The organism is Acinetobacter pittii ATCC 19004 = CIP 70.29 (assembly GCF_000369045.1).
Lineage (GTDB): Bacteria > Pseudomonadota > Gammaproteobacteria > Pseudomonadales > Moraxellaceae > Acinetobacter > Acinetobacter pittii.
Genome location: NZ_KB849789.1, coordinates 19,715 through 73,103 on the forward strand (window position 1 = coordinate 19,715; position 53,389 = coordinate 73,103).

49 protein-coding genes, 4 tRNA genes and 3 pseudogenes are annotated in these 53,389 nt (G+C 38.8%); 41 read left to right on the plus strand and 15 right to left on the minus strand.

The features are described from left to right. Positions 1–36: 36 nt before the first annotated feature. A pseudogene (gene filE, locus F928_RS10555) lies at positions 37–954 on the plus strand (putative pilus assembly protein FilE); the annotation flags it as partial. Positions 955–972: 18 nt separating this feature from the next. Continuing rightward, complete coding sequence (locus tag F928_RS10560; protein ID WP_002115900.1) at positions 973–2,901, plus strand: putative pilus system protein FilF; 1,929 nt, start codon at positions 973–975, stop codon at positions 2,899–2,901. Positions 2,902–2,959: 58 nt separating this feature from the next. On the opposite strand, the gene F928_RS10565 is transcribed toward F928_RS10560, so the two are convergent. Then, entirely contained in the window at positions 2,960–3,508 is a 549-nt protein-coding gene (locus F928_RS10565; protein ID WP_002115876.1) for an NUDIX hydrolase, read from the minus strand. Between the two features lie 114 nt (positions 3,509–3,622). On the opposite strand from F928_RS10565, the gene nudL reads away from it, so the two are divergent. The 6 genes from nudL to fghA all read left to right on the plus strand — a co-directional run bounded on the left by nudL (position 3,623) and on the right by fghA (position 8,805). Then, entirely contained in the window at positions 3,623–4,249 is a 627-nt protein-coding gene (gene nudL, locus F928_RS10570; protein WP_014208431.1) for a CoA pyrophosphatase, read from the plus strand. A 22-nt stretch (positions 4,250–4,271) separates the two neighbouring features. Then, on the plus strand, positions 4,272–4,799 hold the full coding sequence (locus F928_RS10575; RefSeq protein WP_080632688.1) for a gamma carbonic anhydrase family protein: 528 nt from the start codon (positions 4,272–4,274) through the stop codon (positions 4,797–4,799). 135 nt (positions 4,800–4,934) lie between these two features. Then, on the plus strand, positions 4,935–5,600 hold the full coding sequence (gene tsaB / locus F928_RS10580; protein ID WP_002115897.1) for a tRNA (adenosine(37)-N6)-threonylcarbamoyltransferase complex dimerization subunit type 1 TsaB: 666 nt from the start codon (positions 4,935–4,937) through the stop codon (positions 5,598–5,600). Positions 5,601–5,611: 11 nt separating this feature from the next. After that, on the plus strand, positions 5,612–6,403 hold the full coding sequence (locus F928_RS10585; protein WP_002115856.1) for a class I SAM-dependent methyltransferase: 792 nt from the start codon (positions 5,612–5,614) through the stop codon (positions 6,401–6,403). 136 nt (positions 6,404–6,539) lie between these two features. Next, positions 6,540–7,991, plus strand: a complete 1,452-nt coding sequence (locus F928_RS10590; protein ID WP_002115862.1) for a C13 family peptidase — start codon at positions 6,540–6,542, stop codon at positions 7,989–7,991. Further along, positions 7,960–8,805 carry an S-formylglutathione hydrolase gene (gene fghA / locus F928_RS10595; RefSeq protein ID WP_002115889.1) on the plus strand — a complete coding sequence of 282 codons (846 nt, stop codon included), beginning with the start codon at positions 7,960–7,962 and terminating at the stop codon, positions 8,803–8,805. The genes F928_RS10590 and fghA overlap by 32 nt, the downstream gene beginning before the upstream one ends. 5 nt (positions 8,806–8,810) lie before the next feature. Here fghA and F928_RS10600 read toward each other — a convergent pair whose 3' ends face one another. Next, positions 8,811–9,083 carry a DUF2218 domain-containing protein gene (locus F928_RS10600; protein WP_000843456.1) on the minus strand — a complete coding sequence of 91 codons (273 nt, stop codon included), beginning with the start codon at positions 9,081–9,083 and terminating at the stop codon, positions 8,811–8,813. 184 nt (positions 9,084–9,267) lie between these two features. Here F928_RS10600 and rpe point away from each other — a divergent pair, with 184 nt between their 5' ends. From rpe to F928_RS10675, 15 genes and pseudogenes are all read left to right on the plus strand, one after another. After that, positions 9,268–9,954 (plus strand): ribulose-phosphate 3-epimerase, encoded by a 687-nt coding sequence (gene rpe, locus F928_RS10605; RefSeq protein ID WP_002115935.1) that lies wholly within the window; start codon positions 9,268–9,270, stop codon positions 9,952–9,954. 356 nt (positions 9,955–10,310) lie between these two features. Beyond that, complete coding sequence (gene supH, locus F928_RS10610) at positions 10,311–11,132, plus strand: Cof-type HAD-IIB family hydrolase (RefSeq protein ID WP_002115884.1); 822 nt, start codon at positions 10,311–10,313, stop codon at positions 11,130–11,132. A gap of 103 nt (positions 11,133–11,235) precedes the next feature. Then, positions 11,236–11,631 (plus strand): hypothetical protein, encoded by a 396-nt coding sequence (locus tag F928_RS10615; RefSeq protein WP_002115904.1) that lies wholly within the window; start codon positions 11,236–11,238, stop codon positions 11,629–11,631. A gap of 41 nt (positions 11,632–11,672) precedes the next feature. Further along, the gene (gene pcoA / locus F928_RS10620) at positions 11,673–13,553 is read left to right on the plus strand and encodes a copper resistance system multicopper oxidase (protein WP_002115854.1); all 1,881 of its coding nucleotides are present in this window, start codon (positions 11,673–11,675) and stop codon (positions 13,551–13,553) included. Then, on the plus strand, positions 13,540–14,295 hold the full coding sequence (pcoB, locus tag F928_RS10625; protein WP_002115850.1) for a copper resistance protein B: 756 nt from the start codon (positions 13,540–13,542) through the stop codon (positions 14,293–14,295). The genes pcoA and pcoB overlap by 14 nt, the downstream gene beginning before the upstream one ends. A 28-nt stretch (positions 14,296–14,323) precedes the next feature. Further along, on the plus strand, positions 14,324–15,319 hold the full coding sequence (locus F928_RS10630; protein ID WP_005075170.1) for a cation efflux transmembrane domain-containing protein: 996 nt from the start codon (positions 14,324–14,326) through the stop codon (positions 15,317–15,319). Between the two features lie 149 nt (positions 15,320–15,468). Then, a complete protein-coding gene (gene sugE / locus F928_RS10635; protein WP_002115842.1) occupies positions 15,469–15,789 on the plus strand; it encodes a DMT family transporter in 321 nt (106 codons plus the stop codon). 12 nt (positions 15,790–15,801) lie between these two features. Beyond that, entirely contained in the window at positions 15,802–16,281 is a 480-nt protein-coding gene (gene ogt, locus F928_RS10640; protein WP_002115920.1) for a methylated-DNA--[protein]-cysteine S-methyltransferase, read from the plus strand. A gap of 133 nt (positions 16,282–16,414) precedes the next feature. Continuing rightward, positions 16,415–17,635, plus strand: a complete 1,221-nt coding sequence (gene argJ / locus F928_RS10645; protein ID WP_002115919.1) for a bifunctional glutamate N-acetyltransferase/amino-acid acetyltransferase ArgJ — start codon at positions 16,415–16,417, stop codon at positions 17,633–17,635. Positions 17,636–17,781: 146 nt separating this feature from the next. Further along, positions 17,782–18,846: a quinolinate synthase NadA gene (gene nadA, locus F928_RS10650; RefSeq protein ID WP_002115913.1), complete on the plus strand. Its 1,065-nt coding sequence runs from the start codon at positions 17,782–17,784 to the stop codon at positions 18,844–18,846. A gap of 142 nt (positions 18,847–18,988) precedes the next feature. Further along, positions 18,989–19,065, plus strand: a tRNA-Pro gene (locus F928_RS10655). A 56-nt stretch (positions 19,066–19,121) separates the two neighbouring features. After that, positions 19,122–19,198, plus strand: a tRNA-Arg gene (locus F928_RS10660). Positions 19,199–19,231: 33 nt separating this feature from the next. Continuing rightward, positions 19,232–19,307, plus strand: a tRNA-His gene (locus F928_RS10665). A gap of 4 nt (positions 19,308–19,311) precedes the next feature. Further along, positions 19,312–19,388 (plus strand) — tRNA-Pro (locus F928_RS10670). A 257-nt stretch (positions 19,389–19,645) separates the two neighbouring features. Next, positions 19,646–20,608: pseudogene (locus F928_RS10675) on the plus strand (zinc-binding dehydrogenase); the annotation flags it as partial. Positions 20,609–20,711: 103 nt separating this feature from the next. On the opposite strand, the gene gcvA reads toward F928_RS10675, so the two are convergent. Further along, the gene (gene gcvA, locus F928_RS10680) at positions 20,712–21,659 is read right to left on the minus strand and encodes a LysR substrate-binding domain-containing protein (RefSeq protein ID WP_002115881.1); all 948 of its coding nucleotides are present in this window, start codon (positions 21,657–21,659) and stop codon (positions 20,712–20,714) included. 245 nt (positions 21,660–21,904) lie between these two features. Between gcvA and gcdH the strand changes: the two genes are divergently transcribed. The 3 genes from gcdH (at position 21,905) to F928_RS10695 (ending at position 25,955) form a co-directional block, all read left to right on the plus strand. Next, on the plus strand, positions 21,905–23,125 hold the full coding sequence (gcdH, locus tag F928_RS10685; protein WP_002115928.1) for an acyl-CoA dehydrogenase: 1,221 nt from the start codon (positions 21,905–21,907) through the stop codon (positions 23,123–23,125). 226 nt (positions 23,126–23,351) lie between these two features. Continuing rightward, on the plus strand, positions 23,352–24,674 hold the full coding sequence (locus tag F928_RS10690) for an MFS transporter (RefSeq protein WP_005075173.1): 1,323 nt from the start codon (positions 23,352–23,354) through the stop codon (positions 24,672–24,674). A 51-nt stretch (positions 24,675–24,725) separates the two neighbouring features. Further along, positions 24,726–25,955, plus strand: coding sequence for a CaiB/BaiF CoA transferase family protein (locus F928_RS10695; RefSeq protein WP_002115864.1), 1,230 nt, complete (start codon positions 24,726–24,728; stop codon positions 25,953–25,955). A gap of 84 nt (positions 25,956–26,039) precedes the next feature. Here the strand turns inward: F928_RS10695 and F928_RS10700 are convergent, their stop codons facing one another. Then, complete coding sequence (locus F928_RS10700; protein WP_002115930.1) at positions 26,040–26,699, minus strand: VOC family protein; 660 nt, start codon at positions 26,697–26,699, stop codon at positions 26,040–26,042. Positions 26,700–26,713: 14 nt separating this feature from the next. Beyond that, entirely contained in the window at positions 26,714–27,262 is a 549-nt protein-coding gene (locus F928_RS10705) for a TetR/AcrR family transcriptional regulator (protein WP_005075174.1), read from the minus strand. A gap of 98 nt (positions 27,263–27,360) precedes the next feature. On the opposite strand from F928_RS10705, the gene F928_RS10710 reads away from it, so the two are divergent. Next, complete coding sequence (locus tag F928_RS10710; protein ID WP_002115845.1) at positions 27,361–27,894, plus strand: HPP family protein; 534 nt, start codon at positions 27,361–27,363, stop codon at positions 27,892–27,894. Between the two features lie 79 nt (positions 27,895–27,973). On the opposite strand, the gene tcuB is transcribed toward F928_RS10710, so the two are convergent. The 6 genes from tcuB to F928_RS10740 form a co-directional block, all read right to left on the minus strand. Further along, positions 27,974–29,107, minus strand: coding sequence for a tricarballylate utilization 4Fe-4S protein TcuB (gene tcuB, locus F928_RS10715; RefSeq protein WP_002115909.1), 1,134 nt, complete (start codon positions 29,105–29,107; stop codon positions 27,974–27,976). Then, a complete protein-coding gene (gene tcuA / locus F928_RS10720) occupies positions 29,097–30,503 on the minus strand; it encodes an FAD-dependent tricarballylate dehydrogenase TcuA (protein ID WP_002115886.1) in 1,407 nt (468 codons plus the stop codon). The genes tcuB and tcuA overlap by 11 nt, the downstream gene beginning before the upstream one ends. Before the next feature lie 103 nt (positions 30,504–30,606). Then, entirely contained in the window at positions 30,607–31,536 is a 930-nt protein-coding gene (locus F928_RS10725; RefSeq protein WP_002115871.1) for a LysR family transcriptional regulator, read from the minus strand. A 132-nt stretch (positions 31,537–31,668) separates the two neighbouring features. Next, positions 31,669–32,463 carry a substrate-binding domain-containing protein gene (locus F928_RS10730; protein WP_005075175.1) on the minus strand — a complete coding sequence of 265 codons (795 nt, stop codon included), beginning with the start codon at positions 32,461–32,463 and terminating at the stop codon, positions 31,669–31,671. Positions 32,464–32,554: 91 nt separating this feature from the next. Beyond that, positions 32,555–33,865, minus strand: a complete 1,311-nt coding sequence (gene citA / locus F928_RS10735; RefSeq protein WP_002115892.1) for an MFS transporter — start codon at positions 33,863–33,865, stop codon at positions 32,555–32,557. A 277-nt stretch (positions 33,866–34,142) separates the two neighbouring features. Beyond that, the gene (locus tag F928_RS10740) at positions 34,143–35,072 is read right to left on the minus strand and encodes a LysR family transcriptional regulator (RefSeq protein ID WP_002115857.1); all 930 of its coding nucleotides are present in this window, start codon (positions 35,070–35,072) and stop codon (positions 34,143–34,145) included. A 768-nt stretch (positions 35,073–35,840) separates the two neighbouring features. Here F928_RS10740 and F928_RS10745 point away from each other — a divergent pair. The 5 genes from F928_RS10745 to F928_RS10765 all read left to right on the plus strand — a co-directional run bounded on the left by F928_RS10745 (position 35,841) and on the right by F928_RS10765 (position 41,389). Beyond that, complete coding sequence (locus F928_RS10745; RefSeq protein WP_031945762.1) at positions 35,841–36,917, plus strand: Bug family tripartite tricarboxylate transporter substrate binding protein; 1,077 nt, start codon at positions 35,841–35,843, stop codon at positions 36,915–36,917. Positions 36,918–36,971: 54 nt separating this feature from the next. Beyond that, positions 36,972–37,418 carry a tripartite tricarboxylate transporter TctB family protein gene (tctB, locus tag F928_RS10750; RefSeq protein ID WP_078210179.1) on the plus strand — a complete coding sequence of 149 codons (447 nt, stop codon included), beginning with the start codon at positions 36,972–36,974 and terminating at the stop codon, positions 37,416–37,418. A gap of 12 nt (positions 37,419–37,430) precedes the next feature. After that, on the plus strand, positions 37,431–38,930 hold the full coding sequence (locus F928_RS10755) for a tripartite tricarboxylate transporter permease (RefSeq protein WP_002115867.1): 1,500 nt from the start codon (positions 37,431–37,433) through the stop codon (positions 38,928–38,930). Positions 38,931–38,979: 49 nt separating this feature from the next. Next, positions 38,980–40,026, plus strand: a complete 1,047-nt coding sequence (gene abrB, locus F928_RS10760; protein WP_002115870.1) for an AbrB family transcriptional regulator — start codon at positions 38,980–38,982, stop codon at positions 40,024–40,026. 109 nt (positions 40,027–40,135) lie between these two features. Beyond that, positions 40,136–41,389: a DcaP family trimeric outer membrane transporter gene (locus F928_RS10765; RefSeq protein ID WP_002115924.1), complete on the plus strand. Its 1,254-nt coding sequence runs from the start codon at positions 40,136–40,138 to the stop codon at positions 41,387–41,389. A gap of 102 nt (positions 41,390–41,491) precedes the next feature. Here the strand turns inward: F928_RS10765 and F928_RS10770 are convergent, their stop codons facing one another. Continuing rightward, positions 41,492–42,100, minus strand: a complete 609-nt coding sequence (locus F928_RS10770; protein WP_005075178.1) for a LysE family translocator — start codon at positions 42,098–42,100, stop codon at positions 41,492–41,494. A gap of 255 nt (positions 42,101–42,355) precedes the next feature. On the opposite strand from F928_RS10770, the gene F928_RS10775 reads away from it, so the two are divergent. The 5 genes from F928_RS10775 to F928_RS10795 all read left to right on the plus strand — a co-directional run bounded on the left by F928_RS10775 (position 42,356) and on the right by F928_RS10795 (position 47,562). Next, a complete protein-coding gene (locus tag F928_RS10775; protein ID WP_002115917.1) occupies positions 42,356–43,228 on the plus strand; it encodes a LysR family transcriptional regulator in 873 nt (290 codons plus the stop codon). A gap of 368 nt (positions 43,229–43,596) precedes the next feature. Beyond that, the gene (locus F928_RS10780) at positions 43,597–44,583 is read left to right on the plus strand and encodes a DUF1852 domain-containing protein (protein WP_000031350.1); all 987 of its coding nucleotides are present in this window, start codon (positions 43,597–43,599) and stop codon (positions 44,581–44,583) included. A gap of 20 nt (positions 44,584–44,603) precedes the next feature. Further along, on the plus strand, positions 44,604–45,647 hold the full coding sequence (gene metE, locus F928_RS10785; protein WP_000735359.1) for a methionine synthase: 1,044 nt from the start codon (positions 44,604–44,606) through the stop codon (positions 45,645–45,647). Positions 45,648–45,832: 185 nt separating this feature from the next. Further along, positions 45,833–46,324 carry a flavin reductase gene (locus F928_RS10790; RefSeq protein WP_000249487.1) on the plus strand — a complete coding sequence of 164 codons (492 nt, stop codon included), beginning with the start codon at positions 45,833–45,835 and terminating at the stop codon, positions 46,322–46,324. A 686-nt stretch (positions 46,325–47,010) separates the two neighbouring features. After that, a complete protein-coding gene (locus tag F928_RS10795; protein ID WP_002115916.1) occupies positions 47,011–47,562 on the plus strand; it encodes a TetR/AcrR family transcriptional regulator in 552 nt (183 codons plus the stop codon). Here the strand turns inward: F928_RS10795 and F928_RS10800 are convergent. Together F928_RS10800 and F928_RS10805 are read right to left on the minus strand one after the other, a co-directional pair. Continuing rightward, entirely contained in the window at positions 47,559–48,854 is a 1,296-nt protein-coding gene (locus F928_RS10800) for an ImmA/IrrE family metallo-endopeptidase (RefSeq protein ID WP_005075179.1), read from the minus strand. The genes F928_RS10795 and F928_RS10800 overlap by 4 nt on opposite strands. Positions 48,855–48,954: 100 nt before the next feature. Next, positions 48,955–49,260 (minus strand): darcynin family protein, encoded by a 306-nt coding sequence (locus F928_RS10805; protein ID WP_031945764.1) that lies wholly within the window; start codon positions 49,258–49,260, stop codon positions 48,955–48,957. A 374-nt stretch (positions 49,261–49,634) separates the two neighbouring features. Between F928_RS10805 and F928_RS10810 the strand changes: the two genes are divergently transcribed. Further along, complete coding sequence (locus F928_RS10810) at positions 49,635–50,237, plus strand: YtxH domain-containing protein (RefSeq protein ID WP_002122097.1); 603 nt, start codon at positions 49,635–49,637, stop codon at positions 50,235–50,237. 174 nt (positions 50,238–50,411) lie between these two features. Here the strand turns inward: F928_RS10810 and F928_RS10815 are convergent, their stop codons facing one another. Beyond that, positions 50,412–50,741 (minus strand): darcynin family protein, encoded by a 330-nt coding sequence (locus tag F928_RS10815; protein WP_005075182.1) that lies wholly within the window; start codon positions 50,739–50,741, stop codon positions 50,412–50,414. A gap of 121 nt (positions 50,742–50,862) precedes the next feature. Here F928_RS10815 and F928_RS10820 point away from each other — a divergent pair, with 121 nt between their 5' ends. The 3 genes and pseudogenes from F928_RS10820 to F928_RS10830 form a co-directional block, all read left to right on the plus strand. Beyond that, positions 50,863–51,462: a TetR/AcrR family transcriptional regulator gene (locus tag F928_RS10820; RefSeq protein ID WP_002122095.1), complete on the plus strand. Its 600-nt coding sequence runs from the start codon at positions 50,863–50,865 to the stop codon at positions 51,460–51,462. A gap of 615 nt (positions 51,463–52,077) precedes the next feature. Then, positions 52,078–52,563: pseudogene (locus F928_RS10825) on the plus strand (HlyD family efflux transporter periplasmic adaptor subunit); the annotation flags it as partial. 375 nt (positions 52,564–52,938) lie between these two features. Next, positions 52,939–53,389, plus strand: a 451-nt coding sequence (locus F928_RS10830) for a BapA/Bap/LapF family prefix-like domain-containing protein (RefSeq protein ID WP_005075184.1), incomplete at its 3' end; no start/stop codon positions are given.

The following is a 53,389-nucleotide window of genomic DNA, read 5'->3' on the forward strand; positions in this document are numbered from 1 at the left end:
ACTGCACCGACTGCACCGACTGCACCGACTGCACCGACTGCACCGACTGCACCGACTGCACCGACTGCACCGACTGCACCGACTGCACCGCAAAAAGTCCAAAATACTCAGCCTACTTCAGCAAATAGTCATGAATTAAAAACACCTATTGAAAATGTAAAACTTCAGACGGCATCTAATGATGAATGGCAGAAACAATTACTTTTAATTCCACCTCCGATCAAAAGTACTTCACAGGCTTCCCCTGAGCCAAATTCTTCACAAGATAAGTCTAAATTTACTACTATTGATGGCATAGAATATGTAAATAGTGAATATCTTGAAGACCAAGAGTTTAATTTAGAAGGAAAAAAACGTTTTTATATCGTGCCAGATGGTTTAGGCAGAACTGAGTCAATAGAACGTAAAAAAGGTCTAAGTCGATCAACGTTGGATCAGCTTTTTAATCGACATACTCAAGATACAGAGTCGGCAGTGGTATTAGCGCCGACGTATATACGTTTATCTTCTCAAGATTTAGAAGCAACTTTTGAACAAGATAAGTGTTTTATTAAAAATTATAATAAATCAATTAAAAAGCTCAGTATAAGTAAAGAAGTAAATTTGTGGCCAAGAAAACCTCTTAAAGAAAAGTTTGAGTATGAGTTGATAAAGCTTGATCCTTCAATTCAACATTTAAAACTTATGTCATTCGCTGCTAGTAATGAAAGACCTTTATATTATTGGCCTTTAGTTATTTTTTTAGATGATAAAGGGTGTATTTTAGAGGGGGTGAGCGGTTTCAAGAGTAAATCGTATCCTTCTACTCTATTACAACACGCATCAATCCAAGGTGTTTTAAAATTACCACCCTTAGCACATTACATGATGTTGACGCCATTATCCTCTGCCGTAGATGTGGCAGAAAATGAGTTAACGAATCAGGGACAAATTCAAATTTCAGTATTACGTTAAAAATAAGTAGGATATCTAATGAATAAAAAAGTTTTATGGCCTTTTGCACTTACCACATTGGCACTGATGCTAAACGGTTGTGGTGGTGGTAGTTCCACAATAAATGAGAATCCTACAAATGGATCAGGAGGAGCTACTGCTAATGGAAGTTGTTCCGTAACAAACAGTGATTGTCTACAATTCTCTTTAGATTACCCAATAGCGGGTATTAATTTTACCTGTAGTAGTGCAGCGAATCTAAGTTTTGTTACTAAGGCTTCTGGAAATAGTGTTATCGGATCTTGTAAAGCAGGCGATACTGCTAGTTTTTATTTGCAAGATACCAAAGCTACAAGAAAAATTGAACTAGGCTCTGTTAAGTTAGACACTGTTTCAAAAATTCAGATGACTGTTCCGCCACGTTTGAAAGTCATGGATATGGCGATTGGATTAACTGGGCAAACACCAACCTCACTTAACCAGAATGATCCTACAGTGCGGGTTGCAATGGCATTGGTAAAACTTTTTCAAAGCGTTGGCTTAGAGAGGGGAGATCATGTTGCTGGTGATTTGCAGCCAACCCAATTTACCGATGAGAAGAAAAATACTTTAAATATTTTAGTTCAAAATATTACAGCTACAGAATGGAAAAATGGTGCTTATGCCAATATTTTGAAACCATGGTTAGATGTAAGTCCAGTATCAGATACGCAAGCTTTTGAATTGGTAACGCAGTTGGCACACTTAAGTTTAGTAGGGTTATATCAATCAGATTATATTACTTTGGCTGAGCCTAATTTAATATCTGAAAATTTTTATGGATGTAATTTAACTAATTTAGCAGATTGCCCAAAAAATAGCGCTAATACCCAACATATGTTTGGTAATTTATTCTTACTATCTGATCGTCGGGGATATACATTTGGTTATGGTTTACAATGGAAAGGAACGAGTACAATTACAAGCCAGTTAGCAATTAGTGCAGTATTAAATGTCTTGACGAAATCTAAGCCAACTCAAATGGTTGCAGACTCGCAAACTACTTGGCTTGATCCAATACAGACAGAAATTAAATCAACACAACCATTCCGTTTAAAAACTTCTAGCAATACAAATGAAGATTTAGTGATTTATCAAGGCAAATTATTGAATGATTCACTTATTGCAGGACGTGATAGTTCATATTTCGGGTTAACAAATACTAAAACTCCTAATCCTCAGCAGTATGCTTTATGGAAACAGAGTGTTGATAACCAAAATTATAATGGTTCTATGGATATTTATAAGGTAAGCCCTGCGAGCTATCTGTCTAATCAGATCTTTAAAACAGCTAATAATGTCAAATCTGGTCAAACTTATATTTTCCCATTATATGCAACTCTAAACTTTAAATTTGATACAGCAGGAATTGCCCCTATTGATTTGGGTATTGTAGTTGATGAAAATGGAGACATTAGAACAGATATTAAACCTAATGCTACTGCAACAGACATGTCTGGTCAGTGTGGAGTGGTTTCGAATACGAGTTTAATTGATAACAATGGCGTTCAGCAGTACAGAATTGGCACAACTGGAGGAACAGAGTCGGCCACCAATGATAAGTCAATTACAGTAAGAATGATTTTTGGGGTGCCTCAATTAGGGAATTTAAATGGCATTGTGGTAGGCCTAAATTCAAATGTAGTTCAAAGTACTTCTCAAACTGGTAGCCAAACTTTACTTGTAAGTGGCGCAAAAATTAACGTTGCTAATCTATTACAAGGGCAGACCAGTGGTGCGAATCTTACTACCTATGATAACAAAACAGTTTCATGGTTAAATCCGTATGCTTTCTATCAACAAGTTTATAATAATATTAAAGATATTTCACCTGCTCCGACTGAGACTGAAAAAGCTTTAGGTCAACGTATGGCTGGAACTGTGACACTTAGAACAGCTGATTGTTATCAGATTAAGACTAAATCTTAAAAAAATAAAAGACATATAAAAAAGACCGCGAAAGCGGTCTTTTTTATTATCTAATTGATTAACCTGTATGGTCTAAACGAGTACCCAAAGTTTCAAGATGTGTTGGAAAAACTTGTTTCTTACGATCTTCAAAATAATGTCTTAATGTATGTTCGACACTAGGAAAGGCCAGTTCTCCCCATGGAATTTCATGCTCTTCAAACAGACGACTTTCGATGCTTTCTTCACCAGCACCAAAAATGCCATCTTTCAGCTGTGCTTTGAAAAGAACATAAATTTGACCAATACGCGGAATATTGTACATACAATAAAGTTGTTCTATTTCTATCTCGGCTTCTGCTTCTTCACGAGTTTCACGTGCTGCACCTTGTTCCATGGTTTCGAACAATTCCATATAACCAGCAGGTAATGTCCATAAGCCATAACGAGGTTCAATCGCACGACGACAAAGTAATACTTTGTCTTCCCATAACGCTAAGGCACCGCAGATTACTTTGGGGTTTTCATAATGAATATTTCCACAATGAGTACAAACACGGCGTACTTTATGATCACCTAAAGGAATTTTTTGTTCGGTTTTATGCCCACACGCTACACAGAAACTCATAATTATCATCGAGTATAGAGATGCCTCAGCATAACTGAATTTTTAGACTTACGCATCAACTCTATTCCCTAACTTTGATTTTCAGATATGATGCAAAGAGAGACAGAATAATAGGTGAATGGTATGGAAGAGCACTTGCTAACACAAAAGTTACAGCAAAGATTACGCTTTTCCACCCGCATACAAGAAGCACAAGCTGCAGTACTTATTGCTATTACGAATGAGAATGATCCAAAGGTACTGCTTACACGCCGTTCAATACATATGAACAACCATGCGGGGGAAGTTTCTTTTCCGGGTGGAAAGCGTGACCCCAGTGATACGAGTAATATTGTTGTAGCGTTGAGAGAGGCTCAAGAAGAGACAGCTTTAAATCCGTTTGATGTACAGTTGTTAGGTGATTTGCCGATGCAGCGTGCAAGAAGCGGTTTGTCTGTAAAACCGATCGTTGGGCTTATTCCTCCTGAGGTCACTTTAATACCTCAGCCTACTGAAATTGATCGAATTTTCTTTGTCCCATTACAGCAGCTTATCGAGACGCGGCCAACACCTTATGAAGTCCGATATGCTCATCAGTCTTTATACTTCCCAAGCTTACAGATTGATAATGAAATTATTTGGGGCTTAACTGCTCGTATGTTAGTTGCTCTGTTTAAATATGGATTGGGTTATCAAAAAGATTGGCCATTTTTACTCAACTCACCAACCTTTGGAATGCCAAAGTTTTCTCATAAAAAATAAAGATTAGGATTGATAAATTATGATGTATTGCTATCAAGGACAGCACCCAAAAGCCTTACATGAACCATGGGATGGCTGGGTTGCTCCAACTGCAACGCTAATTGGACAAGTAGAGTTAGGGCGTCAAGTCAGCATTTGGTTTGGTGCAGTAGTTCGTGCTGATAACTGTGTCGTTCGGATTGGTGATTTCTCTAATATTCAAGAAAATTCTGTCTTACATACCGATGCTGGACTTGAGTTAAATATTGGTGAATATGTCACCGTTGGACATAAAGTCATGCTGCATGGTTGTACGATTGGTGATAATAGTTTGATTGGTATGAACGCCGTAATTTTAAATCGGGCAGTGATTGGTAAAAATTGTATTATCGGTGCTAATGCTTTAATTCCTGAAGGGAAGGTGATTCCAGATAATTCAGTGGTGATGGGTTCACCAGGCAAAATTATCAAAACTTTAGATGAAGATGGGGCAGCGAAAATACGCTTGAGCGCATTACATTATGCTGAACACTTTAAGAGCTATGCAGATTTAAAAGAGTTTCACTTTTAAAATCTTTTAATAAGTTATTTTCTATGCCAAGCACAAGCTTGGCATTTTTATTTAGAGATAGAACAACTCGCCTATCAGAGCCGAGTGGGGTATCATAACCCTCGTTTTTAATCTGATTTAATACTAAGGTTGTGCATGAAATTGCTGGCGTTGGAAACTGCAAATGAGCAGTGTTCTATTTCATTAGTCGATGAAACCCAAGAACTGTTTTTTCAACTCGATACGCGGGCGAAAGCACAAACCCAGACCATTTTGCCTATGATTGAGCAAGGGCTACAACAAACAGGTCTTGAAGTTGCTGGTTTGGATGCGATTGCCTTTAGCCGGGGGCCAGGTTCTTTTAGTGGTGTTCGAATTAATGCTGCTGTTGCTCAGGCTTTAGCTTGGTCACAAGATTTACCAGTAATTCCCGTTTCTACATTGCAAGCTTTAGCACAAGCTGCTTACCGACTTGAAGGTTTGGAACAAGTGACTGCGGTGCTCGATGCGCGTATGAATGAAGTTTACATTGCAAGTTTTGTTCTAGATGAACAAGGAATTATGCAGTGTATTGATGAAGAAAAATTAATGAGCTATGAGCCAGCAGCAGCTTATGCAAAACATTGCTTAATTGGTTCGGGCGCCAAGCTACTTCAAGCTGATGCAGAGCATCAAACAATCACTGCAACTGCACAGGATATTGCTTCTATTGCACGTGTCTATGCTACACAAAAGCAATGGGTGGATGCCGAGCATGCTTTGCCAGTTTATTTACGTGATGATGCGTGGAAAAAGATAGCGGATCAGGGTAAAGCAAAGTAAAGGCAGTACTCATGCATATATATTTTGAAGAAGATTTTCAAGAACAAGCACAGCACTACCAAGCTGTGCTTTGTTCTAGAGGTGTGACTGTCGATTTACAGCCAATTGAAAAGCTGAATGCACGGTTTTTACGCTTCAATCCTGAAATTGCCCTTTGTGTAGATGAAAACGGACTTTGGTTATCTGCTAATGGCATGAAAATGCAGCCTGACTGGAAAGCTGAAATTCCACGTTTAAAACGTGCAAGTCTTAAATCGGAAATGATTGCCCGTGCTTGTCAGTTAGGTGAAAAGCCGGTACTGGTTGATGCTACAGCGGGTTTAGGCCATGACAGCTTACTTATGGCTTATCTAGGTGCCCAAATCCAGCTCGTTGAGCGCCATCCGATTTTATTTACTTTACTTGAAGATTCGAAAGCTCAGGCGGAACGTGATCCATTCTTAAGTCAATTTATGGATCGTATTCAACTGATCTTTGCTGACTCTGGGAGCTATTTACAGCAATTACATCAAGAAGCAAAAACGGTTGATGTAGTCTATCTTGACCCGATGTTCCCACAGCGCGACCAAAATCAACAAGCAATTAAAAAACAAGCTCAAGTCAAAAAACAAATGCAACTTTTACATCTTCTTTTACCCGAAGATGGTGAGATGGATTTGGGGGATAATTTGCTAGTTTTGGCACAGAGAGTTGCTAAACGTGTAGTCGTTAAGCGGCCACGCCATGCTATTTTCTTGGCAAATCAAGAGCCAGCTCATCAATGGCAAGGGGATGCTTGTCGTTTTGATGCGTATTTTCAGTAGGCTTATGTAAGGTTAGGTTTTATTGCTTGAATAATGCACAAATATATGTGATATAGTTCAAAAGCATGATTGCTAAAATTCTTAGCAGGCATACACTTAAGATGCCTGTCAAAAACGAAATTTTTGAAAACCTTTTATGATTGATCTTAAACCCTCCATTAACTTTTGGCATGATTTTAAAAGCAACCAAATTGCCGGAATGTGGCTGTTTTTGGGGTCAAGACGTTCTCTACAAATTGTACATCCATCTATTCTTCAGCTTATTGTTTGGGGAATTTTAGGAGGATGTACCAACTCTCTTTACAGCTGGCTTGTAGCTGGTCAAATCGGTGATTTTAATTCACAAGGTTTAATTGGTTATGCGCTTTGGCCATTCATTGCTTTAATTGTTGGTATTTTCTTATCACAGCGAACCAACCAACCTCGCTTAATGCTAGTTCCTGCTTTACTTTGGCTGGTTCTAGATACAAATATCTTATTAATTCAATGTTTAATCCAGTATTTGGGGTCTAACGGTTATCTCAACTTTATTCCCGATGCTATTTATAACGGAATTTTACCGAGCTTATTTGTAGCTTTATTCGTGTGGCAAAGTTTAGCGGTAATTTGGGTGTTCTCACGTGAGCTTAAATGGCCATGGTGGGAACGTGCATTGGTTATGGTTGCGACTATTGCAACGATGGTGGTTTGGCAACTTTCTGTAAAAGATCAACCGATTTGGAAGGTTGAAGATTCGACTCCAACGTTTGCTGAAGATGCTTTTTATGCGCAAAGTAAACTTTTAAATGATTCTTTAGAGCAAGTTCAATATGGTGAGCTCGCTAAAAGCCATTGGTATTTTTTAGGTGTTGCTGGCGATAGTTATCAAGATGTTTTTAAATCGGAAGTAGTCCGTATTAAAGAGCAGTTTGATACACGTTTCGGAACGATTGGCCGTTCGATGATGCTGGTTAATAATCCAGATACCCGCACAGAAATTCCAATTGCCTCTAAAACCAGTATTGAGTTAGCCCTACGCCGTATGGGCCAGCAAATGAACCGTGATAGCGATGTCTTATTTCTATATATGACTTCACACGGTGAACAAAATCACTTCGAAATTGAAAATGCGCCATTAGATTTAGGGCAAGTAGACCCGAAATGGTTACGTGAAGCACTTGATAAATCCGGTATTCGCTGGCGTGTGATTGTCATCTCTGCCTGTTATTCAGGAAGCTTTATTCCTGCTTTACAGTCTCCTGATACTTTAATTATTACCGCATCTGCCGCTGATAAAACTTCTTTTGGATGTAATAACGAAGCTGACTATACCTATTTCGGTCGGGCTTTCTTTGATTTGGCTATGCGAGAGCAATCGTCAATGAAAGACTCATTTAACACAGCTAAGCAAACAGTAACCAAATGGGAAGTAGCTCAAGGTGTTGAACCTTCAGAGCCTCAGTGGATGATTGGTAAAAATATGGAACTTATGCTACCTCAATTGGAAAAGTATCTATTTCCTCAGCAAAATACGGGTAGTGTAGATATTGCTCAAACAAAAACAGAGGCTAAAAACGATGCAACTCCTGCAAAAAAACCGCTGCTTTGAGGGCGAGCAGCGTATATACCAATTTGAATCTTCTTATTTAAAAGGACCAGCGAAGTTTGGTGTTTATTTACCACCAGCAGCTCTAGAAGGTAAAGCTTGCTCAACTTTGTTTTACTTAGCTGGGTTAACATGTACTGAAGAAACCTTTGCCATTAAAGCACATGCGCAACATATGGCAGCACAACTCAGCTTAATATTGATTACCCCAGACACTTCTCCTCGTGGAGAGCAAGTTGCAGCAGGGGATAACTGGGATTTAGGTCAAGGTGCGGGCTTTTATATTAATGCTACGCAAGCGCCATGGTCTGAGCATTATCAAATGGAAAGCTATTTAATTGATGAGTTATATCCACTCATTTTAAAAAGCTTTCCTGTAAACGCTCAACAAGTTGGTATCTTTGGACACTCAATGGGTGGCCACGGTGCATTAACTTTAGCGTTTAAATATCCTGAAAAATTTAAGTCGGTATCTGCTTTTGCTCCGATCTGTGCACCAACAGAGTGTGCATGGGGTGACAAAGCCTTTAGTCATTATTTAGGTGCAGACCGCGCTAGCTGGTTGGCTCATGATGCCACCGCTTTAGTCTCAAAGAATGGTGCAATATTTAGCGAAATTTTGGTGGATCAGGGGTTAGATGACCAATTTTATGAACAGCTTCACCCTGAAAAATTTAAGCAAGCATGTTTAAAAGCAGGACAGCCTTTAACTTTAAGACAACATGCTGGCTATGATCATGGTTATTATTTTATTCAAACCTTTATGGATGAGCACTTACAGTTTCATGCAATCCAGTTAGAAAAGGTATCTGGTTAATTAATTTAGTGTTGCCATTCAACTTGAAATTCTTGTTGAGCCATACGGTTTAGATGATCAAGAACAACTTTTTCTAAGTGGTTGTGGTCATCTAACTGACTATCAATAGCAACGTTTAACTGCTCTGTTTCTGGTGCAAGCGTAATCGTTGCTGTAGGCATTAAGATTTTAAAATCCTGTTCAGTTTCTTGTACTTCAAATTTGTGTTTCCAATGATTAACTAGACGTTTTGCAATGCGTTTTCCATCGTTTGTTAATAGATGAGTTGTGCTTTTCATTATCAATCCTCACATTGGTTTAATGTACCTTAACAAATTCGTTTCGCCGTTAGCATTCTATTGTTGCAACGTTACGTTGCAAGTTTGAAATGTTGTCATTTAAGCAAGGAAGGGCGGGCTAAGTAGGTTCTTTTTTGTTATAATTTTTAGCCTCTCCTTAAACTTCTAGCCAGGTCATCCACCTATGTCCAAGCCTTATTTGATTGCTCCTTCTATTTTATCTGCCGATTTTGCTCGTTTAGGCGAAGATGTAGACAAAGTGTTAGCCGCAGGTGCAGATGTAGTGCATTTTGACGTTATGGATAATCACTATGTTCCAAATTTAACTTTTGGTGCAGGTATATGTAAGGCTTTAAAAAACTATGGGATTACAGCTCCGGTTGATGTGCATCTAATGGTATCTCCAGTTGATCGTATTATTGGAGACTTTTTGGAAGCAGGCGCAGATATTATTACATTCCACCCAGAAGCATCTCACCACATTGACCGTTCATTACAGCTTATTAAGTCTGGTGGTGCTAAAGCAGGGTTAGTTTTTAACCCAGCCACGCCATTGCATTATCTAGATTATGTACTTGATAAAGTTGACCAAATTTTATTAATGAGTGTAAACCCTGGTTTTGGTGGACAAAAGTTCATTCCAATGACTTTAGAAAAATTACGTGAAGCTCGTAAAATTATTGATGCAAGTGGTCGTGATATTCGTTTAGAAGTTGATGGTGGTGTTGGCCCTGCAAATATCCGTGAAATTGCAGAAGCTGGTGCAGATATGTTTGTTGCGGGTTCAGCAATTTTTGGTCAACCCGATTATAAAGTTGTGATTGACCAAATGCGTGCAGAGCTTGCGAAAGTAGGCAGTGTTGATGCTTAAAAAGATAGAGTTAATCTAAAATAGACTTGTGGATAACTTTGTTTATAACTGTATGGATAACTGTGTTGATAACCGTATGGATAAGATGTTGGTAAAATAAACAAAATTAGATCAACCGTTTATTCTATAGACAAAAACTATGAAAAAAGAACGTTTTGGCGTTCTTTTTTTATGCGTGTTGAATAATTTATTAGCTGGTTTTTTATTAAGCTTTGCTAAAAAATAACCTGTGCAAAAAACGATGTAGCTCTGTGTAAAACTTTTTGTGCATAGATACGTATAAAACTGTAAAAGTGTCATGAAAAATAAAGCTAAATTTGGTTTAATAAGTTTTTAGTAAGAGACCTCGATAATTAATGACAGTAAAAATTTTAGCGGTAGATATGGATGGGACTTTTCTTAATTCCAAAAAGCAGTACAACAAAGCACGTTTTTTAAAACAATACGAACAACTAAAACAAAATAATATTCATTTTGTGGTAGCCAGTGGTAATCAACTTGCAAAACTTGTTACCTATTTTCCAGAGATTAATCATGAGATTGCATTTATTGCAGAAAATGGCGCACATGTTGTAGATGCTGGGCAAGAAATAGCTTTTGCTCATTTAAGTCAGCAACAATACGTTGAGATTTTAAAAGCGATTGACTCTTCATATATCTCAACCATGGTGATCTGTGGGAAACAGAGTGCTTATGTGCATAGCAGCATGAACTCAGAAGACTATGCCAAAGTTGCCCGATATTTTGAAAAACTGACAGTTGTAGATGACTTTTATGCACTAGATGACTTAGTGTGCAAAATTACTTTTACCGCTCAGGAAAACGAAAGCTTTGCGATTTTTGAACATTTTCAGAAGCAAAGTTTTGTAGCAGATAAAGTTTTGGTACCTGTTTCAAGTGGTTTTAATTTTATCGATTTGATTCTTCCCGACCAGCATAAAGCACATGGTTTGAAGCTGTTACTACAAAAATGGCAGGTTGAACCTAATCAAGTGGTTGCGATTGGTGATAACAACAATGATATGCAGATGATTAAAGCTGTGGGTTATGGGTTTGCAGTTGAAAATGCAGTAGAAGCATTAAAAGCGGTGGCACCTTATACCACTGTAAGTAATGAGCAAGAAGGTGCATTAGAGGTGATTGATTTAGTACTTCAGCATCAACCCCCATTTGCTTAATTGCCCTATAACAAGCATTTAAGATAGAAAATTGTATCTCTTTTAAAACTTCGTTATGCTAATGGCATTAAGATCACTCATCGGCTCTAGGTGATAAATCACAATGGCTCTACAACACTTACGCAAGTATGCTTGGTTTGTGTTCCTAATGGCTTTCGTCATTGGGTGGAGTGGTGTGTCTATTGCACAGACGCCTATGCAACATGATCTTCATACTATGCCATGTCATAGTGAAAAATCTTCGCATAACAATATGCATACTCAAGCAAATGATCAGACCGTATGTCATCAAAAGATGACTCAGTCTCTTCATTCGCATGGTGAGCATTGTCAGGACTGTAACCCAGTTCATTGCCAAATGGTGAATTTAGCTCTGCAGCAAGCTGTACCTGACGTTGAATCCCCACTTATTCCTATTTCATATCAATTTAGCAGTATTTATCAGGCTCAACATTTAGCCGGATACTGGCAAGAGATTTTACGTCCTCCTAAAGCTTGATCCTTATTTACTTATTTTTTTAATTAAAAAGGATCACAGCAATGTCTCATAAAACAATTAGCAGCTTAGTCGCTGTATTTGGGCTATTGGTTTCACCATGGTCACTCGCAGCAATTAAGGAATATCACCTTAATATTAATGAACAACAGGTCAATGTTACGGGCCAACCGTTAAAACGAATTACCGTAAATGGCAAGTTTACAGCACCACTCCTTGAGTTTGAGGAGGGGGATGAAGCTGTTATTCACGTCCATAACCAATTAAAGAATCAAGATACGTCTTTACACTGGCATGGCTTATTACTGCCAGGGTTAATGGATGGCGTACCGGGTTTCAATGGTTTTAAAGGAATTGCGCCAAACGGTGATTTTGTTTACCGCTTTAAGGTGAAACAAAACGGCACCTATTGGTATCACGCGCATAGTAAAGGCCAAGAGCAAGATGGTTTATATGGACCACTTGTGATTTACCCAAAAGGCAAGATACCTGTTGCTGCTCATGAGAAAACAGACCGTGATTACGTGGTGATGCTTTCAGATTTTCATAATTCTTCTAGCGATAGTATTATGAAGAATTTGAAGAAATCTGCTGAGTATTATCAAAACCGCCGTGAAACCGTATCTGATGTTTTGAAGCAAGTTAAAACACAAGGCTTAAAAGCAACTTGGCAAGATCGTTCGATGTGGAATCAGATGCGGATGTTAAAAACCGATATGTCTGATGTGACGAGCTATACCTTCTTAGTCAACGGCAAAACACCGCAACAAAACTGGACAGCTAACTTTAAAGCTGGTGATAAGGTTCGATTACGATTTATTAATGCATCAGCGATGTCATTTTTTGATGTCAGAATTCCAAATTTGAAAATGACTGTTGTGAGTGCAGACGGGCAGCCAGTTAAGCCAGTTGCAATTGACGAGTTTCGTATCGGTACAGCCGAAACCTACGATGTCATTGTAGAGCCTACGCAATCAAATTATCAGATTGAAGCAGAGTCTATTGACCGCAGTGGTTTTGCCATTGGGACTTTGCATAATGAAAATGCGCAGGCTGTAGGGCCAATTCAAATACCGCAGCCACGTCCACGTGCTTTGTTAACTATGGATGATATGGGCATGAGTCATGGCAATGGGGCAAGTGATGAACATGTTGGCCATCAAATGAACACGCAACATGACATGTCGGCTATGCCTGAAATGAAAAAAGAGGCGAGCCATGCTAATCATAATTCTACAATCATGAACATGGATCATGACATGTCAGCGATGCCTGAAATGAAGCATGATATGCAGGCAATGTCAGCTAGTGAGCATGACCACGCTATGATGAATATGAATCATGAGATGCCTGCGCAATCTGAGAATAAGCCTAAAAAGGATGAACCCGTTTATGGTTGGGCAAATGCTTCAACACCAGCGGACATGAAGGCACTGCAATATAGCGATTTGCAATCTTTAACACCTCAGCCAGACACGCGTGCGCCAGAACGTGAATTAGTTATTCGTTTAGGTGGCAACATGGAGCGTTATATCTGGACCATTAATGGCAAAAAATTTAGCGAAGCTGAGCCATTACAAGTTAAGTATGGCGAACGTATTCGCTTGAAGTTTGTGAATGACAGCATGATGGCCCACCCAATGCATTTACATGGCATGTTTATGCAATTAGAAAATGGCCAACAAGCTGAAAACTTACCAAATAAACATACTCTCATTGTTCCACCAGGAAAAACCGTTACTGCGTTATTGACAGCTGATGCCTTAGGCGAATGGGCGATTCATTGCCATCTGCTTTATCACATGAGTGCTGGAATGATGAATAAGTTGATTGTGGCTCAAGTGAATGATGGACAACAACCTGCTCAAGCTCAATCACCTGTTCAATCTGAAAATGAGAAAGGAGCTAGTCATGCGCATCACTAAGTTATTTTCTCAAATGTTATATTGCGGTGCTTTCTCGAGCATATCAGTATTTACTTTTGCTCAAGAGCCTTTAACTCATGATCATTTACGCGAACACGGTGGTCAGATCTATCAAGCAACCACGATTGATACGGGATGGACTCAAAACAAAGAGGGAGAAGGTAGTTTTTCTTCTGAATTAGAAACTTGGGTGGGAACGGATGAAAATAAATTGTTCATTAAAGCCCATGTGGATAAAGCAGAGTCAGAAGATGCTAATTATGGCGGTTCAGTACTTTATAGTCGAAATGTAGCTGACTATTGGGATGTACAGGCTGGGGTAAACTACGAGCGTTTGCAACGGGAAGATGAAAAGCAAGATCGTTGGGCAGGTGTCGTGGGTTTACATGGCATGGCACCTTACTTTTTTGAAACCGATGCATATCTTTATGCAGGTGAAGACCAGCTATGGAAGTTAAGTTTAGAAACGGAAAGGGACTTGCTCTTTACCCAAAAGTTAATTGGTAAACCTTATTTAAAAGCAGATGTTGTTTTGCAAGATGAATCTCGCTATGCCAATAAAACAGGGCTATCTAGTTTACAAGTTGGCTTTCAAACCCGTTATGAAATCAACAAAAAGGTCATGCCATTTGTTGATGTCGGTTATGGTTATGAAAAAGGTTTAAAACAAACTGCTTGGCAAACTGGAACCGACTCCGAACATGGTTGGTATTATGGAGCTGGGTTAACACTAAAATTCTAATTGCCGAACAAAAAGTAAGCTTAAACATATGCCATTAGTTTATACTAATGGCATTGTTTTTTGTGTCAGTTATGGTGCAAAGATGGCTTTAGAAAAACAAGAGAATCAAATACATTTAAGTAAAAATAGCTCTAACTGCGAATGCTCAAGCATGTCGTCTCAGGAGTGTTTCACGCCTAGTGAACCTGTGGTTAAAAAGAGCCAGTGGGTAAGTTATTACCATATTCCTCGCATGGACTGTGCAGCCGAAGAGCAAATGGTACGGATGGCTTTGGCCTCTTATACTGATGATATTCAAGAGCTTCATTTCGATTTGCCTGCACGCCATCTAGCGATTTATCACAGTCTTCAAGCTGAAAGGATTACTCAAAGTTTACAGCGTTTAGGACTAGGAGCCGAGCTACAACAAACACAGCCACATTATGAACCTGTTGAAAAACCTAAAAAGGTTCGAGCTAGTTCCTCAACCAATGCAACACAAAAACAAGTTTTACAATGGTTATTGTTGATTAATGGAGTCATGTTTGTTATTGAGTTGATGGCAGGCATTATTGCTTCCTCTACAGGATTAATTGCCGATTCGCTCGATATGTTTGCCGATGCTGCAATTTATGGCATTGCTTTATTTGTGGTGGTTAAAAATCTAAATGCGCAATTAAAGGCTGCGCATCTTTCGGGGTGGTTGCAGTTTGGCTTAGCCATGATTGTGTTAGGTGATGTACTGCGCCGTTTTATATATGGCAGTGAACCTGTTTCAATTCTCATGATTTTAATTGGCGGATTAGCTCTTGCGGCCAACATTAGTTGTCTTTATTTAATGAGAGACCATAAGGAGAGCGGGGCACACATGAAGGCGAGTTATATCTTTTCTGCAAATGATGTCATCGTCAACTTGGGTGTCATTGTCGCTGGAATATTGGTTGCCATTACAGGTTCGCGTTATCCTGACTTAATGATTGGATTGATTATTGTTTTGTTTGTTTTAAATAGTGCACGAAAAATTTTACAGTTAAAAAATGAATAATATTTTCTGATAGAGGCAAGCCTGTGTCAGGGTTTGCCTTCATTTTTTATTTTAAAGTAAACTGAGTTCTCACATAAAGGAGGAACGACCTCCCCCATAATGGGACATCATGTCGGGACGACCTGACGCTATAAAAATTAGTGAATGTTATGGCTTGGGCTATTTTAATTTTAGCAGGTGTATTTGAAATCATTTGGGCATATTCTATGAAAATGTCCGAAGGTTTTACACGTTTAACCCCTAGTGTTATTACCGTAGTTTTTATGATTTTGAGTGTGGTTCTACTTTCAATTTCAATGAAAACTTTACCGCTTGGCACTGCCTATACGGTTTGGACAGGCATTGGCGCAATTGGGTCATTTCTAGTCGGTATTTTCTTTCTTCATGAACCTATTGGAGCTATGCGAATGATTGCCGCTGTATTAATTGTGTCAGGTTTGGTTTTAATGAAAATTTCATCGCCGTCTTAAGAGAATAAAACTATGTTGCTGTCTTATAAGTATATCAATTCGCCTGTTGGGCAATTAAAGCTAGTTGCGAATGAAAATGCTTTAGTGGCAGTACTCTGGGACAATGAAAATCCAAAACGTGTTCGACTGGCTGAGCTGGTCGAACAAACTGAACATCCAGTTTTATTAAAGACCGAACAACAATTACAAGAATATTTTGAAGGTAAACGCCGTGAATTTACATTGCCGTTAGATTTCGAAGGGACCGCATTTCAAAAGCAGGTCTGGGCTGCATTACTGACCATCCCTTATGGGGAAACAAGAAGTTATAAAGATATTGCACTTCAAATTGGCAATGAAAAAGCGGTGAGAGCAGTGGGCGCGGCAAATGGCAAAAACCCGATTTCCATTATTGCACCTTGTCACCGAGTCATTGGTGCGGGTGGAGCTTTAGTTGGTTTTGCTGGTGGGCTTGATAAGAAAGATATTTTATTAAAACTAGAGCAACAATGAGCCGTTTTTGCGCTCGATTTTTTTAGACTTTTCTACTAAGCTGTTCACAATGATATTTCATAAGGTCGGTGCTTTATTGCATCGCTTTTTTTGAAATATTGATCTTATTTAACAAACTTTGGATGTTCTAAAAATGGCTGTCGGTGACGTAACAATGCCACAAATGCATGTGGTAAAAGGTGTAAAAATTGGCTCAACAGAAGCATATGTACGTTACCAAAACCGACGAGATTTAGTCATTTTTGAGTTTGTAGAAGGCTCAAATGTTGCTGGTGTATTTACTCAAAATGCATTCTGTGCAGCACCTGTTCATGTCTCTAAAGCTCATCTTGCCGAAGGTAATCCTCGCTATTTAGTAATTAACACGGGTAATGCCAATGCAGGTACCGGACCTACAGGTTTGAAAAACGCTCAGGATACTTGTGCAAAGTTAGCGGAGCTTGCTGGTGTTAATAGTTTTGAAGTGCTTCCATTTTCTACAGGTGTGATTGGTGAGCAGCTTCCGATGGAGCGCTTACTTGCTGGTCTTCAGCCTGCATTAAATAGCGTACAAGATGCTGCTTGGAATGATGCTGCAACTGGCATTATGACAACAGATACTGTGCCTAAAGGCGCATCTGAACAATTTGAACTTGATGGCATTACTTATACCATGACAGGTATTAGTAAAGGCGCTGGAATGATCCGCCCGAACATGGCAACCATGTTAAGTTTCGTGGCAACAGATGCACCTATTAGCCGTGATTTAGTACACAAGCTACTAAAAACCACGGTTGAGCATTCATTTAACCGTATTACGATTGATGGCGATACTTCGACTAATGACTCTTGTATTTTCGTAGCAACAGGTCAGGCGGGTGGCGCTGAAATTACATCGGACAGCGATGCACGCTACGCTAAAGTGTTAGAAGTTCTTGCTCGTGTAATGAATCGTTTAGCCCAGTTAATTGTCCGTGATGGTGAAGGTGCGACGAAATTTATTACTGTTGCTGTAGAAGGCGGCGCAAATACTCAAGAATGTTGTGACATTGCATATAGCATTGCGCATTCACCACTTGTCAAAACTGCACTTTTTGCATCGGACCCGAACTGGGGGCGTATTTTAGCTGCGATTGGTTATGCAGGCATTAAAGACTTAGACGTGTCTAAAATTCAAGTGTGGTTAGACGATGTACAAATCTGTAAAGATGGTGGCGCAGCTGAGGACTATACCGAAGAAGCGGGTGCGCGCGTTATGGCAAAAATCGAAATTACCATTCGTGTTGATTTAGGACGTGGTCAGGCCAAAGACACGGTATATACCTGTGACTTATCTTACGACTATGTCAAAATTAATGCTGATTACCGTTCTTAAATATCAGTTATAATCAAGCCTCGACAAAGAGGCTTTTTTTTATTAGCCCCATCTTTTGATATTAAATGATTCAATCCGTAAATCATTTAAGCAGTAACGTTATATGCGAGCAGGTATGCCAGCATGAAGGATAGAGAAGACGTTTTATGAGTGATGCGACTTTAATTGCCAACGATGCAAAAAACATTGTACAAGCGCATTTAGACCGTTTAGGTGAGCCAAAAGACAATCGCTTAAGTGAAGAAGCAAAACAACAAAAGTTTGCGCAGATCGAAGCAGAGCTCAAAAAACGTGATGCTGTCCTTGTTGCTCATTACTATTGCGACCCTGAAGTACAAGAACTTGCCGAAAAAACAGGTGGATGCGTTTCTGACTCTTTAGAAATGGCCCGTTTTGGACGAGATCATGCAGCCTCTACACTGGTTGTGGCTGGTGTTAAGTTTATGGGAGAAACAGCAAAAATCCTGTCTCCTGAAAAAACAATTTTAATGCCGACACTTGAAGCAACCTGTTCACTCGACTTGGGTTGCCCAGTTGATGAGTTCACGGCATTTTGTGATCAGCACCCTGACCATACCGTAGTTGTTTATGCTAATACATCGGCTGCTGTTAAAGCACGTGCAGATTGGGTCGTGACATCAAGCTGTGCGGTTGAAATTGTTGAGCATCTAGACAGCTTAGGTGAAAAAATTATTTGGGCACCAGATCAGCACTTAGGTCGCTATATTCAGAAGAAAACTGGTGCAGATATGTTGCTTTGGGATGGCGCATGTATTGTGCATGAAGAATTCCGTGCGCGTGGTATTGCCAACATGAAAGCACTGTACCCAGACGCTGCTGTATTGGTACATCCAGAATCGCCAGAATCGGTTGTAGAAATTGCAGATGCAGTAGGTAGTACTTCTCAACTCATTAAAGCTGCGCAGACTTTGCCAAACGAAAGACTCATTGTGGCAACTGACCGCGGTATTTTCTACAAAATGCAGCAAGCAGTACCCAATAAGATTTTAGTTGAAGCGCCAACAGCGGGTGAGGGGGCAACTTGTCGTTCATGTGCGCACTGTCCGTGGATGGCAATGAATGAACTTGACGGAATTTTAGAAGTTTTACAAAAAGGTGATCAGGAAATACACGTCGATCCAGCGCTTGCTGAACGTGCCAAAATGCCTTTAGATCGAATGTTAGCCTTTAGTGCATCGTTAAAACGTTAAAAAACCTCAAAATGCTTGTTAAATATACATTTGATAAGGATTTTTAACTTTTTTTGAGAATAGGTGTTGACGTCTGAGGGCGTCGCGCCTAGAATGCACACCGTACCGCACGATGTGCGATACAGCAAAAGCTGAGATAGATCGGAGCATAGCACAGCCTGGTAGTGCACCTGGTTTGGGACCAGGGGGTCGTAGGTTCGAATCCTACTGCTCCGACCACTTAAAATAATATTTTAAGATCGGCGAAGTATCGCATGATAAGCATCATCGGTTAAGCGCCTGTAGCTCAGTTGGATAGAGCATCCGCCTTCTAAGCGGATGGTCACAGGTTCGAATCCTGTCAGGCGCGCCATTTGGTAGCTTGGTACATAGAACTTATTTGATGGTGGATGTAGCTCAGTTGGTAGAGCCCTGGATTGTGATTCCAGTTGTCGCGGGTTCGAATCCCGTCATTCACCCCAATTTCGGAGCATAGCACAGCCTGGTAGTGCACCTGGTTTGGGACCAGGGGGTCGTAGGTTCGAATCCTACTGCTCCGACCATATTTAAAAGCGTTCAAGCTTTAAAAATATCCCAAATATTAAAATCATTTCTTCTAGTCTTACAGATAGAAGAAATTTTTTTGTTTTCTAGTTCGAAATTTTAATTCATACATACTCCAATCTTTGAACTTCTTTATATAAGCTCTGTTCTCTGTTCTCTGTTCTCTGTTCTCTGTTCTCTGTTCTCTGTTCTCTGTTCTCTGTTCTCTGTTCTCTGTTCTCTGTTCTCTGTTCTCTGTTATTGATATTTCTGCCTTAACTCGTTTTGTGGCAAGGTTTTAGACTATGGTCCAAAAACACGTCATAAATTTAAAGCCGATACACTTGTTTGCGCAATGCCGCTTTTAAATGTAGATCAGCATGGTTATTTGTCTACAGGGCTTTCTCCAAATGCTTCGGGCGGTTATGCCGAGCAAGTATTGGCTCAATCAAGCTTGATGTTTGGAGTACCCAATGGTCTAGATGCAGATAGTGCTGCTATGACTGAACCTATGGCAGTTGCATTGCATGCTGTTCGCCTTAGCCGTGTAAAAACAAGTGAACCTGCGATTGTAATTGGCTGTGGTCCTGTCGGGCTAGGTGTCATATTAATGCTTAAAGCAGCTGGGGTTAAAACTGTAGTTGCCAGCGACTTTTCACCAAACCGCCGTAAGCTTGCCGAGCAATGCGGTGCAGATATTGTGGTAGACCCTAAAGAGACATCGCCATTTGCCAACTGGAAAGAGTTTGGTTTGCTTGGCAATGTTTCTGATGCAATTAACATGGGTATGGGGCTGTTTGATAAGTTGCAAGCGACTCGCTTACCGTGGTGGCATGGATGGCGCATGATTGATAAGTTAGGTGCTCTGCCAAAACGTCCTGTTATTTTTGAATGTGTGGGCGTACCGGGTGTTTTACAGCAAATTATTGAAGGTGCACCTTTGTTTTCCCGAATTATCGGGGTGGGCGTGTGCATGCAAAGTGACAAAATAGAACCCGCACTTGCAATTAATAAAGAGTTAGAAATTCAGTTTGTGTTGGGATATACACCACTTGAGTTTCGAGATGCTCTACACATGATTGCAGAAGGTAAAGTGAACTGCTCACCGCTGATTACAGGTGTTGTCGGTTTAGAGGGTGTTACGAGTGCATTTGAAGCGTTACGTGACCCTGAACAGCATGCCAAAATTTTGATTGACCCGAAACGTAGTGGTTCAGATATTCAATTGATGAGTCATTAATTCAAAGTCATTTGCGCTTAACTAAAAAGGTTGTGATCTCATTAATCACAATCTTTTTTATGAGTATAGATCGCAATATTGAGCATAAATAAAAACTGCTGAGCTAATTTGTATTGCTCTTTAGTTGTTCTAGTTCTTGGTAAATCCATTCAACAAATTTCTGAATGGTCGGTGTGATGTCTTGGGTCGAATGGATGAGATAGTACTTTCGGCTACCTTTAAGTTTTTTATTGGAAACAATCACCAGTTCTTTTTTTTGTAGTTCAGATTCAATCAACATTTGCGGAATTAGGGCCATTCCCATGTCATGGCTAGCAGCAACAGCAAGCATTGAAAATAACTCATGGCGTTGTCCATCAAAAGGTTTCGGGTGCTGCATGTGATGAGTTAGAAACCATTCTTGCCAAATGCTAGGCCGAGTGGTTTGTTGTAGTAGGGGAATTTTCAGCAAATCTTCCGAGCTTAAATCATAGGTATTTTCATTGATCATGACTGCATCTGGAAAATACTTTTCGATGAGCCTCGGCGAGCACACGGGTACAATTTCTTCATCCATTAAATAATGTGCTTGTATGCCGGGCCAGTGATCAATTTGCTGCTGCGTACCTGCAAAAATAGCAGCATCAAAAATATTGTCATTAAATAAAAAGGGCTTGGTACTGGTTTCTAAGTGAACCGTAATTTCAGGGTGTTTTTGATTTAAAAGATGGAGCTTGGGTAACAACCAGCGCGTTGCAAAGGTAGGTACTACACCTAACTTTAGTGTGCCACCTAAACCTTTATGAGAAATCACATCGGCTGTACATTTCTCTAGTCCTAACAAGTAAGGTTTAATGCTTTTAAAATACTGCTGACCTGCAATGGTCAGTTCAACGCCATGCCGAGTACGTATAAAGAGTTCAACGCCCAAGAAATCTTCTAATTGTTGAATTTGGCGCGAGACTGCACTTTGGGTAATACATAACTCTTGGGCAGCATAGGTATAACTTAGATGTTTTGCTGCACTTTCAAAGCAAATCAGGCCCTGAATGGATGGGATACTTCTTCGCATAAATAAATCCTTTTATTTGTCGTCATATTTCAAAACAGCATATGACCTAAATGCAGAGAGCAGAGTTTAGTATAAAAATAAGCCATTTTTAATGAAATACAACGAATTAAATATCTAAATTTAATACATCTTATTTTAAATATGCGTAAGTCGCATATCTGCATGAACATTTATCGTTTGATTACTGCATTTTTCACGCATAACATCGAGTTAAATAAAGAAGATCAAATCAAGCAGAGGATGCGATGAATCACATGGTGACAACAAAAAAAGCAAAAGTTCAATTTAACTGGCAAGACCCATTTTTAATTGAGCAACAGCTTACCGAAGATGAGCGCATGATTCGTGATGCAGCTCATGCCTATTGCCAAGAACGTTTGCAACCACGTGTACTTGAACAATTCCGTCATGAAACAACAGATCCATCTATTTTTCGTGAAATGGGAGAGCTTGGCTTACTGGGGCCAACCATTCCTGAGCAATATGGCGGCGCGGGTTTGAACTATGTGAGTTACGGTTTGGTTGCACGTGAAATTGAATATGTCGATTCGGGTTACCGCTCTATGGCGAGCGTGCAAAGCTCATTGGTTATGGTTCCGATTCATGAATTTGGTAGCGAAGAGCAAAAGCAAAAGTATTTACCTAAACTAGCTACGGGTGAATATATTGGTTGTTTTGGTTTGACAGAACCTGATCATGGCTCAGACCCGGGCAGTATGATTACCCGTGCTAAAAAAGTTGATGGTGGTTACCGTTTGACTGGCGCAAAAATGTGGATTACCAATAGCCCAATTGCCGATGTATTTGTAGTCTGGGCAAAAGAAGTTTCTGCTGAAGGCAATGTTGGTGATATTCGCGGCTTTATTTTAGAAAAGGGCTGGGAAGGCCTATCTGCACCAGCAATTCATGGCAAGGTCGGTTTACGTGCATCCATTACAGGTGAAATCGTGATGGATAACGTTTTTGTACCTGAAGAAAATGCGTTTCCTGAAATTCGAGGTTTAAAAGGCCCATTTACCTGTCTAAATAGCGCCCGTTATGGCATTGCATGGGGTGCAATGGGTGCTGCCGAGTTCTGCTGGCATACTGCACATCAATACACTATGGACCGTAAACAATTTGGTCGTCCGTTGGCTGCAAATCAGTTGATTCAAAAGAAACTGGCAGATATGCAAACTGAAATTGCTTTGGGTTTGCAAGTGGCTTTACGTTTTGGCCGTATGAAAGATGAAGGTATTGCTTCAGTTGAAGGCACGTCTCTCATTAAGCGTAATAACTGTGGGAAAGCACTTGATATTGCCCGCATGGCGCGTGACATGATGGGTGGAAACGGTATTAGTGACGAGTTTGGTGTGGCACGTCATTTGGTCAATCTTGAAGTTGTGAACACCTATGAAGGTACACATGACGTTCATGCTTTAATTCTAGGTCGTGCACAAACAGGCATCGCAGCATTTAGTAACTAACTCATTCATTTAAAAGATAGAGGTGTTCTTTCGAGAGCACCTTTAGGGATTTTTTACGCAAAAATTTATGGAAAATGACAAGATTCATCGTAAGGATACTCATGTAAAGATGTGCCTCTGTGTACTTAAAACTAAATGTAAGATGATGAAAAGTATAGAAGATTAAGTCATACAGAAAACATAAGTAAGCTATCGATGACTCATTTGGGAAAATGAGGAACTAAAGATGAACAATGACGTTCAAGTAATATCAAAAGAGTTAAGAACTACATTTCCAAGTAACCTAGGAACATATGAAAAGATTGGACCAAATACATGGAAATGGGCATTGTTATTTGCCTATTTTGCGATGGTGGTCGATGGCATAGATATTATGCTGCTGTCTTATAGCTTGACCAGTTTAAAGGCAGAGTTTGGTTTAAGTACCTTTCAAGCGGGTGCCTTAGGCAGTGCTTCTTTGGCGGGTATGGGTATTGGCGGTATTTTGGGTGGTTGGGCATGTGATAAGTTTGGTCGCGTACGAACCATTGCCAACTCGGTAACCTTCTTTTCGGTAGCGACTTGTTTGTTAGGCTTTACGCAAAGCTTCGAGCAATTTATGGCTCTACGTTTTATTGGTGCTTTAGGAATCGGAGCACTCTATATGGCTTGTAATACCTTAATGGCTGAATATGTGCCAACCACGTACCGGACAACGGTCTTGGGCACGCTACAGACGGGTCAGACCGTAGGTTATATTGCAGCGACACTCTTAGCTGGCGCAATTATTCCAGATCATGGCTGGCGTGTTTTATTCTTCCTGACCGTGGTGCCTGCTTTTGTTAATATTTTCCTGCAACGATTTGTACCAGAGCCAAAATCTTGGCAGCTCACCAAAATTGAAAGCTTGCAAGGCAATAGACAACCTAAAGAAAGAGTGGTGGCTGAAAAGCCGAAAAGTGGCAGTATCTATAAGCAAATTTTTAATAATTTTAAGCACCGTAAGATGTTTTTATTGTGGATGACCACAGCATTCTTCTTACAGTTTGGTTATTACGGCATTAACAACTGGATGCCAAGTTATTTAGAAACAGAAGTGCATATGAACTTTAAAAACTTAACCAGTTATATGGTGGGTTCATATACTGCAATGATTCTAGGCAAAATTTTAGCGGGCTATCTTGCTGATAAATTTAACCGCCGTGCTGTTTTTGTATTTGGAACAATTGCCAGCGCTGTGTTCTTGCCAATCATTATTTTCTTCAATACTCCTGACAATATTTTGTATTTATTGATCACTTTTGGATTCTTATATGGCATTCCATACGGTGTGAACGCGACCTATATGGCTGAAAGTTTTTCAACCGATGTGCGCGGAACAGCCATTGGCGGTGCTTATAACATTGGTCGTGTCGGGGCTGCTATTGCACCAGCCACGATTGGTTTCTTAGCATCGGGTGGAACTTTTACCATGGCCTTTATTGTGATGGGCGCTGCGTATTTTGTTGCGGGTGTATTGCCGGGCTTATTTATTAAAGATCGTCAGTACGATCCACAAAGACAATCATAAACAATGAAAAGAAGGTGCGTTAATACCTTCTAAAAAGATAAGGGTATCGTTATGGGTGCATTACAAGGAATTCGGGTTTTAGATTTAAGTCGTGTGCTTGCTGGGCCTTGGTGTGGGCAAATCTTGGCAGACCTTGGCGCAGAAGTGATTAAAATTGAACGTCCTCGAGTCGGTGATGACACCCGTATGTGGGGTCCACCATGGATGCCCGATCACGATGGAAACATGACCCGTGAATCTGGTTATTTCCAGTGTACCAACCGCAATAAATATTCGGTTGCGGTAGACATAACTACACCCGAAGGTCAGGCCTTAATTTATGAAATTGTAAAGACTGCCGATGTTGTCATTGAAAATTATAAGACAGGGTCTTTGGCTAAATATGGTTTGGACTATGCTTCCTTAAGTGAGTTAAACCCAAATATTATTTATTGCTCGATTACCGGTTTTGGACAAGATGGCCCACGTGCAGAAGAGCCCGGCTATGATTTTATTATTCAAGGTATGTCTGGCTTAATGAGCATTACTGGTGAGCCTGATGAGGTGGCAGGTGGTGGGGCGCAAAAGGTTGGTGTAGCTGTAGTAGATATTCAAACGGGATTGTATTCAACCATAGCCATTCAAGCTGCCTTGATTGCACGTTCGCACACAGGACGTGGTCAATATATTGATATGTCACTCCTTGATGTACAGGTCGCGGCACTGGCAAATCAGGGAATGAACTATTTAGCCTCAAATAAGGCCCCGCAGCGCATGGGTAATCAACACCCAAGTATTGTGCCGTATCAAACTTTTAAGGCCAAAGATAAAGAATTTATTATTGCTTGCGGTAATGACAAGCAGTTTAAAGATTTGTGTATTGCGATCGGTTATCCAGAGTTACTCGAAAATGAAAAGTTTGTCCGTAATCAGGACCGCGTAAAATATCGAAATGAACTGATTCCTTTATTGTCCGAGCACTTTTTGCAAAAAACTGCTAAAGAATGGGTTGATATGATTCATGCCTTAAAAGTACCCGTAGGTGTTATCAACTCTATTGAAGATGCTTTGGCTGAACCACAAATCGTGCATCGCAATTTAGTGGTGAATATTCCTCATCGTTTAAATGAAAACTTCCAAACCATTGGCTCACCAATCAAGCTGTCTGATACTCCAGTTGAATATCATCATGCACCGCCAGAACTAGGTGAACATACTGCTCAAATCTTATCGAGATTTAAAACAGCAGAAGAGCTTGCTGCATTAAAGGAGAAAGGCATTATTGATGGGAAAATTGCTTAAGCTATTGTCATTTTTAATGTGATTCAATTTAAATAAAAACTGTGATTTGCAATAAATCACAGTTTTTATTAGAAACTAAGCGTTTTAATATTTAAAAATAAGCGGCAGCTCTGGTCTGAAATCATGAATTATTCCTTGATGTTCATGATCAAAACTAATTTCCATTAAATGCTCCGATCCATCAGTCACTTCAAAATCATCAAGCGTATTGAACAGTAACGAAGTAGGGTGCTGTTCGAGGTTTGGAATAGAAACCTTAATTGAGGTGATTTCTGATAAATCTTTGCTATGCACAAGTGGTTGTTGTTTTTCTTTCGCAGCAAGGTCTGGTCGTGAAGCAAATGAGAGGAAGAACCACATTGGCTCAGATACAACAGAGTCTTTGGCAACATTTACTTCTAAGCTGGCTGGTAAATAGCTTGGCTTGTAAACCCAATGAGGAAATTTTGCGCTGTTATCATCTTTATTTTTAGGACGAAAACAAATACCAAAAGGGGACGCGATATTATTTTGAGTACTTAGTCGCTCAAAAAGCAGAGTCGGTTTTGTGAGATCACTTGAGGCTTCTTCGGGGTTATTTAAAAAGATTAATTCGATAAAGCTATTTTTAAAGAAAAAGCGTCTGTTTTCTGTACCTTGACCCGGATGCTTGTTGGATGAACCTTCTGTTAGACCGAATTTTTTTAAAGTTTCAGCTTCGGGAGCGCCTGATTGTACACAAATAAAAATATGGTCCACTTCCATTTTAAGTTCTCATGCTAATGTTTATGAATATTAAATAATTGATTAATAGAGTTTTTCATGTTTGTCGCAAGTGTTTCATCGAAACCATCGACTAAAAAGCGGCTAATGAGTCCTTCAATCACCGTATAGATCAGCTCAGATAAAGCTTCACCATTGGGTATATTGCAGTTTTGCGCAATCAACACTTTAATCCATTGTTTATGGGCTTTAGAAATAGAAATAATGTCTTGATCGTCTTGGTTAGATTCTGCGACAGCTCTTACAAATAAACAGCCTTTAAAAAAATCTTGCCTAAACCAGTTGGTGTGCCAATCCAGAATCTTATTGATGGCTTCTAACCCTGTTGTATCTCCTACATAGCCCAAAAGACTTTGCTTAAAGCGTTCATCACGTGCAACGAGTACAGACTTAACCAGTTGATTTTTATTTTTATAGTACGTGTACATGGTGGTTTTAGAGCAGCCAGATTCATCGCGAATCAGGTCGACGCCAACCCCGACAAAACTATTTTCATTAAATAACTTCTCGGCTGTATCTAATATTTTTAAGGCAGATTTTGACATGAGTCTTTTCCAAAAAATAAAATAGTACAGATCTGTACTATTTGAGATTTTATCTATATGCTTTTTAAAAAGCAATGTCTGGCTAAGGAATAAAAATCATGTTCTCTATTTTTTATGGCAAAGAAAAACTGGCTCCATCGCCCAATAAAGTTGATATTTTGCGAAGCCTTATTGGGGGTACAGTTAGTATTTTTATACTTTTGTGGTTGAGTAAGCTCACACATAATATCTTTATCATGGCGCCGTTTGGTGCGACCTGTGTATTGCTCTATACCGTGTCGCAGTCACCTTTGGCACAGCCCAGAAATATTGTATTTGGGCATCTTATTTCGGCTTTTGTGGGGTTGTTTTTTCTAAAATTTGTCGGTGTTTCCATTTTTACAATTGCTTTTTCAGTGGGCTGTGCCATTGCACTCATGCAAGTGTTTAAATGCGTTCATCCACCTGCTGGAGCGAATCCTTTGGTTATTTTGCTCACCGCAAGCAGCATACATTATGAGTGGAGTTTCTTAATTTTCCCTGTTTTGGTCGGCGCAGTGTCTTTAGTTTTAGTGGCGATACTCATTAATAATATTAAAGCGAGTACCAAGTGGCCGATGTATGGCTTAGGAATTTTAAACAGTAAAAAGTAGGGAAGCTATGAAGTATTTTGAACTTAAGAAATAATAAAAGTATTCACTATGCCAAGATAGTGAATACTTTTGAATGAAATTATGATTTCTTGGAAATACGTTCTTCGATGGCAAATTTGAGTAAAGAAGCACTGCGGTAAAAACCATGTGCGAACTTTCCAAATGGCATGGTAATAAAGAAGGTCATGACCGTAGCTAAATGGAAAATCAGTAAAAGTGCCATGTAAGGGGTATTACGAAATGCCATAAGTGCTAGCCCTGAAGCGCTAACGATAAGTAGAAGGAAAATAAAGCCTCGATCTACAGGTTTTTGCTCACGGTCACCATGCAACGGATGACGTTTAAGATTTAAATAGAGCAAGCCAGCAGGCCCGATAACTAAGCCGATTCCACCCAAAGTTCCTAAAATCACAGGCAAGCTTAGGTAAGGATAAGGTGCATGTAGATCAAGAAAATAGTGATATAAAGTCGCTACACCTGTAGCTGCAAAGCAGAGCATAAAGCCATAAAACGTCAGGTGATGGAACACACGGCGGATTTGTGTATAACGATCATCTTGCTCATTACAGCCTTTGCCATGACCGCCATCTAAATATTTAAGCGTTAATACATTTTGAGTGGCTTGAACCAGATCGGGTTTCTCAACTTTGCCGTGAATGACTTTAGAGGTTTGTCGCCAGAATTTGCTAATTCCAATGCCGAGTAAAACAATGGCAACTGTAAAGGTTGCTCCAAAAAGTAGGGCTAAAAAGTTATGCGGGAAAATCGCATAGAAATTACCTTGATAGCCTGCAAATAAGTCAGTGCCTTTCCACCACACTACGGCTAACATGCAAAAAAAGAAAATAAGTGTTAAAGCCGAGACAAAAGGAATACCTACAGACTTATAAAGTCGACCTAAAGGCTGAGGGGTCGCAAATTCTTGGTAAGTTTCTAAACGTACTTGTGCCATCGCTTTAGGAATGTTTACCCCAAACTCATGAGGTGGGGCATACTGGCAAGCATGTAAACACGCACCACAGTTATGGCAGAGGTTTGCGAGGTAATGAATATCGGCTTGGTTAAACTCAAGACGTTTGGTCATAGCCGCAAATACAGCGCAAAAAGACTCACAGTAGCGACAAGCATTACAAATCTGTAGAGCTCTTTGGACTTCTTGCTCATGGTCAGAGAGCTGAACAACTGGAATTAGGGCTTTACTATTAGCATTCATGTTCAACTCCTTGTGAAAGTGCATAGTGGGCGGCATTTTTTCCGGCAATTCGCCCAAATGACGTTCCGATTGACATACCAACGCCTGCGGTATAACCCTGACCAAGTACGTTACCTGCCATCATTTCACCTGCGACAAACAGGTTGCTGCTTGGCTTATTGTTAAAACGCACAGCAGCATCGTCTTCTACTTTTAAGCCTAAATAGGTAAAGGTAATGCCGGGCTTAAGGGCATAGGCATAGAAGGGTGGCTGGTCGAGAGGAACGGCCCAGTGGGTTTTGTTGGGAACAATATTTTCGGTGGTGCAGTCATCTAAAACGGTATGGTTAAAGGTGCCTTGCACACAGGCTTGATTAAATTCTTCTACGGTATGGCATAAGGTTTTGACATCTAGCCCGATTTTTTCGGCTAACTCTTGAATGCTATTTGCTTTTACGCCAGCAAATACAGGTGGCATAAAACGACCAATGGCTTTTGAATCAATAATCGAATAAGCAATTTGCTGTGGCTGTTTGGCAACAAGACGGCCCCAAATCGCATAACGTTTTGGCCAAAAGTCTTCGCCTTCATCATAAAAACGTTCAGCTTTGTTATTGACCACAATTCCCAAGGAAACGCAGTCAATACGAGTACAAATACCACCGTCATATAAGGGTGCGCGTGCATCTACGGCGACACAGTGCGATTGCGATGGGTCACCAATAATATCGGCGCCTTGATCTATCATAAATTTGAGCAAGTTGCCTTGATTAAAGCGGGTACCACGAATAATGAAATTATCGGCAGGCCATTCGCCGTTTTCATTTTGTCCCCATGCTTCTCTTAACCATTCAAGATTTGACTCAAAACCACCTGCGGCCAATACACAGCTTTTTGCTTTAAACACACGTCCATCTTCAGCAATTGCAGCTTCAAAATGTCCTTGATTTAACTTTAGATCTTTAATTTTTGTGCTGTATAAAATTTCAATACCAAGTTCTTGGGCACTGCGGTAGTACGCATTAATGAGAGCTTTACCACCACCCATAAAAAAGGCATTGGTACGTGCAACATGCAAAGCACCCGATAGTGGCGGCTGAAAATTCACCCCATGTTTACGCATCCAGTCGCGGCAGGTTGCAGTGCTACGAATGACCAGACGGGCTAAGTGCTCATTGGTTTTGCCTGCAGTCACTTTAAGTAGGTCTTGCCAATATTCTTCTTCGGGGTAGGCATCGACCAATACGTCTTGAGGAGCGTCATGCATGCAGCGAAGGTTACGAGTGTGTTGTGAGTTACCACCACGCCATTCTTTAGGTGCTGCCTCTATGACAAGCACAGAAGCGCCGCTTTCTTTTGCCGTGAGCGCGGCACACAGTGCGGCATTCCCACCACCAATTACAATCACATCATGCATGGATTTCTCCCTTTCTCAGCTAGGGCTAATGTAGCTTTAAAAGGAAAGGTGAAGTGAGAGGCTAGGCTTGAATGGGTGTTTAGTAAAAATAAACACTAACAGCTTAAGTGTTTATGAGTTCCGCACCGGGCCAGCGCTTTTCATTAATCAAGTTTGCTACACAGGCGCGAATCACTACTTTCGTGGCTAAAGTAGCAGGCGAGAGTTCTTCTTCAGAGAGACTAATTAAATAGTTAATACGCTCAATAGCAGGTTCTACAACGCGTAGTAAACAGAGGTCTTGCCTTGAGTTTAATGATGCACCCGCAGGTTGAATAGTTGCCATTTCGAGTTGGCTAATGCTTTCCATTAACAAATGCAGCCCATCAATTTCATAGGCCACTTTAAGCTGATGAATTTTCTGTTCGAGCAGTAAACGCAGTCCATGTCGTTGACTTGGTAAAATCAGAGGGAGTTCTTTAAGCTGTGAATGATTAATGGTCTGAGTGTCTATACAGTTTTCAAGCCCGTACTGACTCAGCACTTCTTTAGGTGAGATTAAAAACATCTGTTCTTTGACTAAAGGCTGTATGGCCCACTGTGGGTCAACATCATCACTAAAGATAATGGCAACATCGAGTTGTCTTGCATTAACTAAAGCTTTTAAGTCACCCGATAACCCTTCGATTAAACGGACTTTAATGTCGGGGTAACGATTTCTCATGAGTTTTAAAAAGTGCGTGCCAATAACTGCTGCAACACTCGGCGAAAAACCGACGGTGACGTGGCCACTTAAACGTGAAGAATGCGCAGAGTCTACGGCATGGTCTAGGTGTCTAAGTGCCAGTTGCACTTGTTGAAAAAAAGCTAAACCCGCTGGGGTGGGAACCGTACCCAAGGCAGTACGTTGTAAAAGGCGAATGGAAAGTTCACTTTCTAATTTTGAGATTTGCTGGCTTAATGCAGAAGTTCCAATATCGAGATTTTTTGCAGCTTTACCCAAGCTTCCTGACTCGATCACTGCAATAAAATACTTTAATTGTTTGAGTTCCACGGCAAATACTACATTAACCTTTATGGATTAATTCTACACTGGTTTATCGCTATAGTTTTTGTTCTATTGCTTTGAGTAAACCATTAAAAGAGAAAAGGCAACATCATCTCAAGATGTTACCTTTTAGAGCTTTTATTCTTTAACCTGCTCAAGACCCTGTTCTTCAATAATTTGTGTTGCTTGTGGCGATTTCACAAATTTAATTAACTCTTTTGCGACTTTTGCATGTTCCGAGTTTTTACCAATACCTGCCGCAAATACCGTCACTTTTTGATACGGTGCAGGGATTGGGCCGACTAATTCAACTTGACCATATTTGCCAGTAAAAGGTTTGATTTCACTAATTTGCTGGAAACCAATATCAAACTGGCCTTCGGCGATACGTTTTGCAACGCGGTCACCTACCACTTTTTCTGCCTTACTCGAAATTACTTTGTACTCGACAGGCGGGAAGCTTGGGAAAACATCTTTTTCAAGATGCGTACCGCTCGCACTTGCTGAATAGCCGATGTGCTTGGCATTTAATAAAACTTTTTCAAATTTTTCTGCAGAACTAATATCTGGCTTTGGTGCACCTTTAGGCACAGCCATGCCGATGCTTGAATTGACTAAAGGACTTTGTGAATTGGGTTCTACATAACCCTTTTCTGCGAGCTTGTTGAGTTCAGGAGCAGCCAAGACCACCACATCAAAACGTTCACCACGATCGAGTCGATTTGGAATTGCAGTTGGTGATGCACCCATTGATGAACCAGACGAGAGATGCACAGTATGACCTGTTTGTTTTTCAAATAATGGAATGAGTTTTTCCATAGATGAATAAAAACCACCTGAGCTAATCACTTCGATTGTATCTGCGTTAGTAAGAGTTGAGCCTAAGCCAGCACCAGCTAGGCAAATGGTCATGAAGATAGGGGACTTTTTCATAGTATCTCGCTTTAATGACAGGAGAACACAGTACGGAGACGTAAGATCTGCCGTACTGTTCATTAAAATTTCAAGTTAAGTAGTTGTTGTTTTAAGCGCTAATCTTTGCAGGTTCAGCAATCGCGTCAGTATTTTTCTGTTTAGAACCGCGGCATAGATACAAGCTTGAGATGAGGCTACAGACCGCAGCAAGCATGAGCCAGAAAGCAGGGGTACTTGGGTTGCCTGTGTTTTCGACAAGGAAGGTACAAGCCATTGGGGTCATACCACCAAAAATAGCGGCTGCAAGGCTAAACGCTAAGGAGAAACCAACTGTACGTACACGTTTCGGCATCACTTCTGCAAGGGTTGCGACCATGGTTCCGTTGTACATTCCAAAGAAGAATGAGAAGTAAGCAAGCGTAATTAGAAGGTTTGAGAAGCTAATGTTGCTCACTAACCAACTTAAAACTGGATAACTTGTAAAGAGAGCAAGTGTGGTAATACCGACTAGTACTGGACGGCGACCAATTTTGTCTGAAAGCAAACCACCCATTGGTAACCAGAAGAAATTAGATAAACCAACAAACACGGTTGCTAAAAGGCTGTCTGTTACTGACATTTCTAAAGTACGTTTTGCATACACTGTGGTGTAAACCGTAATAAAGTAGAAAGTGGTCGTGGTCATGGCACTCATCATCATACCTGCAAGGACGATGCGCCAGTTGGTTGCCAGTGTGCTAAAAATTTCTTTCGTTGAAGGGTGAGTCTTTTGCGATTTAAAGTCTTCAGTTTCCTCTAACGTACGACGGAACAAGAAGATTAAAGGAATAATCAAACAACCGATTAAGAACGGAATACGCCAGCCCCATTCACCCACTTGAGCCGTAGTTAAGATGGTGTTGAGCCAATAGCCAAGTAATGCGGCAAATACAACAGCAACTTGTTGGCTGCCAGACTGCCAGCTTGTGATAAATCCGCGATTTTTATCCGTTGCAATCTCTGCGAGATAAATAGAAACACCGCCAGATTCAACACCTGCCGAGAAGCCTTGTAATAGACGTCCAATCACCACCAAAATCGGCGCAATAATACCTATGGTTTCATAACCCGGTACAAAGGTAATTAAGATGGTTCCGATGGCCATAAGACTTAAAGTAACAATAAGACCCTTACGTCGACCAACTCTGTCGACATAAGCGCCCAGGAAAATAGCGCCGAGAGGACGCATAAGAAAACCCGCAGCAAATACGGTAAATGTCATCATTAAAGAGACATATTCATTTTCAGAGTGGAAAAATTTTGCCGCGATATAAGTGGCATAGAAACCAAAAAGAAAAAAGTCGTACTGCTCTAAAAAGTTGCCACTCGTTACATTTAATATTTTTTTAAAAGTAGCCCTACGGTTATTCACGACATCCATTGGAGACCTCCTTGGCCTGACAAAATGGAAACATTCACGATTTTCGAGGCTGGACCTAAATTGATTCAATCAATAAATCTAAAGAGCAAATGGGTTAGAGATGAGATTTAGCGAGGTCCTTTGCAGAAAATGTGATGCCTTGTTTCCAGTTCAAACTACACATCTATATTTCGATAAGCAGAAAACCACTTATCATTCGGACGAAAATGTAATCTCAAAAAGCAGGAGGGAGTGAGAGGGCAAAATTAATTAGGTATTTAATAAAATTAATGACTCTTTATAAAATAATTTCAGAACATGGCCAAATCTGGTTTTGAATCAAATCTTTCACACATGCCTTAATGGCTGACTTTGCGGCAAGTGCAGCAGGTGATAATTCTTCTTCGGCAAGGCTTACCAAGTAATTGATTCGTTCAACTTCAGGGTCTACTAACTTGAGTAATTGAAGCTTATGTTTGTACTCTTGCAGACAAGCGCTACCTGGGCGGACACTGGCAAGGTCGAGGTGAATTAGACTATCCATGAGTAAGTGTAGGCCATCAATTTCATAGACGACATTAAGCTGACCAATCTTGTGCTCAAGCAACTTTCTTAAACTATGGCGCTGGCGTGGTAATACTAAAGGAAGGTCTCCAATTTGTTGAGACTGAATCACACCACTTTTGATGCATTCGGCAAGACCATATTTTTCTAGTACTTCCTTGCGTGCCATTAAATACATTTGCTCGCGTACCAAAGGCTGTATTGACCACTGTTTATCAATTTCATTGGTAAAAATAATCGCGATATCGAGCTGACGCGAGTTAATGGATTGAATTAGATTGCCCGATAGCGTTTCCACAATCTCTAAACGAATGTCTGGGTAACGTTCAGACATTAGTTTCATTAAAGGGATGCCAATCAAAGCAGTAATCGTCGGTGGAAAGCCAAGGCTGACATGTCCAGATAGTCGTGCAGAATGAGCAGCATCTACCGCGAAGTTCACTTGACGTAAAATAAGTTGAGAATGTTTTAAAAAGGCGAGACCTGCTGGAGTAGGGGTTACACCAAAGGCATTACGCTGTAATAGGCGAATGCTTAGCTCTTGTTCTAATTTACTAATTTGCTGGCTAATAGCAGAAGCACCCACATCGAGTTTTTGGGCAGCTTTACCAATACTACCTGCTTCAACCACAGTTAAAAAATATTTTATTTGTTTGATTTCCATAATAAATATGTTCGCTCATCATCCTTGATTTAATTTGTACAGATATGAAGGATTGGGAAATCTATCATGTGCTTTAATATTAACAGCAATCCATAAAAAAGATCTTCAATTTGATATTCTAAAAACAATAAAACGATCTTTTTCAAATTTAATATTAAAATTTATTCTCTAACTTTTATTTATTATTACGATAAATTTATCGCTAGATTTTCAGTCTTTCACTTCCCTTTTCTTAGAATTTTAACCTATTTAATTTTACTAATGCCCCCTTTAATTTATTGGTATCACGATGTTTTCTTGATCTGTGCTTTAATCTTTTCAAATGAAAAAGGGAGCACATTAAATGCATGATGCATTAAAAAATATGATGGATTTTCAAATGATGAAGAAGAGTAATTGATTAAATAACTATTGGAAAAATATATGAGTATTTAGCTCATTTGATCAGAAGGGAAAATTGGGTAAATAAGTTTATTTATTTAAATATTAACGTTACCCATAGCATGGATATGCAAAAGACAACTCAATAGATTACGTTTTTACTATCTTGTTGTTATTCATCAGTATTATTTAACCGAAGCATTTTTAGATATTTTTGCAAAGGTTTTAATTCTCATTATAGATCTGGTGATTGTCCTAACTTTCCCTCTCCTTAGCTATTTCTTTCAGTCGCTTGATTCGTAATTTTTATAGTAACGCTGCATTACTGAAGTTCGCTGTGAAAAAGCGCATTTCAAAACATAAGACCAAAACTAAAAACCAATAAGCATGATCGTGCCAAGGAGGTCGATTACTGAGATTGGTAAAAATCAAAATATGAATAGAGCAAAACGTTATAAGGATGTATGTAACATGAAAAATTTAACTTTACTCGCATTAACATGCGTCAGTGTGACAATGGCTGGGTGTGGTTCAGGAAATGCTTCTAAAGAGGCGGGTCAGCCAAAACGTCCGGAATGTATAGCCCCAGCCAAGCCGGGTGGCGGGTTTGATATGACCTGTAAATTAATTCAATCTGGTTTTAAACAAACAGACCAGCTCAAAGATCCAATACGCGTAACCTATATGCCAGGTGGGGTAGGAGCCGTAGCCTATAACAAGATCGTAAACAGTGATCCTGCGAATAATAATGCCGTGGTTGCATTTTCCACTGGTTCACTTTTGAACTTAGCACAAGGAAAATTCGGACACTTCACTGAAAAAGATGTGAAATGGTTGTCTGGGGTCGCCGTCGATTATGGTCTGGTTTCGGTACATAAAGACTCACCATTGAAAAACCTCGATGACTTGATGAAAGCACTCCGAGAAAACCCAAAAGCACTTAGCTTTGGTGGTGCAGGAAGTGTAGGTGGTCAAGACTGGATGCAAACAGCAATGTTGGCAAAAAAAGCAGGTATTAGTCCTGCCGATTTAAGATTTGTTGCACTTGAAGGCGGTGGGGAAGTGCTGACTTCATTACTGGGGCAGCATATTCAAGTTGGGGTGGGCAATATTAGTGAAGTCAGTTCATACCTAGAGTCTGGTGATATTCGGGTTTTGGCAGTTTTTGCTAACAAGCGTTTAGACGGGAAGTTCTCAAAATTACCTACTGCAAAAGAGCAAGGCTATGACATTGAGTGGCCAGTCATCCGTGGTTTCTATATGGGACCAAAGGTCAGTGATGAAGCTTATGGTTGGTGGAAAAATGCCTTCGATAAAATGATGGCTAACCAGAAATTTGATGCAGTCCGTGAAAATCAGGATCTACTCCCATTTCAGCTGACAGGTGAAGAACTCAAAGCTTATGTTTATAAACAAACCGAGGAAATGCGGCAGTTATCGCAAGAATATAAATTATCACAATAACAAATCGGCTGGGTTGAGAAGCTATTTTTCAGCTCAGTTTTTTTCTGAGGATAGATGATGAAATCTGAACGGATTCTTACCGCCATTATTACGGTTTGTGGGTTATTTTTGTTGATTTATGCGAGCAATTTTGAAGCCCCAATTTCCTACGATCCAGTGGGCCCTAAAGCTTTTCCTATTTTATTAATGGGCTTAATTACAGCGAGTGCAGCGTATCTCACTATTCGACCAGCCATTATGTTTGAACCTGTGGAATTGGGATGGACAAAAAAATTAGTCGTTAAGTTAACGTTATGTGCGGTGGCTTTAACGTTGTATGCATTAGTTTTTGAATGGCTCGGCTTTATTGTTGCAACCCTGTTGATGACCATTGCAGTGGGCAAACTTTTCCATGGCAAAACCATACCGGTTTTGGTGACAGGTTTGGTACTGAGCATGAGTACCTACTATATGTTTGACCGTTTCTTGGATGTGCCATTACCACTTGGATTTTTTGGTTAAGGATGACCCGATATGGATGTATTAAGTTTTTTAATGATGGGGTTTGAGGTTGCCTTGCAGCCGCAGAATCTTTTAATTGCTTTGATTGGCGCATTTATTGGAACGATTGTTGGCTTATTACCGGGTTTAGGTCCAATTAATGGTGTGGCAATTTTATTGCCGTTTGCTTACGCTTTGGGTTTACCCGTAGATAGTGCCTTGATTTTATTGGCAGCAGTTTATTTGGGCTGTGAATATGGCGGACGTATTTCAGCGATTCTGTTAAACGTACCCGGAGATGCTGGAGCCATTATGACCACGTTAGATGGTTATCCATTGGCACAGCAAGGTAAGGCAGGAATTGCATTGTCTTTGTCATCGGTCAGTTCCTTTGTTGGAAGTACTGTTGCCTTTATTGGGATTGTGCTGTTTGCTCCTATATTGGCGAAATGGGCAATTGCGTTTGGTCCCGCTGAATATTTTGCTCTGATGGTCTTTGCAATTGTTTGTTTAACTGGTCTGGTTAGTACGCAGCCGTTTAAAACTTTAATTATGGCACTCATGGGCCTAGCACTTTCAACTGTAGGGATGGATGCAATTACAGGTGTATATCGCTTTACCTTTAACAGTGTGGGTTTAAGTGACGGTATTGCTTTTACTACTTTGGTTATTGGCCTATTTAGTGTAAGCGAAATCCTATTAATGCTCGAACGTACGACAATTGGTCAAGTTGCTTTAAAACAAGGAAAGCGTTCTCTTTTTAATCTTAAAGAGTTCATTTTCTCGTTAGTTGCTATTATCCGCAGTTCAGTGATTGGTTTCTTCTTGGGTATTCTTCCAGGAGCAGGCGCAACCGTTGCAAGTGCAATGGCCTATACCACTGAGCGAAAAATGGCAAAGGATAGTAGCAAGTTTGGTAAAGGTGATTTACGTGGGCTTGCTGCACCAGAAAGTGCGAATAACGCAGCCGCTTGTGGTTCATTTGTACCCATGTTGACACTAGGTGTGCCGGGCTCGGGGACGACTGCGGTCATGATGGGCGCATTGCTTATGTACAACATCGCACCAGGTCCGCAGTTATTTGTTCAGCAACCTGTATTGGTGTGGTCGCTGATTGCATCGCTTATGGTGGGTAATATCATTCTGTTGGTATTAAACTTGCCATTGGTAGGCTTCTTTGCCCGCATGCTGAGTATTCCTAATTACATTCTGATTCCGATCATCGCAAGTGTGAGTTTTGTTGGTGTGTATGCTATTCATAGCAATATCTTTGACTTGCTGTTATGTATGGGCTTAGGTGTATGTGGATATATTCTCAGAAAATTTGATTTTCCCTTAGCTCCACTGATTCTTGGTTTTGTACTTGGCGAATTAATGGAATCGAATCTGCGCCGTGCACTTTCAATTTCTCAAGGGGAACTTGATGTCTTATGGAGCAGTAAGATTAGTATAGGACTTTGGATCATGTCAGGATTATTATTGATCTTGCCAATCGTTCGTAAATACTTGTTTATCAAAAAGCAACAAGCTTAATAGGACAGCAATAATAGTCAGCATTGGTTGGCTATTATTGCTCTGAATTATGGAAAAAATAAGCTCAAATCTCAAAGGATTAGCAATTGCTCTGGTCGGAGCTTTAATAGCCAAATACTTGCATATTCCCTTGCCTTGGTTGCTTGGACCTTTATTGACGGCCTTATTGTTCGGTAGTGTTGGTCATCCACTTGCCTGTGATCCCCAGTGGCGACGCATAGGGCAGGTCATTATCGGTATGGCTTTAGGCCTATACTTTTCACCAGCTTTGGTACAGGCAGTGGCAGCATATTGGGGCTTTATCCTCATAGGTTTGGCATGGTCACTTGTGTTGGGTACATTACTGGCTGGATTGCAATATCGAATTAATGCCTTGGATTGGGCAACAGCATGGTTTTCTTCGGCCATTGGCAGTGCCAGTGAAATGGTGAATATTGCAGAACGGTATCAGGCTCAAGTCGATAAAGTCGTTGCTGCCCATAGTTTGAGAATTGTGATTTTGGTTGTGATGGTCCCAATTTTTATGGAACTTTATTTTCATGTTCAATGGACTGGTTTAAAGATACCAGTGTCGGATCAATTTAGCTTTTTTCAGGTCGTCTTACTGTTTTGTCTGGCTCTGTTTGTGGGTAAGGTTTTTCAATTTTTTAATCTTTTGAATGCTTGGATTTTGGGGCCACTCGCCATTATTGGGTTATTGTCATTTTGTGGAATACTTCAGATGAAATTGCCTGAATGGTTTACTGCCTTTGGTCAAGTCTGTATTGGTTGGTCACTAGGTAGCAAATTTCCATTTAGCTTTTTAAGGAAAAATAAAAAATTTATTGGAATCACACTGATATTCAATTTACTGGCTTTAGCGCTATCGATCAGCGTTGCTTTATTACTGGTTAATTTAAGTCATACAGAAAAACAAATCTTGATTTTAGGGCTTTCACCTGGAGGCATCGCAGAAATGTCACTGATGGCTAAAGCTCTCGGACTCGCAGTACCCATCGTTGTTTCCTTTCAACTCTCAAGATTAATTTTTGTAATTCTCACTACACGCTTTTTTTATCAATACAGTCTGCAATTGTTTTTTAAATCTAAAAAGTAAGTAAGACATTTTTAAAGAGCTGAAAAGCTACTTAAGGGGGGACTATATCTACAATTTTTGTAAATGGATGAACAGCACGCTTTATTGAAATAAAACAAAGGAATGCAAAATGAAATTTAACTCACCTAAGACAGTAGTAATCGTTAGCTTGACCACGATTACTACATTTACCCATGCCAATCAGAGCAGTGAACTTGAACAGTTACGTGCAGAAGTGAATGAACTCCGACAAATGCTTCAGGCTCAGCAAGCAATACCTACAAATAGCGTACAGGTTCCACACGTACCTACGGCAAGTGTTATTACGCCGCCTGAAAAAAATACTCAAGCTATATTCAAATGGCAAACAAAATCAGGTGCCAATGTTAATTTGTATGGCTTTGTTCGTGCTGATACTGCCTATCAGTTTGAAGGTGCGAAAGGTATGTTTAACCGCATTAATGGTGTGTTACTAGATGGTGATCCTGATAAAAAATCGACTGAAGATCGCTTGGATTCGACCGTCAATGCCTCTCGTATTGGTTTAGATTTTAATACTCCGGTAGGGAAAAAGACGTTAAAAGGGAAAATTGAAATAGATTTCCGTGGTGGGACAAATAAAGACAATGCCCGTCTGCGACATGTTTATTTAAACTATGATCGGTGGTTGATTGGTCAAACGACGTCTACTTTTCTTTCAACTGAAACAGCACCAGAAATGTTGGATTCAAATACAGCATTAGGTGGTGGTACTAATCGTAATCCAATGGTGCGTTATTCTGGGCCAATTAATGCATCAACCTCTTCTTTCTTAAGCTTAGAAAAAGGCAATGACGAGAACCGTCTGCCTTTACTGGCGAGTAAATTGAAATATGAATTTGCCACGGACAAAGGCGTAATGACTGCGCGTGGTTTGATCCAAGAAGTACGTCTACGCAATGAAAATGATGAAACTAAAACGGGATGGGGTGCCGCATTAGGTCTTCGCTATAAAATCACGCCATCCTTATTATTTAATAGCAACTATTCGCATGTTTCTGGAGACAATAAGTTATTACTGGTAACTTCAGATAATGTCCGTCATATTCAAAACGGGGATGATGTCGAATTAATTGATTTTGATGCATTTCAATTGGGTCTTACTTATCAATTTAATGAAAAGCTAAGGGGCACAATAGGTCATGGTGCATTGATCTATGAAGATAAAGATCTAATAACAAAAGATGCCAATAAAAAGTTACAACAGAGTTGGGCGAATTTGATGTTTAAACCCAATAAACCACTAACTTTTGGGGTTGAGTATGTCTATGGTGAGCGTAACACTGTCAGCCAGCAAGTAGGAAAAGATAAGCGTATAGAAATGATGGCGAAATATGAATTTTAGATGAGCGCTTATATGGTTAAGTCATGTAATTTCTTAATCTATTGACCGACATAAGCTAAAGCGATGCTCTGTATTTATTATCGCTTTAGCAATCAAGTCCCTCTACTGAAACTTAGTAAAAAGCAAAATCACGCCTAAGACACATAAAATAGAGCCAATCACTTTATTAATCTGTACTTGCTTGGCTAACATTTTCTGTCTCAGTAGCATGGATGAAAACAGCACAGCCACCAGTGAAAACCATACAAAATGGGCAAAAGACATAAAAAAGCCATAAGCCAAAAGAATAGTTTTAGGTGTAGTTAAACTCACAATTTGCGTATAGGTGCTAATCACAAATAGCGTGGTTTTAGGGTTCAGGGCGTTGGTAAAAAAGCCGTATTTTATGGCTTGCAAAGTACCTATAAAATTTAAAGCAGCAGTGTCTAAAACTGGTTTTTGAGTAAAAGTTTTATAGCCAATATAGATCATATAAAGCGCGCCAATATACTTAACAATATTCAAAATTTGTGGCGTATAAGTCATCACAAACGCAACGGCGACTAGCGTATAGGTCACATGCACCAACACGCCAAGCGATATGCCGAGTGAAGTGAATACACCTATTTTTCTGCCGTACAGATAACTATTTTTGGTAACGATCGCGAAGTCAGCGCCGGGGCTAACCACCGCCAAAATCGTGATGAGAATAACCGCAATAAACTCTGCCATTATCTTGCATCCTCACTGAAAACTAGGGGGTTGATCTGTACTTTGTGGAATGTATTTGAGAGGAGAACTGTTTTACTTAAAGCTGTTATTCTTTTCGTGAGAAAGATTAGGGTTTTACATTTGGGAAGATAGACATCGATATTTAATATGTTTTTCATCATCTAAAATAGGTTTTAATAAAGATGATTTTTATTTTGAACAGAAACCTAAAAATAAAAATCGATAAAAACGACTACACATTTATGAGTTTTTGGAATGATTGAGAGAATATCGCTGAATTCATTAAAATTTTTCTACTTTGTGGCGAAGTATGGCAGTGTTACTTTAGCTGCAAAGAAATTATTTGTGACGCAAAGTGCGGTTAGTAAACAAATTTATAATTTAGAAGAAGCTTTAAATACGACTTTGTTCGATCGAAAAAATAAAACACTTGTGATGACCGAGCAGGGTGAAATTTTATTAAGTTGTTGCCATCAGGTGTTTGGTCAACTCGATGAATGTTTAATAGAACTCAGCCAGCCTAAAATTCACAACAAACAACTGGTTTTGTCGTGTGAACCGACGCTTTCCATGAAATGGCTTATTCCACGGTTATCAAAATTTAAAAAGCTTGGTCATGATTTTGAGGTTGTGCTACTCACAGCAGGCGGTGTGGTCGATTTTGAAAAAGATAATATTGATATCGCAATTCGCCGAAATGACTTTGATTGGGGAGAGCATATTTATAGCGAAAAGATTGCCGATGAATATATCGCTCTCGTTCAAGCAACTAAGCCATCGGAAACCAACGACATACTCATTTCGACCTCTAGACCAAATTTTTTCAAAAGTACGAGTCGCATTGCTGAGTTAAAGCAGAGTTTAAAAGGCTACACCAAAGTTGAACTCGAACATTTTTATCTATGCTTAGAAGGCTGTTTGGCGGGACTTGGCGCAACAGTCATCTCAATTTATATGATTGAAAAAGAGCTTGAGTGGAACTTACTGAAAAAAATTTCACCTGTTGTGCAAGATAATTCAGCTTATTTTTTACTTTCTCATAGCGCTTTTGAGGAAGATTCACGTAAAACCATATTTTTAGAATGGCTAAAAGCAGAGATGAATGAAAGTCAGCATAAATTACTTTAGGTTGATTCTTTTTAAATTGAATTTTTCTTTTTAAACTTTTGAAACTAATAATAAATATTTGAAATGATTAAGGCACCGTGTGAGTGCCGTAAATTGAATTTTTGCTGACTAAAATTTCCTAAGATGAAAAATATTTAACTTCATACTTATTTATTAAACCCTAAACATGAATTTCACTCAGTTTGTAATGAGACTAAATCATTTTTATTCATGTTCTGATTGCGGTATAAATCTATTCATGCTCTGAAGCGCTCCAGTTATTCACTTTGATAAGACCATAAGGCACAAATCTGACAAGTCTGGAAAGTTTAAAAAGAGCAAAAGGTTTTTATTTAGGTTTTATCTCAGAAATTAGGGTACTGATCACAATGAGTAAAGAATTTACATTTACGATTAAGAGTATTTGTTTCGATGAGAACTATCGTCCAGCAGACAATACACGTATTACAACCAACTTTGCTAACTTGGCAAGAGGGATGAGCCGCGAAGAGAATTTGCGCAATACATTGCAGATGATCGACAATCGTTTCAATGCCTTAGCTCATTGGGACAACCCTAAAGGCGACCGCTATGGCGTTGAACTTGAAATCATTTCAGTTGAAATGAACATTGATGCCGAAAACCGTACTAGCGGGCTTCCTCTCATCGAAATATTGAAAACCAATATTGTTGATAAGAAAACCAATGAACGCATCGAAGGTATTGTAGGCAACAACTTCTCGTCTTATGTACGTGACTATGACTTTAGTGTGCTGTTGTTAGATCACAACAAAAACAAGTCGACTTTTAGCACGCCAGAAAAGTTTGGTGAATTACACGGTAACTTGTTTAAGAGCTTTATTAACTCTGAAACTTACAAAGCCAACTTTAAAAAGGCACCTGTAATTTGCTTAAGCGTTTCGACGACTAAAGAGTATCACCGTACTGAAAACGAACATCCTGTTTTAGGTGTTGAATACAAGCAAGAAGACTATTCATTAACTGATGAATATTTCCAAAAAATGGGCTTAAAAGTTCGCTACTTCATGCCGCCAAATAGCGTTGCGCCGTTAGCGTTCTATTTTACAGGCGATTTGTTGAGTGATTACACCAACCTTGAGTTGATTAGTACCATTAGTACGATGGAAACATTCCAAAAGATTTACCGTCCTGAAATTTACAATGCAAATTCAGTGGCTGGAAAATCTTATCAACCAAGCTTGAAACACGAAGATTATTCACTTACTCGAATTGTGTATGACCGTGAAGAACGTAGCCGTTTGGCTATTGAGCAGGGGAAGTTTGTTGAAGAGCAATTTATCAAACCATACCAAGCGATTCTTGAGCAGTGGTCTGCTAATTACGCTCCTAATTAATCAACATACGGGTCATTATCATGAAAAAATTATTACCAACTTCAACTGCTGGCAGCTTACCAAAACCGTCTTGGCTTGCAGAGCCTGAAAAGCTTTGGTCGCCTTGGAAACTTGAAAACGAAGGCTTAGTTGAAGGTAAAAAAGACGCGTTACGTTTGGCGTTGCATGAACAACAACTTGCAGGCATCGACATTGTGAGCGATGGTGAACAAACTCGCCAACACTTTGTGACCACGTTTATTGAACACTTAAATGGCGTAGATTTTGAGAAGCGCGAAACAGTTCGTATTCGTGACCGTTACGATGCAAGCGTGCCATCTGTGGTAGGCGCGGTGTCTCGTCAAAAGCCTGTGTTTGTTGAAGATGCGAAGTTTTTACGTCAGCAAACCAATCAACCAATTAAATGGGCATTACCTGGCCCAATGACTATGATTGATACGCTTTACGATGGTCACTACAAGAGCCGTGAAAAACTCGCTTGGGAATTTGCCAAAATCTTAAACCAAGAAGCGCGTGAGCTAGAAGCTGCTGGTGTAGATATTATTCAGTTTGACGAACCTGCATTTAACGTATTCTTTGACGAAGTAAATGACTGGGGTATCGCGACTTTAGAGCGCGCAATTGAAGGTCTAAAATGTGAAACTGCGGTGCACATTTGCTATGGTTACGGCATTAAAGCCAACACTGACTGGAAAAAGACACTTGGTTCTGAATGGCGCCAGTACGAAGAAGCTTTCCCGAAACTTCAAACGTCTAACATTGATATCATCTCGTTAGAATGTCACAACTCACATGTGCCTATCGATTTACTCGAACTCATTCGTGGTAAAAAAGTGATGGTCGGCGCAATTGATGTTGCATCTAACCAGATTGAAACACCAGAAGAAGTAGCCAATACACTACGTAAAGCGCTTCAGTTTGTAGATTCTGACAAGCTTTACCCATGCACAAACTGCGGTATGGCACCTCTTTCTCGTGAAGTGGCACGCGGCAAGTTAAATGCTTTAAGTGCAGGTGCAGAAATCGTTCGCCGAGAACTGACTGGTTATGATCTTACTGCTTAATATTTACCAATAAGTGGTATAAAGGGTTACTTTTTTGATGGCAGTTGATAATCAAACAAGTAACCCTCATTTTACTTACTACATGTCGCTCTAATCAGGTCGCATGTCGATAGTACCTTCCTGATGGAGTTGGGCGGTATAGCAAACACACAGGACAAGGTACGGTTCAATTTAGGAATAATGTCATGGTTCAAGCAACAGACTTTAGAAATGCAATGTCTTTACTCACAAGTGCAGTTAGTGTTGTGACCACGGCAGGCATGTCTGGCCGTTTTGGATTTACTGCCTCTGCTGTTTGTAGTGTGACTGACACACCTCCGACATTATTGGTGTGTATGAACCAATCTGCGAGTTCACATGCACATTTCCTAGATAACAAAATCTTAACTGTGAACGTGTTAGGCGCGCATCACGAACATATTTCAAAGGCATTTTCATCTAAGCTCACACCAGAAGAGCGCTTTAAACATGGCGCATGGATTGAGTTAGAAACGGGTTCACCTGTATTAGACGATGCTTTGGTAAGTTTCGATTGTGAGATTGAGCAAATTCAACAAGTCGGCACACATACGATTTTTATATGTCCGATTGTGGCGATTAAACAAAGCCAACATGACCAAAGTTTGGTTTATTTTAACCGTGCTTATCACCAAGTGGGGCAGACAGAGATTGTCTAATCTCACTTTCCTTTTTGTTGTTTCAAATTAAAAGTTAAAAGATAGAAATCAATAAGCATGGATCGCTTCACTTAATTTAAAAAATACAATTAAATATAATATCTAAAATAATAATTAAGTTAATCTAATGAAAAACAATAAGAAATTTAAACACTTGTCATAAAAGCTACATTGACACCTCTAAACTCTCAGATTATGCTTTGCGTGCTGGCCTACATTGCCAGCCGGTTTTAGCAGACCGCATAGTAAGAGCATCAGATTATTCCTTTTCTGAGGAGTAGTCTCATGTGTTTCAATCGTCCCTCGCTCGTTGCGGTAGGACGAGTGAGGGACACCTTCGGGTGTGCTGATTTCTTACTATCAGTCTGCTAACCCTTGCTCGTTCTGCCACCATAATTCCAAATGAATGCTTTGGCAGAACTCCCAATATCAGGAGTTGGCTATGCACATCCATCATTTTTTGGCCCTCAGTGCCAAAAGCTATAACGACACAGCTTAAAAATTTACAGCAGCTTGAACGCCATAAGGTTTTCAGGTTTTAGTCATTTTTACTTAAAACTTAGCAAAACAAAACTTGAGATGTGCCAAGCACCGTCTTACGGCTTTGCTGTGCCTTTTTTTCTCCCAGAAAGGGCACAGGCTTTTTATCTCATTTAGAAACAACAAGAATTTATAACGGTAAAACTATGCCAACTTTAGAAAGATCTTCCAAAAAATTACAGGTTGTTCAAACTGCCATCCAACTTTTTACCACGCATGGATTTCACAATGCAGGGGTAGACCTGATTATTAAAAAATCCAAAATTCCAAAAGCCACGTTTTATAACTACTTTCACTCGAAAGAACGTCTTGTTGAAATGTGTTTAATCTTTCAAAAAAGCCGACTCAAAGAAGAAGTACTAGCAATTGTCTATTCACACCGCTACCCAACCGCAGCCGATAAACTCAAAGAAATTGTCCGTTTACATGTCGATGTAAATAGCCTTTACCATCTTTTGTTTAAAGCCATTTTTGAATTAAAACTGCTTTATCCTCGGGCTTACCGCATGGCAGTTGAATACCGAAAATGGCTATTGAAAGAAATTTTTGATTTAGTTTTTAGTCTGGAAACTAACAAACTCAAACCCGATGCCAACATGGTTTTAAACTTAATTGATGGCTTGATGCTACAGGTTTTAAGTTCAAATCGTGTGGATGAACGGGATGTGGTGTTGGAGAGGTTTTGGGGGAGGGCTTAGAACCGATCTATATATGACTTCTTTACCTTATTGGTAGAAGTAGGTTGAAAAGCAAATTGAGCTAAACCTAATTCTGTTAGTCTAATTTTCATTGTTTCTTGGGAAACGTTAAAAATTTCAGTCAAAGGTAAAATGATTCTTCTATAATTTTCAAAGTTACATGGTTGTGAGTCAATGTAGAGTGGTGAGAATCCTCTATTTCTGATGCCATAATGTTGTAAATAATAGTTTAAAGTTGCTTTTAACCGATTTTCAGGCAGTAGTAAGCAACCTGCAAAATAATTTGCTTGAAATTCTAGTCGATCAATATTTTGGGTAATTTCTATATCTACAGAGTGAGATTCCATAGCTGGTGAAAAGTTCTCTGAAATTATATATTTGCTATGGTTAAGAAAAATATGTGCTATTTCATGTGCTTTTGCAAAATTAATCTGATGTTGAGAAAAGAAGGTAGTTCCCAAAATAGTAATAGTTTTTAATTTAGTTTCTAGCTTACCAATAATATTGGGGTGTTCGGGAGTATCAATCTCAATAAGTTTATAACCTAGAGTATTTATTATTTCATTTAAATCTATCTCATCGTTTTTATAAAATTTATCAAATAAGTTTTCTGCAAGGATGCTTAACTCTTTTTTAGATTTATAAGGGATAGTTTTAGAGTATGAATTTACACGGTGTTGTGTGAAGAATTCTTTTGGAGATACATCTTTCTGCAAAGAAAGGAAATCATAAATTAAATCTTTTGGAATGCTTGTAAAGCGTAGGGGTGTTTGAATAAAGATATTCGTAGCAGAAATATCTTGGAAATTTTCTGAAGTGAGTGCATTACTTATGATTTCATCATTATTCTTTATTCTATTAATTGTTCTATTAAAGATAACTTCATGATTATCATTAGTGGTGATTTTCCATAGTCCTATATTTCTATTTTTTGCAATTTTTAATGCTCCTTTTTGGAAGCCATTTTTAGTAATGCAGATAGCCTTAGTATTATGCTTTCCGACTTGACTAACTTTGGTTGAAAATTCCTCAATATCATCAACAGGTACTTTTTTACCATAATCTTTACATTCAATAAGAATAACCAGAAATGGATCTTCTTGTTCAAAGAAGGAAACTTCAATAGCTACATCAAAGATAATGTAGCCCTCTCTATCCTTTGAATAGTACTTTTTCTGTTTGTAAATTTTAGCTTGATTAGGGTTAATGCCTAAGTAACCCTTTCTGAGTAGGATCGAGAAATAATCAAAAACAAAATTTTCAAAAGCGTCGCCTTTCTTTTTAGTATTCATGTATAAAAAAGAATTGAATTTTTTTAATCATATATAAAAATCAGTAGCTTGGCTATGTACTTAGAACAGCCTAAGACCTGATTAAGTGGAACCAAAACTTTTATAAAGAACTTCCATACTCCACATACCCATCTTCAATTGCAGGAATAATCTCTACAAACTCAAAGTAGGGCACTGTACAAAATGCAGAGTCTCGAATCGCATCAATCACAAAATAATAATCTTGCAAAGATGTCGTCTCAAACACAGCAATATCACTGGCTTTAGTGCTAAACGCTTCAACGTCATACCACCGAACTTTTACAGTCGGGTACATATCAAAAATAGGTTCAAGTTTCTGTGCACTAAACTCAGCCCGCTTTTCACGAGCTAAAGCCAACCAAGCAGGCAAAGCTCTTAAATGAATAAAAAAAGTATAGGTTTAGGGTATAATTTGAGAATATTTTAGAGATGACAGTTCGCATTAAAACATTTATGAAATACTTCTGCTAACAATATTATTTAGGTTGTTTTAATATTTAAAATAATTAATTAAAATGTAGTTTTTTTAAGCGCTTTTGTGATTTTTTTAAATGATTTTTAATTTTAATTTAATAATGATTTTATTGTTTTTTATTTGTAATTGATGTGGAGTGAGATATTTACTTATAGATTTACTATGTTAATCTATTTTGTGTTGTGGTGAGAATTATTTTATATTAATCATAATGAAAAAATTTAAAAAATTCTAATCATAATAAATATCTTACTAATTATTAAAAAGTATTATAGGAATAATATATGACGAACTTCGTTAATGTTCTAAATGAAATGAAAGAGCACTACCAAAATAATATTAATAATGGTGTGGCAATACCATATTATCCTAATTTGGTTGAAGATTCTTTAGGTTTAATGGAGGCAACGAATAAGTATCTGGTCGCTGATGATAGTGAATTAGCAGATAATTCTGTTCAAAGTAAATTGAATGATTTACAAAATCAAGCAAAGGATTTGTCTACAAATACTGCTTCAACTATCGAAGAAGAATTAAAAAAATCTGCTAAAGAGCTGAAAGACAGTGGTAATTCTGATAGTTCACAATCAAAATTTAAAGATAAACTGAATAAAATTAAAGAGGATGCTAAGAAGAAAGCAAATGATAATATTGAGAAGATTTTTGCAGAAGCAGAAAAAATCGGTAATACTTTTCCTGTAGCTCAAAACCTTATCATCGTTGCAGCACAAAAAATTAGTGATTTAATTAATGATTTATTTACTAGGTTGGTTGATTATATTGTTAAAATTGTTTCGGACATTATTGTATGGATAAAAGGTGCTTGGGATTCTATTGTTAGTACTTTTAATAATATTAAAACATGGATTTTAAATTGGTTTAAATAAAATAACTTATTTATAACAACACCATGACCCTGAAGTGGTAATGGTGTTGTTTGTTTTCTAAATTTTGTTTTTAATAAATTAAATTTTATATATTCTTACAAATTTTAAAAATTTATAGTAATTGTTTGAAATTGATATGTAATATCTATTTTTAATTAATTAGACTAATAGAGTTTATAAAGAACTTTCATACTCCAGATACCCATCTTCAATTGCTGGAATAATCTCTACAAACTCAAAGTAGGGCACTGTACAAAACTCAGAGTCTCGAATCGCATCAATCACAAAATAATAATCTTGCAAAGATGTCGTCTCAAACACAGCAATATCACTGGCTTTAGTGCTAAATGCTTCAACGTCATACCACCGAACTTTTACAGTCGGGTACTTCTCAAAAATAGGTTCAAGCTTTTGTGTACTAAACTCAGCCCGCTTTTCACGAGGTAACGCCAACCAAGCAGGCAAAGCTCTTAAATGAATAAAAAAAGTATAGGTTCTAGACATAACCACTCCATGACTGGGCCGAGTTGTAGCTCAATTGAAAAGACAGCATTTACTTGTCATATCAACATGACTCAGTCAGTATATGAGTGATTACTCACATTAAATACTCGCATTTCGACCCATGTCAGAAACCCTCCCAGACCCACGTAAACGCCCACGTCAAGCACGATCAGTGGCTACCTTTGAAGCTATTTTAGAGGCGGCTGCTCGCATTTTGGAGTCTTTAGGCTTTGCTGGATTTAACACAAATGCCGTGGCTGAACTTGCTGGCGTAAGCATTGGTAGCCTATATCAATACTTTCCATCTAAAGAGGCTTTAATCGTCGAGTTAATTCGACGTGAACGCGCCAAGCTTTCAACCCATATTGTTGAAGCCATACAGCAGCATGAAGCCGCAGACTTAAAAGAAAAATTAAAACTCATCATTCAGGCTGCTGTGCAACATCAATTGAGCCGTCCGCAGTTGGCACGAACTTTAGAGTTTGCTTCAGAACTGATTGGAAAAGATGTTGAGGAAAGCGTACTTCAACACGAACTTGAAACCATAATTTCTGACTTGTTTATATGTTCTGGTATTTCACATGAGCAGACAGCCGCACAAGATGTAATTGCGTTAAGTAAAGGAATGATTAACGCAGCAGGCATAGCAGGGGAAAGTGATTTAAACCATTTACAGCAGCGAGTTGAAAAGGCTGTATTTAGTTATTTGGATCTGACGTAATATTATTAATTTATGAATCTGTAGATATAAAAAAGGGCTGTTATTGGCATCCTTTTTCGCAAAATATATATTGTGTTTATAAAATAGATGGGGGAGTGTTTTTATTAATTTTATATGTTTTTAATCATATGTTTTAAATTTATTTAAATTAATCATTATTGCTGCTTTTAAATAAATGATATATCTTTAATATATGATTTTTTAGAGTTTATAGCCTACCACTTCCCCAAGGGGTAGGTTTTTTTTATTTAAAATTTTTACTATAGCTGTTGAGTTGTATAGTTTTATTAGGTTTTAAATTTGTGTGTTTAAAACTTATTTTTATAATTTAAATTTTAAAAAAATTAATTATTTAGTTAATGTTTTTAAAAAATAATCATTTTTCGCTTTATTTTTTTTTAAAGAAAATTATTCTGAAAATTATTTGTTTAATGTGTGGGGTTAATAATTTTTAAATAAGTTTTGGATTGTTTTAAAATATTTCAAGAGATTAGATCTTCTAATGAGTAAATTGCCTCTTCCACACAATGATTTACAACTTATAATCAAATCAGGTACAAAGTTTTTTATATATTTTTGTATTGCTTCTAGTTTATCAATATCACTCACAAAAGGGGTCGTAGTGACAGTTTAGACCGTGCAGTGTTCAGAGCACCAGTGCGTGGTGTCGTCAAAGAAATTGCGGTGACTACCCATGGTGGTGTTGTTCCACAAAACGGTAAATTGATGACGATTGTACCGATTGATGAGCAACTGCTGATTGAAGCGCGTATTTTACCGCGTGACATTGCCTTTATTCGTCCGGGACAAGAAGCACTGGTTAAAATCACTGCCTATGACTACTCAATTTATGGTGGTTTAAAAGGTAAGGTTACGGTTATTTCACCAGACACCATTCGTGATGAAGTGAAACAGGATCAATTCTATTATCGTGTTTATATCCGCACTGATTCCGACAAACTTTACAATAAAGAAGGTAAAGCTTTTGGTATTACACCGGGTATGGTGGCAACAGTAGATATTCGTACTGGTCAAAAAACAATACTCGATTACTTACTTAAACCATTTAATAAAGCCAAAGAAGCTTTGAGAGAAAGATAAAAAATTAAATCTATATAGCTTTTAAATATTTAAAAGCTATATAGATATTAATAATAAAAATTTTTGTTTTAAATATGTGGTTTTTATTATTTATGTTTTAAAACATAAGAAAATTAAAACACTATTGTGAGTATTATTTATTTATAAGTTTTTGAAAAACAATATTTATTATTTTAATTTTTTATTTGGTTAATAAACAAACTTATTTTTGTCACATTTTTCGTGACGTGATTCATGTTTATAATTTGTTTTTGCGTTGAGGTTGGCTTTTGTTTTCTCTAGTTTATTCCTTAATTTGGGCTCTTCTTATTTCAAAAAATAAGGGCTTTAAATTGGATTGGTTTAATTAAATAATCCTGTACAAGGGGAATAAATATGTCAGAGATAAGGGTGGTTTCTAAGGAGAGTCATGAAACCTTAGAAATTACGACAAAGGATACAGTCTCTCTTTCCGAAGCATCTGTTATTTTAATAAAAGTAAATAAAGATGATGTTTCCGAAATTAGACAAGATGGTCGAAATGCAATTATTACTTTAAAAAATGGTGAACAAATAGTAATAGTTGATTTTTTTAACGGTAGTAATTATTCAACTGATAATAGCTTAGTTTTTGAGGATAACAATCATAAATTAATTTGGGTACAATTTACTGATGCCAACGGGGCATTATTAGAAAATATTACTTATAGTTATATTGATAGTATAGAACCGCTTCTTTATCACGATGGAGTTGCATCTCCATGGGCGTGGTTATCTGTACCGCTAACCGCAGCAGGAATTTTGTGGTGGGCACATGATAGTGATGATAAAAATAATAATTTAAATA

Coding starts and splice junctions, on each gene's coding strand:
- tctB (WP_078210179.1), top strand. CDS start 36,972: ATGATGAAATCTGAACGGATTCTTACCGCCATTATTACGGTTTGTGGG.
- ogt (WP_002115920.1), top strand. CDS start 15,802: ATGTTGCTGTCTTATAAGTATATCAATTCGCCTGTTGGGCAATTAAAG.
- F928_RS10585 (WP_002115856.1), top strand. CDS start 5,612: ATGCATATATATTTTGAAGAAGATTTTCAAGAACAAGCACAGCACTAC.
- F928_RS10730 (WP_005075175.1), bottom strand. CDS start 32,463: ATGAAAAAGTCCCCTATCTTCATGACCATTTGCCTAGCTGGTGCTGGC.
- supH (WP_002115884.1), top strand. CDS start 10,311: ATGACAGTAAAAATTTTAGCGGTAGATATGGATGGGACTTTTCTTAAT.
- fghA (WP_002115889.1), top strand. CDS start 7,960: ATGCAACTCCTGCAAAAAAACCGCTGCTTTGAGGGCGAGCAGCGTATA.
- F928_RS10615 (WP_002115904.1), top strand. CDS start 11,236: ATGGCTCTACAACACTTACGCAAGTATGCTTGGTTTGTGTTCCTAATG.
- F928_RS10820 (WP_002122095.1), top strand. CDS start 50,863: ATGTCAGAAACCCTCCCAGACCCACGTAAACGCCCACGTCAAGCACGA.
- F928_RS10690 (WP_005075173.1), top strand. CDS start 23,352: ATGAACAATGACGTTCAAGTAATATCAAAAGAGTTAAGAACTACATTT.
- F928_RS10710 (WP_002115845.1), top strand. CDS start 27,361: ATGTTCTCTATTTTTTATGGCAAAGAAAAACTGGCTCCATCGCCCAAT.
- rpe (WP_002115935.1), top strand. CDS start 9,268: ATGTCCAAGCCTTATTTGATTGCTCCTTCTATTTTATCTGCCGATTTT.
- F928_RS10745 (WP_031945762.1), top strand. CDS start 35,841: ATGATCGTGCCAAGGAGGTCGATTACTGAGATTGGTAAAAATCAAAAT.
- F928_RS10810 (WP_002122097.1), top strand. CDS start 49,635: ATGACGAACTTCGTTAATGTTCTAAATGAAATGAAAGAGCACTACCAA.
- tsaB (WP_002115897.1), top strand. CDS start 4,935: ATGAAATTGCTGGCGTTGGAAACTGCAAATGAGCAGTGTTCTATTTCA.
- pcoB (WP_002115850.1), top strand. CDS start 13,540: ATGCGCATCACTAAGTTATTTTCTCAAATGTTATATTGCGGTGCTTTC.
- pcoA (WP_002115854.1), top strand. CDS start 11,673: ATGTCTCATAAAACAATTAGCAGCTTAGTCGCTGTATTTGGGCTATTG.
- F928_RS10775 (WP_002115917.1), top strand. CDS start 42,356: ATGATTGAGAGAATATCGCTGAATTCATTAAAATTTTTCTACTTTGTG.
- tcuA (WP_002115886.1), bottom strand. CDS start 30,503: ATGCATGATGTGATTGTAATTGGTGGTGGGAATGCCGCACTGTGTGCC.
- F928_RS10560 (WP_002115900.1), top strand. CDS start 973: ATGAATAAAAAAGTTTTATGGCCTTTTGCACTTACCACATTGGCACTG.
- F928_RS10575 (WP_080632688.1), top strand. CDS start 4,272: ATGTATTGCTATCAAGGACAGCACCCAAAAGCCTTACATGAACCATGG.
- F928_RS10800 (WP_005075179.1), bottom strand. CDS start 48,854: ATGAATACTAAAAAGAAAGGCGACGCTTTTGAAAATTTTGTTTTTGAT.
- F928_RS10755 (WP_002115867.1), top strand. CDS start 37,431: ATGGATGTATTAAGTTTTTTAATGATGGGGTTTGAGGTTGCCTTGCAG.
- gcvA (WP_002115881.1), bottom strand. CDS start 21,659: ATGCGAAGAAGTATCCCATCCATTCAGGGCCTGATTTGCTTTGAAAGT.
- tcuB (WP_002115909.1), bottom strand. CDS start 29,107: ATGAATGCTAATAGTAAAGCCCTAATTCCAGTTGTTCAGCTCTCTGAC.
- F928_RS10700 (WP_002115930.1), bottom strand. CDS start 26,699: ATGGAAGTGGACCATATTTTTATTTGTGTACAATCAGGCGCTCCCGAA.
- F928_RS10790 (WP_000249487.1), top strand. CDS start 45,833: ATGGTTCAAGCAACAGACTTTAGAAATGCAATGTCTTTACTCACAAGT.
- abrB (WP_002115870.1), top strand. CDS start 38,980: ATGGAAAAAATAAGCTCAAATCTCAAAGGATTAGCAATTGCTCTGGTC.
- argJ (WP_002115919.1), top strand. CDS start 16,415: ATGGCTGTCGGTGACGTAACAATGCCACAAATGCATGTGGTAAAAGGT.
- F928_RS10740 (WP_002115857.1), bottom strand. CDS start 35,072: ATGGAAATCAAACAAATAAAATATTTTTTAACTGTGGTTGAAGCAGGT.
- F928_RS10780 (WP_000031350.1), top strand. CDS start 43,597: ATGAGTAAAGAATTTACATTTACGATTAAGAGTATTTGTTTCGATGAG.
- metE (WP_000735359.1), top strand. CDS start 44,604: ATGAAAAAATTATTACCAACTTCAACTGCTGGCAGCTTACCAAAACCG.
- F928_RS10565 (WP_002115876.1), bottom strand. CDS start 3,508: ATGAGTTTCTGTGTAGCGTGTGGGCATAAAACCGAACAAAAAATTCCT.
- sugE (WP_002115842.1), top strand. CDS start 15,469: ATGGCTTGGGCTATTTTAATTTTAGCAGGTGTATTTGAAATCATTTGG.
- gcdH (WP_002115928.1), top strand. CDS start 21,905: ATGAATCACATGGTGACAACAAAAAAAGCAAAAGTTCAATTTAACTGG.
- F928_RS10815 (WP_005075182.1), bottom strand. CDS start 50,741: ATGTCTAGAACCTATACTTTTTTTATTCATTTAAGAGCTTTGCCTGCT.
- F928_RS10600 (WP_000843456.1), bottom strand. CDS start 9,083: ATGAAAAGCACAACTCATCTATTAACAAACGATGGAAAACGCATTGCA.
- F928_RS10590 (WP_002115862.1), top strand. CDS start 6,540: ATGATTGATCTTAAACCCTCCATTAACTTTTGGCATGATTTTAAAAGC.
- citA (WP_002115892.1), bottom strand. CDS start 33,865: ATGGATGTCGTGAATAACCGTAGGGCTACTTTTAAAAAAATATTAAAT.
- F928_RS10795 (WP_002115916.1), top strand. CDS start 47,011: ATGCCAACTTTAGAAAGATCTTCCAAAAAATTACAGGTTGTTCAAACT.
- F928_RS10770 (WP_005075178.1), bottom strand. CDS start 42,100: ATGGCAGAGTTTATTGCGGTTATTCTCATCACGATTTTGGCGGTGGTT.
- F928_RS10630 (WP_005075170.1), top strand. CDS start 14,324: ATGCCATTAGTTTATACTAATGGCATTGTTTTTTGTGTCAGTTATGGT.
- F928_RS10765 (WP_002115924.1), top strand. CDS start 40,136: ATGAAATTTAACTCACCTAAGACAGTAGTAATCGTTAGCTTGACCACG.
- F928_RS10695 (WP_002115864.1), top strand. CDS start 24,726: ATGGGTGCATTACAAGGAATTCGGGTTTTAGATTTAAGTCGTGTGCTT.
- F928_RS10705 (WP_005075174.1), bottom strand. CDS start 27,262: ATGTCAAAATCTGCCTTAAAAATATTAGATACAGCCGAGAAGTTATTT.
- nadA (WP_002115913.1), top strand. CDS start 17,782: ATGAGTGATGCGACTTTAATTGCCAACGATGCAAAAAACATTGTACAA.